Here is a 57,671-nt window from a genome sequence, read left to right on the forward strand (position 1 = left end):
GGAGATTATGATATGAAGAACTGGACGCTGACTAACCAGCACTTAAAAAGCATTATCAGTGCTGTAAAAGATCATCCTGCTGTTCTCGCTTGGGATATTAAAAACGAACCCAATCTTGATTTTAAAAATCGCAAGGAAGAGCGTGTTCTTTCTTGGTTATCTCAAACCATTAAAGCAGTAAAGAAAATAGATACTATTCATCCAGTAACCATAGGATGGTCCAATACTGTCTCAGCTTTAAAATTAGAGAAAGAAGTAGATTTTATATCCTATCATTATTATGAGGACATAGCCGAGTTAAGCACTGCTCATCAATCTTTAAAAAACAAAACGTCCAAACCTATCGTATTGCAAGAAATAGGACTTCCTAGCTATGATGGTTTATGGACTTTTAATGGGAACACAGTGAATGATCAGGCCGCTTTTTACCGACAACTTCTAGACACACAAAAAAGAGACCGTATCAACTATCTCTTTTGGACGCTGTATGATTTTAATGAAATCCCTACTGATGTGGCTGGATCTCTTCCATGGCGCAAGAATAAGCAAGCCTACTTTGGAATCATCGATTCTACTGGTGTAAAGCCAGCTTATTTACTCGTGAAATCAATGAATTAAGCCGCAACCACTAAATCTGGTTCTACAACTAGTTGATCATTAAACGCATTCAAATACATCTTAGTTATAATTGACATAGGTAGTGCCGCAGCAGCTTGGTAATTGGTTTTTGCTATTTCGTTTCTATAGGTTTTATCTACCACTAGTTTTTCAATAGCTGCAGCAAGGCTTTCTACACTTTCTGGCTCAAAGAATTCGCCTTTATAACCTTCTTCTTTTACTAAAATACTTAAATCTCCTAAATCTGGCATTACAACTGCTTTTCCATAACTACCAGCCTGGTGCAAGACCCCAGAACTCCCCGTAGTAGAAGTATAAGGAAATACGACCATAGCACTTTCAGAGAATATGACTGGCACATCTTCCTCAGCAACATAACCTGTAAACGTAATATTAGACACATGTTTATAGGCTTTTTTTACCGCATCTAGATAGCCTATTGTATTAGGGTTATCAGTTCCTGCAATAACTATTTCAAGATTTTGACCAGTGTTTAATCTAACTTGTTCTACAGCTTCGATAAGTTTCTCTACTTTTTTATAGGTCCCAAATTTTCCGAAAGTCATTATTTTTAAAGGCCCTTCAGCTAGTTCATAACTTGGTTCTTCAGGGATTTCAAAAGTTCCATGAGGAATCAAAATACAGTTTTTTGCTTGGTATTTATCTTCTAAAATGGCTACGTATTTACTGATGGTCAATACTAATCTATCTGCTTTAAGAATTACACGAGTAAGCATTTCTCCTATGAAGTTAAAAACACTCATTTTAATTTTATTATTCGTAAAACCTGCACTTGATAAATCAACTGTTTCCATGATATTATGAAGTAATACGGTCGTTTTTACTTTCATCAATTTTGTTAACCATGGAGAAAACAAGCCTAATGCAGCAGGTATTTTCTTATCTCCAAATTTCATGAATTGTAAGTTGTACAAAACCATGTCTGGCTGAGTGCTTCTCACCGCTTTTGCGATAGAAATTAAGTTGAAATAACTATTAAATTTCCAGCATGGCTTTAGGGTTACTTGACAACCTTCTTCTTTAAAATCAATTATAGCATTTGCAGCAGTATCATCTGTAAATAAGATGAGCTCTGTAACCTCTTGGTGTTGTCTAAAGTGTTTTACTAAATGGAAGGCGTATTCATTAAGAGTTACTTTACTAGGCGGATATGCAGTTACTATAGCTAATATCATAATATAGATTTTAAAATTTATTATTGCTAAAAAGAATAATTAGGCTACCATGCTATAAAAATTAAGGGGGTTATTGATCTCTTTATATAACGGAATAACATCATTACTCGTCCCTCTGTAAAAAACAAACCTGTAGTCGTCGCTTAAGTTGTTTTTTAATCGCTTTAATTCTTGAAGTAAAGAATCCTGACCACTTTTAACATCGCAAAGATTTACCATCACATTTTTGTCTGTTTCTAATAAGGACTTAAAGAAGTTTAACACTTCTGGAATGTGAGAGCTAGATGCTGTGCCACTTAAATAAATTACCCCTTCTATATTTTTGATTTCTAATGCCATGATATGTAATTTTAAATGTTGTTAATATTATTTGACAGTACAAAGGTCTAGCTTACTTCGCTTGATTCTTAGAAATTAAGATAGATCGATATTATGTATAAATGAATCATCATTTAATTGCGGTTGGACTTTTTTAGAGCGATAAGTATGATAAATAAAATAAAAAATCTGACCTAAAAGCAAAGCTGCCATAACATAAACTTGTATCATAACTACTTTTAGAAGGCTTTTATGAAAAATGACAATCGCTACTACTTGTAGGATTCCAAAAACTGCAGTTATAAGAATAGGCTGATACGTATCAATAGAAAGAAAGTAATAAACAAAGATGTTAGATAGTGCAAAAAAAGAGGTAGCCAGCGCATACCATCCTAATAATGAAGAAATACTTCTGTATTGCTCCCCAAATAGTACATCTACAGCAAGCTCTGGAAATAGAAATGAAAAACTAACAATCACAAATGAAAGTATTGAAATGTAACCCAAGTATTTTTTTAAGATAGGTACTGCATTATTTCCTTCTTTACGACTTTTAAGTACCTGTGGTAAGAGCAACATCACAAACATCCATGTAACAAAGTAAACAACTCTACCTATCAACGCTAGAGATGCGTACAATCCCGCTTCATAAGACGAGAAATAATGTTTTACTAATAGAATATCGCTGTTGTTACATACTATTTGAGTAAGCTCATAACAAGCCGTCAAAACAAAAAATATAATTATTTTTTCCTGATGTTCTTTTGATAAAATTAGAGTTTGGTTTTTTATAAATAGTGGTTTCTTAAAAGGGAACAAACCTGCTAAGAACGAAACTGCTATTGCAATGGAAACAGCATATTCTGACGGTAGATCAAATAGAATTAAAAAAGTAAAAGTTAGAAACAATCTACAAAGCATTTCTAATTGATAGGTCATTGCAAGACTACCAAATCTGTTGTTCCCTTGTAAGAATCCGCGATTGACACTCATGACAAAATAAAGCGGTACAGCTAATCCAAAGGCAATAAACATTCCTGAAGAATGTGTTTGAAAAACCGATTGCAATTGCGCTGCAAAAATTACGGTTGCCATTCCCAAAATGATTCCTGTACTGGCAGCATATTTATACGCTTTAGCGATTAAACTTTCTCTTTGAGCATTTTCTAGCTCGAACGTAAATTTAGTTACTGTTAATTGAAAAGTCATAGCTACAAAAGAAAGCACTAACAATAAGGTGATCAATATTGCAGCATCTGCAAATAATGTAGGGCCCAAAAACCTACCTAATAATAGATTATATAAATAGTTCCCCCCATTGACTAAAAAGGCGCTCAACATGAACAGTTGTTCCTGAGAAAAGGTCTTTCTAATTTTCTGTGTGACGGCGATCATACTACTAGTTAAAAGAGAAAACTAATTGTACCACGCGTCTGTGGGCTCTTCTATGAACTACAGATAAGCCTGAATAAACTAGCGCAGTTCTAGCGTTGTAAACTACTCTTAATACGTTGTCGTTCTTTATAAGTGTAAGTCGCATGATTATTGTTGTTTTAAATTCTGGTACAAATATGCAGGCTTCTCAAAGTAAAAACTCGAATATTTCGACGAGATGAAATATGGTATAGACGAGTGGCAACTAATCGGCATTTAACTTGTTTATGGGTTGGTCGTTATTCCGCTTTCGCGAAAGCGGAAACAAAACAGGCGTTATATAGAGGTAATAGGTTCTTCTAAAAAAAGGGTTTTATAGAAGGTTTTTAACACAACTGACGTTCAGCTGACCAAAAGCTCTTTGAATCGACGAAATGTATAGTTCAATGGCAGATAGTCACCGATTAACACTGCTGAATGTGGTTATAAATTACACCTATAAATAAACCTACGATGAAAAAGTTAGTTTTCCTTATCATTTTATTAATCAGCGCCACATCATACGGACAAGAAATGGGCACGGGATTTACCCTCTTGGAAACTGGAAAATACAGCGAGGCACAAGTATTCTTTAAAAATATACTAGAAAAATACCCTACTAATAGAACGGCAAGACTTTGTTATGGGCGTGCGTTGGGACTTAACGGCCTCACGGTTGCTGCAAAAGAATTATTCACCGCCTTGAAAGCAGATTACCCAACTGATTTTGAAGTTTCTTTAAATGTTGCTGAATCGCTATTATGGAATAACGATTATGAAGATGCTAGAACCCTATATGTTGATCTGGTAAAAAAAGATTCGACAAGTTTTCCTGCGACTTTGGGATATGCTAATACGTTGTCTAACTTGCAAGAATATGACAATGCCTTATTATATGTAGGTAAAGCTCTCGACATTTTACCAGGGAATGCAAATGCAATGGTTTCTAAAAAGTACATGAGATTAGGCAAAGCGTCACAAGTATTGGCATTTCAAGACTACACAACAGCCATCGCTTTATTAGAACAAAATTTACAAGATTTCCCCAACGATGCCGACACTAATAAGTCACTAGCTAATGTTTATGTAACCCGTAAAGACTTTGAAAAAGCCAATCTTATTTATAGTAATTTAAAAAATAAAGTAACTGGCCTAGTAGGGCAATCACTTGTAGCTCATTTAATGCGCAAGGACAAAAAAGCACTAGAACTCGCTGCAACCGCAACTGATTTGGTACAGAACGATTCCATTCAAACCATGGATAGCCAGGAACGTTATATACAAGCGTTGATCTGGAATGGAAAATACCAACAAGCGAGAACTAGTATTGATTCTTTAACGGATCGATTAGGATCCAACAATAGAATTGTAGCCCTGAGCGCTTCCCTATCCATGTACACTGGACAGATTAATAAGGGCATTGAATATTATCAAACTATTCTTTTAACAGACAGCACTTCCTTTAATGGAAATTTAGGAATTGCAAATGCGTATCGCGGACAAGGAAATCTGGCAAAAGCTTATGAGTTTGCTCAAAAAACACTCCACTATTATCCTGAACAAAAAGATGCCAAATCATTGATGGCAGCCATAGATAATTCACTTAGTCCCTCTGTAAACACTACGGCTGCTTATACCAGAGATAATGGAGACAATGAGGCTTACGGTAGTAGTATCAATGCAACGATTCCGTTTTCTGACCGATTTACTGCCAGTCTTAATTACAGTTATAGAACGACGGAAAATATGACTCTAGGAAATATGGCCAATAACACTAATATATATGTAGGTGCTAAATACCGCATCAAAAACAACACTTGGATTGAAAATAACATCGGTTTTACAAAAGCAAATGCAGATACCAATAGCTATACCGATATCAACGGTTCTATTTTCTTAAAAACACGACCCTTTGCCTTACAAAATCTAGAAATAGGTTACAGCCGAGAGTTGCAAAACTTTAATGCTGCATTGATAGACGAGAAGATCTTCCTGAATAATTACATACTCAATTACAATATGGGAACTACATTTAACTTAGGATGGTACACGGGATTGATACACACACAACAGACCGATGGAAACTCTAGAAATCTGCTTTTCACTTCTTTATACTACACATTTACCAACTCTCCAGCTCTAAAAGGCGGTATCAATTACCAGTACCTGAGTTATGCAGAGCAAATCCCTACTCAGTACTTTAGCCCAAGTCGCTATCAGGCTATCGAGGCTTTTCTTGATCTTAATGGTACTTCTGGGAAATGGAATTATAATGCCAACCTAGCCAGCGGATACCAACTGGTAGAAAAAGACGACCCCACCACATTATTAAGAGCCGAAGGAAGAATGACCTACAGCTTCTCATCAAGATTACAATTAGGCGCTTATGGGAAATACAGCAACATCGCTAGCGCCACAGCAGCAGGCTTTGAGTTTACTGAAATAGGTGTTTCCTTGAGGTTGCACATTGGTAAAGGGAAGTTATTTAGTTTTTAATTGTTTAGAGCTGTCAATTGTTTTTACGAGCCGCTTTTTCAATGACTAAAAAAGCGGCTTTATTGTGTGTAATAGTTGCTTAAATTTCAAATAATAAAGAACGATTACCTATCCTAAGATATTAGGTTTAATTGATCTACTAATTCAAAAAAAGTTATATAATTAAATCAATTATGTCATAAAGTCTAGTTTACTCGAGGAGCTCAACTGTTTGTGCGTGTTTTTAACTTTATATTAAAATATCTTAAAAAACAGACCCTAATTATATTTACTTGATTTGCATGATCATTCTATTAGCAGTCAAAACTCACAAAGTGTTGGGAGCATCTATTCAGATTGAAATCAATTAAAAATAACAAAAGAAGCGTATAAAAAATTTACCGATTTCAATTCCCAAAGTTTAGAATTCCTTTTCCCGATAATGTTATAAATAGCCGCAATTAAAATTGAGGTCACTGCTGTTAATAAAGCGAAAAAACCAACTCAGCAGTCGATTTATAGGTCTGTAAAATTGACTAACCTAATAATGTTTAGAATACATTTTTATATCCAGCACCTTCTGCTACAAAAGTTACCCATACATCTACCTGATCTTCTAAAAGAATATCTGTATCATAACCAGAAGAAAGGTATTGAGGATTGTAATCTGGTTCAGGTTAGCTTTCAGGGAGTGCATTATTAATAGATTGCAAAAAATCTGCAGAGATCACATCATCCAACGATTCTAGATAATCTGATGTACCGTTAGAACTAAATGGTCCAAGGTATTGATGATTTTGAGACAGAACTATAGAGCTCATCAATAACGCTGCAATTAAAATAATTTTATTCATGAGCTATTAATTTATAAGTCAAAAATACAATGGCACACGCCCTTAAAATTTAATTTACAATTAGCATCATTTTTGGTGTCGACGTGCAGTAGCTTTAAGTAATTAAGCTAGTTCGGTACGATTATAGTAAATTGAGTCGGCGCATTAATTCTGGTCTGTTAGACCTACTTATAGGTATGACATTTTTTTCTATAAGCACACTATTATCCTCTATATCAATGATCTTTTTGATATTGATGATGTATGAACGATGTACTTTTAAGAATAAGGAATCAGGAAGTTTTTGTTCAATTTTCTTAAGAGTAGAATGTACGGTATAATTCTTAGTATCCGTTTTGATAAGAATATAGTCGCCCTTTGCTTCTATAAGATGAATACTTTCAAACATGATTTTAACAAGACGACGATCTATGTTCACATACATCTCCTTTTCTAGAGAAGAAACTGGAGCTGTAGAAGCAAGGACCTGTTGCAATGGAGCTGTAGTTCTTTTTTGTTTTTGTGCTTTCTCTATAGACTTTAAAAATCTGGGCAATGTAATGGGCTTTAGTAAATAATCTACTATACAATCATATTCAAAAGCCTCAATAGCAAAATTTCTATCTGAAGTGGTAAGTACAATCTTAGGAGGTTTACGGAGCGTTTCAATAAAATCAAAACCACTAAAATTAGGCATATGAAGATCTAAAAAAATTAAATCAATATCATTTTTTCTAAGGAATTTCATTGCACTTAGTGCATTAGGAAATTCTTCTATAACATCTAAATTTTCTACCTGACTACATAAATATGTCATAATAGTTCTAAATGCCGCCTCATCATCGATTATTATACAATTCAAATTGTAAGATTTTTGTTCCATGTAATTTACATATTATAACTGATTTATAAAGCGATTACAGTCCTTAAGTATGGCTTCAAATTGATTTTTCAAGGTGTTTCTCCCTTCTTTCAATTCTTCTTCATACGCCATGGCCGTCTCATAGCCTTCAACCAGTCCTAATATTCCCAATTTATGTTTGAGTTTATGTACGTTTTCCGCCGCTTTCGCGAAAGCGGAACTATTATAATTTTTCTTGTAAAGATCTACCTCCTGCGGCAGTTCTTCCTTTATCACCTTCAATAATTTATTTACAAATAACTCATCTCCTGCTGCTAGCTCATTGATGTAATCTAAATTAGGTTGTTCCATTTGATTATTTTTTAGGTAAGGTGAAAAAAAATGAAGTTCCCTTACCTAGTTCACTATCGAGCCAAATTTCTCCATTGTAATAAGTAATTATTTTTTTAACGATAGAAAGCCCCATGCCTACAGTATTAGAGTCGTTTTCTAGCTTTTGAAATACTTGAAATATTTTATCAAAATAAGCTGCGTCAATGCCTTTACCGTTGTCTTTTATTTCAAATTGATACTTAGAATCCAAGTCTCTACTTATAATATCAATACGCCCATTTACTTTATCCATATTGGAAACAGCATTATCGATCAGGTTTTCAAAGAGCTGTTGTAATTTAAACTGGTCCCCATTAATAAAAGGCAACTGGTGCATTTTTACTTCTATGTGCTCTGATACATGAAGTAATTTAATAGTGTCCTGAACTAATCGATTTAAGTCAACCTCACGGTCTGTTCTCACTTCTTTATTTATAGTAGAATATTTCAAAATTCCTGAAATGAGCGCATCCATTTTTTCTAAATGAGAAACAATTAACGATAGATGCGTTTTACCTTCTTTATCTAAAACGTCTTCAAAATCCTCTTTTATCCAACTTACTAAAGCTTCTATACTCCTCAAAGGAGATTTCAAGTCATGAGAAACTATTTGAGCATAATCATTGAGCTCTTTATTTTGAATAGCCAGTTCTACAAGTAACCTCTCCTGATCTTTATTCACTTTTATTAATTGCTCTGCTTGCTCACGTATATAATTAGCAAGATTCTTCCCTTCAATACTTTTAGATTTGTCCCTATTACTTTTTAGAATATCACTAGGTTGCACAACATTGATGACATTTTGTAGTTTAGATAGAAGCAAGCGCTGTTGACTGGTTTCTTCTCTAAGTGCTGTATTTGCCTCAAAAAGCTCATCAGAACTTATTTTCATAGCTCTTTGAGTTAATTTAAATTGGTCCTCTAGATTGTTATAAGAGTCTCCTACGGCTTTTAAAAAGACCTGTAAATCTTCTTTATCTTTTAAACCGTCAGGCAAGAACTTACGTATTTGTCTTACTAAAAGTGGATTCATTTATTCGCTTATTAATGTTATCGTCATGGTCTGGTTGTGTAACTTGCAGCTGCGCTCTCCATAAAAAGGGGCAATCTCACCATAAGAATACATTCCTCCTATAACTACATCATCACCTATTACACTTCGCACCTCTTCGATTTCTTCTTCAATTCTTTGATCAAGCACTAATTTGCGCCCTATGCAACTAATAAGCAACGCTAATTGCGGCGGCTGGCTTCTTCCTTCCATTGCTCTAATAGCAGCAGTTTCTGACGCAGCGGCAATACTATCCATATTAGTCATCATTAATTGCACCGTAGAATTATTAGGAACGTCACCTGCTAGAATCATCGCATTCTTTTCTTCATCGATATTTAAAATAGTGCGAACAAATGATTGTTTGTTCTCCTGATTTTTTACATTTAATGGATATATCAATGCTGATCCTGGTAATTCATTTGCTTTATCTCCTAAATAGGTCTTATATAGGTCTAACGCAGGCCTTCCATCAATTTCATATAGAACATTACCTTCAGCCTTAGTTACTAAACGCTCCGGTCCAAAGGGTGTCCAACCGCCATAAATGGAGAAAGAAACTTCTAAGGTATCTCCATAAAAACCTATAACCACTATCTCTCCTTCTTTAGGTGCTTCATTGTAGGATACGATTGTCTTTTCAAAACGGCTATCATCCCCACATAAACCTCCAGTGATTAAAACTTTAGGCAAGCTTTCTTGCATGCCTTTAGTCAGCGCAGATCCATTTACAAAACTTCCTTCTGAAAGGACAAATATATATTTAAGCCCTTTCGGATTTAATTTTTGAACTACCGCTCTACCTGCTATTTCACTATCGCCATTGGCATCGTTTATATTATACGTCTGTATTTGAAAACTACTGCGCTCTAACTCTATTGCAGTTACCGTAATATGATCATCATTAACAGAACTGCCCACTAGTTCACCACAGGAAGAACCAAAAACTAAGTGTCCATGAGGAAAAAAGTCCCTTAATTCTTTGTAAACAGAGTCAGACTCTAAAAGAAATCTATTTCCTAAAACAAGAACTAATGGTTGAATTAATTCAATATGATTACTTAAATACTGCCAAGCTTCTCCTGACTTTTTTTGTAACTGTACTGTTTTCATATCAGTATTTTTTTATAGTGAAAAAAAATGTAGTTCCTTCCCCTGAACTGCTTTCTAGCCAGATGCGACCGTTATATAGGTCAACTATTTTTTTTACAATAGAAAGGCCTATACCGGTAGATTCTTCTTTTTCGTTAAGTGATTGAAAGATTTGGAAAATCTTTTGATGATATTCTTTGTCGATTCCTATACCATTATCCTTTAAAGAAAAAGTGTACTCATCAATTCCTTCTTGATAATCTACCTCTATAAAACCTCTTTCCTTTTCACAGTAGTTAATAGCGTTACTTATTAAGTTTTGAAATAATTGCTGAATTTTAACACGATCTACTATTAATTTAGGTAAGGGCTTTTTTACATTGAAAACAATATGATCTGGAAAATGCAATAATGTCACAATGTCTTCCATTACATTATTCAAGTCTACTTCTGTTGGGGAGTCATTATTATTAATAATACTGGAATATTCTAAAATATCAGAAATGAGTAGCTCCATTTTTTCTAAAGTAGCATCAATCATCTTAAAATTATCTAGAGTATCATGTGATAATTTACCTTGATTATCATCCTTTATCCAACTCATTAAAGCACTAATACTAAGCAAAGGAGATTTTAAATCGTGTGAAACTACATGAGCATATTCTTGTAATTCTTCATTACTCTTTTCCAGTTTATCAAGTAAATTTTCTTTTTGTAATTCCAGACTTTTCAGTTGTGTAATATCTAGGTGTATTCCTATAGACCCCGTCACTTGACCCTTGATATTATAATTAGGAGCACCACTTATAAGCCAGTGCTTTATAGAACCATCTTTAGCTTTCACCCTTACTTCGTATGAGTTTGAAAGTCCGTCAAGACGTTTCCTGTTTTCATTTTCAAGTATACTTTGATCTTCTTTTACAATTAACATATCCGAATATAGACGACCTATTAATTCCTTTTTAGAATATCCAGACATTTGCTCCAGACTCTGATTCTCCATAATAATTCTATCCTCATTATCAACTTCAATAAGTCCTAGATTCATATTGGCTATGATACTGCTGTACTTCTGTCGCTCTGCCTCTATACCTTCATGATATTTCTTTTTAAGGGTCACGTCTCGATACGTCCATAAATGACCTTGGTATTCACCTTCTTCATAGATAGGGATAAAATCTCTTTCTAGAATACTACCATCTTTTAAAAATAGTTCATCAGAGAAGACTTGATTTTTTTCTTTTGTTAGGAAATTTATGCGTTTTACAAACTCACTTGGGTTTTTAAACAAGTGCTTGCTTTCTTCTGCAGCATCAGCAAAGTTAATACCTATCATTTCTTTTGGATCCAATGGTATTTTAAAGAATTCACAAAATCGTTGGTTAGTGACTACTACATTTCGGTCTTCATCTTCAAGTAAAACGGCACTGTGTAAATGACTTATTAATGTTGAGAGTCGGTTTTGAGATTCCAGTAATAGTTGGTTTTCCGCCTTCTCTTCTGTAATATCTCTTACAATTCCCTGGGCAGCAACTGGCTGATTTTTTCCGTTATAAACAATACTTGCATTGATATGTACCATCCTGGTTAAACCGCTAGCTATTATAATTTTAACCTGAAAATCTTTAATCGATCCGTTTTCCATTAATTCTTGAAAACTAGAAAGAACTTTAAGTCGTTCTTCCGGCAATACCATAGAAAAAAGATTCAATTTTCCCTCAAGAGAATAGCCAAGTAACTTTTGTGCCGCCTCATTCATACTCAATACTAAACCCTTAAGGTCCATTACAACATAAGCGTCTAGCATATTTCCAAAAACTCCTTTAAGCTCTGAAGTTTTAGTTTGTAATAGTTTATATAATTTTTCATTTGAAATCTCTAACTCCTTAGATTTCAAATACAGTTCTTTGGATTTTTCTTCAAGTATGCGTTCGGCTTCTTTTCTCGCGGCTTTTTCTCGCGCAAGTGCCCGTTCATAAATTTTGATTTTATTACTATCCATGAGTAGCTATACTGAATTTTACTTCGGTGCCATTTTCTTTTATGTTTTCTACAAGAATGGTCGCATTTGTATTAAAGTGCTCAAATGTCTTATTCATAAGTCCTTTTCCAAAAGAAGACATGGCTCTACTGGATTTATAAATCATAATCAAGGTAGTTTCTGTTTTTTCTACCACCATAAAATAAGGCAATTCTGCATCTGGATAGATCTTACGCACTTCTACATGAATGTGATTCTCTATGGAAGAAAGCATTTCAATAGGATCATTGTACTGCGTTAAAAAATAAGGGTAGCTCTTTTCTACAACACTAAAAAAATGTTCTCCATAAATAAGAAGTAAGTCATTAATAGCTATACCTGTTTCTTTATTTAAGTTCCTAAGAAGACTTAGCATTTCTGAAAAGCTATAAGTTCCAACAGCCGTATAAACACCATTTGAAGCCAAATTAGAGTTATTGATTATGGTATCTACCATTTCAACACCAAATTTTTCTTCTACCAGATCTATAAACTCTGTAAAAACAATTCCTTTCATTATAATTTAATTAATTGATTCATTCTCCAATAATCAAACGTAACTTTAATTTTAGCAACATAATCTTCATACTTTAAAGGTTTAATAATATAACCTGCTACACCTATCGAGTAACAAGAAAGAACATCCTTACGATTGCTAGAAGTAGTTAAGATAATAGTTGGAATGTATTTTAAGGCCTCATCTTGTTTAAGGATTTTTAAAAATTCTAATCCATTGATTTTTGGCATGTTTAAATCTAAAAATATGACATCAGGAATTAACTCGTGATCCTTTAATATTGAAAGTGCATGTTCCCCATTTTTAGCCTCTATCAATTCATGATCTAGTTCTAGCTTTTTGATAGCTCTTTTAAGCTTCATAACTTCAATAGCATCATCCTCAATAAGAAGTACTTTTAGTTTTAATCTTTCCAATTTGAATGAATTTCATTAAAGATGAGTAATTAAAAGAAAAATCACGACCTAATTTAGTTCAAACCACATATAACTGACGGTAAATAACCTTTATGTGTCGATGGATGGTAAAAAAATATTTAAACTCCACTCACCACAAACCAAACCATAGCAGCATGACTCAGGCTTCCTCCTAACACAAATAGGTGCCAGATCACGTGATTGAAATACAGTTTATTCCACACATAAAATACGATCCCTACCGTAAAGAAAATACCTCCTGAAATTAAGAGATTCATCTGTAAAAAAGTAAAGGCATCGCTTAAGGTCTGAAGGTCAAAGACAATCATCCATCCCATCACCAAGTACAATACACTGGAAAAGGCTTCAAACTTTCCTGTAAAGAACAATTTCCAAATCGTACCAAATATTGCGACTCCCCAAACGGCAGCTAAAATATACCATCCGCTAGAGGATTCTAAAGTAATCAAACAAACTGGTGTGTAAGTTCCAGCTATAGAACCATAAATAGAAATATGGTCCAGTTTTCTAAGTTTAAATTTTAAAACTCCTTCTTTTGCTCTGTGGTAAGACGTTGATGATACATACAAGAAAAGTTGGGATGAGCAATACACTAAAAGTGCCGCTAACATATAATCTATAGACCAATCTGCATTTGTAAATAGCCCAATGCTTATCCCTATAAAAAGTAGAAACCCAATCCCATGAGTAATAACATTCCAAACCTCTTCTAGGTCGGTTTGTACTCTAGCCATCAAGGGATTTATTTAGAAGTTCTTTTCTTGCCTCCTCGTATTCAGCAACCATATCTTTTACTACTTGAGCCGCTGGAATAATGTCATCTATTAATCCTGAAACTTGTCCTATCTCAAGTTCGCCGTCGTTCATATCACCTTCAAACATTCCTTTTTTAGCTCTTGCTCTTCCTAAAAGTGTTTTTAATGCCTCTGGAGTGGGTGCTGTTTTGTACAACTCTTGAACATCGTTCCAAAATTTATTACGCATCATTCTTACTGGAGCCAGTTCTTTCAATGTCAAATGCGTTGCTCCTTCCGCAGCTTCTACAACAGCCTTTTTAAAATTAATGTGACTGCTTGCTTCATTTGTCGCGACAAATCTGCTTCCTACTTGTACTCCATCTGCGCCTAGAATCATTGCCGCAAGCATTCCTCGACCGGTAGCAATTCCGCCGGCGGCGATCAGTGGAATATCAATTGCTTTTGCCACTTGTGGAATTAAGGTCAAGGTGGTCGACTCTTCTCTGCCGTTATGTCCGCCAGCTTCAAAACCTTCGGCAACCACCGCATCTACTCCAGCTTCTTGTGACTTTAAGGCAAATTTTACCGAACTCACTACATGAACTACCGTAATACCAGCATCCTTTAATCGTTTGGTGTAGGTCTTAGGATTTCCTGCACTAGTAAAAACAATCGGCACTTTTTCTTCAATGATAATTTCTAGAATTTCTTCAAGATCCGTATACAACAAGGGTACGTTGACACCATAAGGCTTATCTGTTCCCGCTTTTGTTTTTTGGATGTGTTCTCTCAATACCTCAGGGTACATGGAGCCTGCTCCTATTAAACCCAACCCACCAGCGTTGCTTACTGCGGTGACTAATTTATGTCCACTTGCCCAAATCATCCCGCCTTGAATGATAGGGTATTTAATATTGAATAATTTTGTGATGGAATTTTGTGGCATGAAGGTGATTGCTTGAATTTAAACTTGATGCAAATTTAAGAATATTCCATGGGTAAATGCATCGCGCCAAACCCTTTTCGTCCGTCGCTATCGCTTCCTGATATTTTTCCCTTCGGCTTAAAGGAAAGGCTTCGACTGAGAGTCATTTGAACTAATAGTCGGTAGTAAATAGTTTATTTCTAAGAATATCTGCTATGCTTGTTTATAAAAAGTAATTGTTACAACTATCGAACCACCACTTTGTAGGTAGTCTCTTTTTGATCAATTCTAAAAAGATAGAACCCGGCAGCAACTTGATGGAGGTCTATACGATCATCTTGTAGTGCTGATTGTTCAAAAACGAGTTGTCCTTGTAAGTTGTAGAGTTGGAAAGAGGTGACGTTTTCGCCTGGAGCGGTATTGAAAATCAACTCTTTATCTTTTACATAATAATTAAAATCCTGAGCATTGAAACTGGTCGTACTTAAGGTTTGTTGTGCGGCTCCAAAATCAGGAATTCCATAACCCAACAAATTATCTGGAGTCATGGCTTGATGAGCACTGGCTCGCACGGCATCGACTATTTGTTGAGGTGTAAGGTTGGGGAAGGCTTGCATCAAACAAGCTACCGAACCACTAATCAATGGTGCGCTAAAAGAGGTGCCACTTGTAGCTACCAGATTCCCAGATTCGTCTATAGTTGCCGTAGCGCTTCCTTGGGCGGCAATATCAGGACGTATGCGACCATCTACCGTGGGGCCGATACTGGAAAAACTTGATTTTACTTCTGTGGCAGTCACAGCGCCTATAGAAAATGCTCCCAACGCATCTGCCGGGGCAGCATTGTAGGGATGAAGATTGCTATTACCTGAGTTTCCTGCGCTGGTAACCACTACAATTCCTTTCTGAAAAGCAACATTAGTTCCTCGGGAAATAAAGGCTGTGATACCGTTCATATCTTGATAATCGAGGCTTTCGGCGGTGTTGTCAAAATCTAAATAACCTAGAGATACATTGATCACATCAACACCAAGAGAATCTGCACGCTCTGCGGCTTGCACCCAATAAGACATTTCTGCTGGAGTTTCTTGTAAGGCTTCTTCTGTACGGAATAAATGATATCGGGCATCTGGTGCTGTTCCTTCAAAGTTACCAGGGTCATTTCCAGCCATCACGCTCAATACTCTTGCTCCGTGATAGTGGTCTTCATAAATAGTCGCATCTCGATCTACAAAATCCCAACCGCCAGCAATGCCATTGCTAGTGCGCAATTGCGCAAAACCCGTATTGACATCTACATTGGGAAAGCCAGAATCAGTCACGGCAATGAGCATACCAGAACCTGTATTTCCTGTATTATGCAAATCGTCTAGACCTATCATTTGTATTTGATTTGTTGCCGTACCATAAGCCAGTGGTGTGGTGACTGTCTGAGCAAACTTATCTCGATAACTTCTAGAGGCACTTTTTGTAGGGTCGGCGTAATCGATGCTGGACACAAAAGCGAGATTTGCTAGCGCATCAATATGGGTAGTAGTTCCTACCACATGTACGCAATTGAACCATTTGGACTGGGCTTTGTAAGTGATTCCCGGTTGGGCTTTGATCTGTGCGACATACAACTGATTTACAGGCATATCTCTATCGTCTATAGGAATGCTGTGCCTGGCTTTTCGGTCTAGTGATCTTTGAGTTAAAATACTCTGTGGGTTGGTAAGTGACGCCACCGTATTGGGTTTATCAGCAAAGTAAATCCAAGCGTGAAAATCTTGGGCACTGGCCAAGCTCGTTATTAAACCAACAACTAAAAACAACAGGTTTTTCATAGGCTTTAAATTTACGAAATTTTTATCCTATATTTTTTCCTCTAGAAAGGACCGTTATTTTCTTTATACTGACATTTTAGAGTGGGTTCGAGTTCAAGTTCATTTTACCGCTTCTTTCCCCAACCCTAAAGGGTGGAAGCTATTCTTTTAATTGTCATTCCGCTCTTGATGCAGAATCTATTTGTGTCTTGTCATTCCGCACTTGATGCGGAATCTGTTTATACTTTCTCGGTTTTTCATTTCATACATTCCCATCCAATAAACATCGCAACACCCATCCCAACCTTCCCTCAAGGGAAGGCTTTTAATCGTTTTTTCAAGTTCGAATTCAACTTCAACTTCTCTGGCCTATCCTAAATCCTTTCCAAAGGAAAGGACCGTTATTTTCTTTAAACTTGCTTTTGAGAGTAGATTCCAGTTCGAGTTTGAGTTCGAGTTCTGTGTCCTATCCTAAATCCTTTCCAAAGGAAAGGACCGTTATTTTCTTTATACTGACATTTTAGAGTGGATTCAAGTTCGAGTTCGAGTTCAAGCTCTCTGGCCTATCCTAAATCCTTTCCAAAGGAAAGGACCGTTATTTTCTTTATACTGACATTTTAGAGTGGGTTCAAGTTCGAATTCAACTTCAACTTCTCTGGCCTATCCTAAATCCTTTCCAAAGGAAAGGACCGTTATTTTCTTTATACTTGCTTTTTAGAGTGGATTCAAGTTCGAGTTCGAGTTCTGTGTACTATCCTAAATCCTTTCCAAAGGAAAGGACCGTTATTTTCTTTATACTTGCTTTTTAGAGTGGGTTCAAGTTCGAATTCAAGTTCAAGTTCAAGTTCTCTGGCCTATCCTAAATCCTTTCCAAAGGAAAGGACCGCTGTTTTCTTTATACTGGCTTTTGAGAGTGGATTCAAGTTCGAATTCAAGTTCAAGTTCTGTGTCCTATCCTAAATCCTTTCCAAAGGAAAGGACCGTTATTTTCTTTATACTGGCTTTTGAGAGTGGGTTCGGGTTCGAGTTCAAGTTCAAGTTCGAGTTCTGTGTCCTATCCTAAATCCTTTCCAAAGGAAAGGACCGTTATTTTCTTTATACTGGCTTTTGAGAGTGGGTTCGGGTTCGAGTTCGGGTTCGAGTTCAAGTTCTCTGTCCTATCCTAAATCCTTTCCAAAGGAAAGGACCGCTGTTTTCTTTATACTGGCTTTTGAGAGTGGGTTCGAGTTCGAGTTCGGTTTCGAGTTCTGTGTCCTATCCTAAATCCTTTCCAAAGGAAAGGACCGTTATTTTCTTTATACTGACATTTTAGAGTGGATTCAAGTTCGAATTCAAGTTCAAGTTCGAGTTCATTTTCTAAGCAATTACTCCAGAACCTAAACACTCATTATCTTGATACCAAGCCACAAATTGTCCTGGAGAAATGGCACTTTGCTCGTCATCAAAAATAACGTACAGCCCATTTTCTGTACGATGCAATGTCGCTTTCTCCAAAGTCTGACGGTAACGTATACGTGCCATTACTTCTAGAGTACTTCCTATTTCTATCTCTAGATCTTCTCTGATCCAGTGTGTTTCGGCGGCTGTCACAAAAAGTCCGCGTCTGTATAATCCTGGATGTTTTTTTCCTTGACCTACATAAATCGTATTGGTAATCACGTCTGTTTCAATGACAAAAAGCGGCTCTGGCGTTCCTCCTACAGCGAGTCCTTTACGCTGTCCACGTGTAAAATAATGCGCCCCTTGATGTTGTCCAACTTTTTTTCCTTCTGTTGGATGGTATTTCCGCTTTCGCGAAAGCGTTACCAGTTCATTATCCCGGCCAGCATCTTTTACAGGAACAAGTTCTAGCATCTTCTCGCGACTGGTTTGCGCAGCAATTTCCACAATATCGCCGAGTTTAGGTTTCAATTGCTGTTGTAAAAAATCTGGTAGTCGTACTTTTCCTATAAAACACAATCCTTGAGAATCCTTTTTACCAGCAGTAATTAAATTCTGAGCAGCGGCTATTTCTCTCACTTGAGGTTTCTGTAAATGACCTATTGGAAAGAGCGTTTTGGCGAGTTGTTTTTGAGAAACCTGACACAAAAAATAGCTTTGATCCTTATTTGTGTCTGCACCACCTATCAAATGATGTATTTCTTGACCGTTTTCTATACTTGTTGTTTTCTGGCAGTAATGACCTGTTGCTACAAAATCAGCACCTAGTTCTAAGGCAATATCCATAAAGACATCAAACTTGATCTCGCGATTGCAAAGCACATCTGGATTAGGTGTGCGCCCACGAGCGTACTCGTCAAACATATAATCTACAATGCGCTCCTTATATTGATTGCTTAAATCTACCGTCTGAAATGGAATCCCCAACTTATCTGCGACCAGCATCGCATCATTAGAATCTTCTAACCACGGACACTCATCGCTTATAGTCACGGTATCATCGTGCCAGTTTTTCATAAACAAACCGATAACCTCGTGACCTTGTTCTTTTAATAAATATGCAGCAACGCTAGAGTCTACGCCACCAGAAAGTCCTACTACTACTTTTGCCATACTGCAAAAATACGATAAGAGCAGTCGATAAAAGTTGCCAACTGATTAGATTTTTCTTATTGTGGAAAGTAATTTATCTATCAAATAACTTCCTGTTTTGAAGGCCTTATAAACAATTTAAATAGTTTGTTTTCGTTATTTTGCAACTTGAAAAAGAAAAGAAATGAAGACTGCTTTTAAAAAATATACTGTTGCAGCACTTGCACTAGTCACCATCGTATTTATTTCATGTGAAGATGCAGATGATAATGGGAATATCATAGATCCTAATAACTCTGCATACGACTTGACAGAAACCAACACCGATTTGAGTATTCTCAATACGGCATTGATACAAACAGGTCTGGACGCGACATTAGATTCACAAGGAACCTATACCGTTTTTGCTCCTAATAATGCGGCTTTCAATCAGTATTTTACGGCAAACGGTTATGCCAATATTGAAGCAGTTCCTATAGCAGAGTTAAGAGCCATTTTACTATACCACGTTATTAATGCTGAGGTAACTAGCGATTTATTAAGTACTGGTTATGTAAAAACTCTAGGTAAAGATGAAGAAGTGGAAGCTCTAGACTTATTTATAGAGGCTACTACTCCGGTTGTATTAAACGGCAGTGCCCATGTAACACAAGCTGATATTGAGGTAGATAATGGAGTGGTTCATATTATTGACGGAGTTTTAGACTTACCTACTATAGCCACTCTAATTGCTGCAAATCCAGAATTTAGTAATCTAGAAACCGCACTTTTACAACAAGGATTAGAAATCACTTTATCCAATACAAATGGGACCATGCAAGATCCATTTACTTTGTTTGCTCCTACAGACGATGGGTTTCAAGCTTTAATAGCCTTAGATCCTATGGACGGTCTTACTAACCTACAAGACATTCTTGACCTGACCAATCTAACCGATATCTTATTATATCATGTAGTAGGAAACGAACGCATACGCTCTGGAGATATCAGTAATGGACTCGTAATTGATCCTATTACCGCAGGAACCTTTTCTATAGACACCATGTCTGGCATTGTCATCACTGATGCACAGATGACGCAAGCCAACATAACTGCTACAAATGTTACTGCTGTCAATGGAGTCATTCATACTTTAGATATTGTGATACGACCTATGTAACTAAAATATCTCCAAAATTTTAAAAAGTCTCGCTCTTCGGCGGGACTTTTTTTATTCTATATTTACCATAATAGCGCATTTTATGAATAGGATCAATTACCCAGAATTTAAAAAAACCATCAATACGCACTGTCTTGAAACAGTGGGGGAACGATTAACAACTATTGAAAAAAACCTAGACTCCTTAATGGACGCTAAGCGTAATGAAACAAAAAGTAGTGCTGGAGATAAGTATGAAACCGGTAGAGCCATGATTCAAAATGAAGAAGAGCTCTACAAAAGGCAACGTGCTGAAACTTCTAAAATCCTCGATCAATTGCTACGTATCGATCCAGATAAAGAATGCCAACAGATAGAACCTGGAGCATTAGTTCTATTGCCTACTGGTTTATTCTATGTAGCTGCTGGAATGGGTAAACTTTCCGTGAATGAAATGGACTGTTTTGCGATATCATTATCTTCCCCTATAGGTCAAGCATTGAAAGGTAAAAAAACAGGTGAAGTCATTAGGTTTCAAGATCAAGATGTGATCATTTTAAAAGTGTATTAATAATTAAGTGCTTTTCTGTTATGTCCTCTAAATTGAATAAACAATTAAGCGAATTAGTCTCTTTTATTAAAAAGGGTGACCAATTCAACCCTAAGGTTTCCAATAAAGGCACGTACTGGCATCTGGATCACAGTTTACAGGTATTGCATGCCATTTTAAAAGCTTTGACCAACTCTAATCCAGAAGATTACCAACCTAAGTTCTCGTTGCCTAAGTTGATGATCATGACAACAGGCTTTATTCCGCGAGGAAAAGGTCGCGCACCTAAGCAAACTATACCTGCAGGCAAAATTTCAGAAGAAGAGTTGTTTTCTGCCCTTGAGAAAATTAAAGAAGCAAAAAAAAACCTCAACGACTTATCAAAAAACAACCACTTTAGACATCCGCTTTTTGGGTGTTTAAATCTGAATGATGCGATTAAGTTTATGAGGATTCACACCCAGCATCACTTAAAAATCATGAGGGATATTGTGAAGTAATGACTTGTAGCACAAATAAATAGGAGTCTATCGATGACTTCCTTTAAAACAAAAAAAATCCAGCTTTTTGAGTTGGATTTTTTTTGATGTATGAGTTGAAATACTTACTCCTCTTCTTCGTCTTTTTTCTTGACCTTAGGAACAAATAAGGCTGCCCTTTCCAATAATTTTTCAGACACTTTGAACTCTCCACTAAACTCATAAGTGGCGTCTTCTCTGCTGAATTTGAAATAAGCAGTCTTAGCCCATCTTAAGTCGGTTGCTTTTTTAAGAAATTGCTCGTGTGTAAGGATTTCTTCTACCTCATCATTTTTCCATACGAGTACACGATAAATACCTACTCCATTTTTCATACTTCTCTCGATAACCTCTCTAAAAGCGTCTGATGAGAATACCTGTACGCCTTCTTCAGTAACCTTGTAGTCAAGGTCTTTAAATAAGATAGCAGTTAAGAATTGTTCTAAAGTCATGGTTCTTTTTATTATAGATGGCAAAGGTACTGCTATCCTCTTTTATATTAATGAATAGCACTTATAATTATAGACATTCCAGCGATACTAATTATAGAATACCATAACTAGTATCATTTTACTTTCTCGCTATGCTTATAGGTAGGCAGGATAGCAGCACTCTTTTTCTAAGAGTGTTGCCCAAAAGGATTTTGCGGATCATAACCCGGTTCAAATTGTGCCTTTACGTGAGGTTTATTTAAATCCAGAATGGTAAAAACACCTAGAAGAACTCCCAAGATACCGGTGATACAATTGATTATGGCGATGGCAAAAATAAAATTATAATTGCGTCGCTCCTTAATATATTTTCCAGCTAATAAAGTTAAAATACCAATGCTAACGGTAATTATAAATCCCACTGCTCCTATAATAATAAAAATATTCCCTGGATGAAATGGCATGTCCTGACCGTGATTCATAGATCCAAATGTCAAGGCAGTACCTACAAACATATAGAGTAAGAAGAATAACGAAAATAAAATCGTCAAGATTCCCTTTACCAAATGCAGGGTCGCAAAAGTGCTTAAATTATCAGTAGGCATATACTGGTAATAAGGCTGTTGGTATTGTTTTTGTTGCTGAGAAAAATCAGATGGGCGCTGTTGATTTTCCTGATTTTGATTCGTTTCCATAATGATAGTTATGATTATAGGTAGCCCAAAAATTCAATTAGTTACAAAGTGATCTCATTTAGTTACCAGCTCTTTTCAAAATCACAGATTTCTTTTTTAATAATTATCTTGATAAAATCACAAGGACATCTTTTAAAAGCATGCGGCCAAGGAGACGATTGAAGATTATGACCCCATTGCAATATGTTTATAATGAAAAGAAAAACATATAATTTATTAATCGTTTAGCATGCATAAAGTCTCCTATAGGGGAATGCATCATAAGGATCAAAATCCTACCTTTGCAATATGTCAGAAACTACTGGAATACGCATTAATAAATACTTAAGTGAACAAGGATTTTGTTCCCGCCGCGCTGCAGACAAACTCATTGAGCAAGAGCGTGTCACTATCAACGGGAAGGTTCCAGAAATGGGAACTAAAGTCATGCCCGATGATGCCGTGGCTGTAGATGGTGAATCTATTTCTAAGAAAAAAGAAAAACCGGTTTACATTGCCTTTAACAAACCAGTGGGTATTGTTTGTACCACAGATACCAGAGTAGAAAAAGACAATATTATCGAGTACATCAATTATCCAACGCGTATTTTCCCAATAGGAAGACTGGATAAGATGAGTGAAGGACTTATTTTCCTTACTAACGACGGTGATATCGTCAACAAAATCTTACGCTCTCGTAACAATCACGGTAAGGAGTACATTGTCACCGTAGACCGCAGTGTTACCGAAAGTTTTCTTCAAAAAATGCGCTCAGGAATCCCTATACTTGATACGGTAACTAAAGAATGTGAAGTAGAACAAATAGGTCGTAAAACCTTTAGAATAGTTCTTACACAAGGGCTTAACAGACAAATACGCCGCATGTGTGAGCACTTGGAATACCGAGTAACTAAGTTAAAACGCATACGTATTATGAATGTCTCTCTAGACGTACCACATGGTACTTACAGAGATTTAACTACAGAAGAACTCACGGAGTTGAATAGACTGACTAGTCAGAGTACAAAAAAATTAGACTAAAGATCTTATAAATTCTGTGGAACTAAGGCCAGACTGTTAAAAAGCCTTGCTTTAGAACTCAACAACTTCACTCCTACTTCTAGTTTTTTAAGACTTGCTTCTATCAACTTAGTTTCTCTAGCGTTGATCAAGAAAAGGGAGCTGTCTCCCAACTCAAATTTGCGTTCTTCGGCAGTGAGCATAAGCCTGGAATCTTGTTCTATCTCTTGAGTGATATTATTTTGTAGGAGATATGAATCGATCTCATTAAAAATAGTTTTCACCTTATTTTCTATGGCGAGCGAAGTCGCTAGTACATCATATTCTGCATCTTGTAATTTGATTTGTGCAAGTTTTAAATCCCCGCGTTCCTTTCTCAAAAACAAGGGCATAGAAAAGGATAAACCTGCTTTATAATTACTCAATTGGAGAGAATTACCAGTATCCCATTCTGGAGATATGGCATCATAACTGGCTTCTATTTTAGGCAATAACTTATTGCCTTTAAGTTGTCGTTCGACATCCAACTGGTCCATTTTAAGTCGCAATGCCAGTATTTTAGGGTGATTTTCTACCGTAAATAAATCTAGTGACTGTCCCATTATTTCTAAGGCTGCATCAATTTGGGAAATCAGATCCTTTTCTGGAATAACCGTTTCTTGTAATTCTACAGGAATGTCGTCCAACCATAAATAATTGGAAAGTTCCAATCTTTTTTTGATGAAATCAATCTTTGCTTGTTCAAATCCTAGCAATCTTTTCTTTACGGCAATACGAGCTTCTACAGAATCGATGACAGCTTTATCACCAGTTTCTACACTGCGCTTGATACCGTTAAGGCGTATCTGAGCATTTTTTAAAATTCCTTGAAACAGTTCTTTTTCTTGGGCTGCTTGCCACCATTCAAAATAGACTTCTGTGGCGTCATATAAAACGGCATTAACCAGTAAATCTCTTTCAGATTGTGTTTGCTGCCTGAACAATTTTGCTTTTCTCAAGGTGGCCATACGGTCATTGATCCACAATCCTTGACCTAATTGCACACTAACTCCCGCACTGTACAATCCATCTTCTGGAACATTGAGTGACGGATTTAGAAAGGCTCCTTCATTGCGCTCTGCTCCAGCTTTAAATTCCACACCATACCAAGTCGGAATCTTAAAAGCACCTCGCAACTCATCGTAATATTCAGTGCCTTTAAAATCTTTACGATCGTAATCTACTTCGATTTTTGGGTCAAAACCACCACGAGCTTTTAGCAATTGCGCTTGGCCTTGATCTACTAAAAGTCCCGCTTGCTTTACTACGGGGTGGAACTTTTTTACATAACCTAGAAATTCTCTCAAGCTCATTATTGTCGTGTCCTGAGATAAAGTTTGAGGGGTTTGTTGTTGGTCTTGCTTTCGCGAAAGCGGAACCGCCACTAAACTCATAGAAACTAAAAACATACATAGGATAACAGCATGTGAAAAGGTGTTACTTCTTCTCATTCTTATCTTTTTTAGTAGTTTCAGGCAAGTAGTAATTGGGCGGAAAACCATTAAGTCTACGCCATAATTCATACCAGATAGGCACATCTTCTAACAAAGCTATAGTACGAGCACCAGAACCTGGACGCAATGCATCTGGCCACGTATGATCTTTCTCGTCAGGAGCTAATAGTATGCGATACTTTCCCTTACTCTCGGTTATAAAAGTTTCTACCGCAATAACTTTTGCGCCATAAGTTCCATAAGACGCATTAGGCCATCCAGAGAAAACTATAGCTGGCCAACCGTCAAATTGTACCCGAACCTCTTCTCCTAAGTGAATCAATGGCAAGTCAATAGGCTCGACAAAGGTTTCTACCGCAAGATCATAATTTGCAGGCATGATGTTGATCAAAGGCTCGCCATCTTTAAAGGTCTCACCAATACCGCCTAAAATAGCTTTATTGATAAATCCGTCTTGTGGAGCGGTTACAAAATAGAGGTCATTCCTAATTTGATAATTGGTGCGATCTGTTTCTAGTTTACTGACTTGCGCTTCTACATCTAACTGACTGGATTGTGCTGAGAACTGATCGCCCTTTGCTTTTGCAATCTTTTCTGCATATTCTTGTCTGATGCGGTTCAACTCGATCTCTGAATTGATTAACTCATTTCTGCTTTGTAGTAGTTTTTGTTGTTGAGAAATAGCCTTTGCCATAGTCGTTCTTGCCTTCAGGTTTTTCTCTTCCACATCTGCCGTAGACTTAAAACCTTCTTTTTCTAAAGTTTCGGTACGTGTTAATTGTGTCTGAGCAATTTTCTCGTCATTTTTGGCCGCTTGAAGATCGATACTGTCTTGTACTATTTTGAGCTGGGACTGGATGAGTTTGTTTCTCGCCTGGCTTAGTTTTAATTCTCTTTCACCAGCAAGGGCCACTATTTGATTGTCTAAAGCTCCTATTTTTTCTCGATAAGATTCTACACTTGCCGCTTTTGCGTCAATTTGTTGACCGGTACGATTTACCAAGTTAGGATCAAAGTACTCACTTTTTACCTCGCTTATTTTCAATACCGTATCCCCTTTTGTCACCCGGTCCCCTTCTTTTACATACCATTCTACAATACGTCCTGCTATAGGAGATTGTAAGGTAAGTGGACGTTGATCTGGAGTTAAGGTGGTTACAAAACCATTCCCACTAATATTTTGAGTCCACGGCAAAAACATCAAAATAATAGCAAAGAGGGCAAATCCACCTAAAAATCTATTGAAATACTTATAATGCTTGCGTTTCAATACCTTTCTACCTGCATTGAAATTATTCAAATTAAGTTGATCTTTGAGCTCGTTTTTAGATATGTTAAGCATAATTATTGATCTAAAATTAATTTACCGTTGTGCAATGTTATTAACCTACTACAACGTTTTCTCCATTCCTTATTCTGACTAACTACAACTAGTGACCATCCATTAGAAGGATCTGTAAGAAACTCCATGATCCTAGTCGCTTCTTCTTCTTCAAACTGGTCCAACGGATCTTTTAAAATAAGCATTTTCGGATGTCTAACGATACTGCGGGCAAGGACGATTTTTTTTCCAACCGTATAGCTCAATTCTTTTCCTTCTGGAAAAATAACCGTATCCAATCCCATAGGTAGTTTTTTAAGATAATTAATCAGACCTACTTTTTCAAGGGACCAATAAATACGCTCATCGGCAATACTTTTATCTCCAAAGGTGATATTGTCCCTTAAGGTACCTTCAAAAGGTGTTTCTTCTGTTAAGGACTGACCTAAGTTTGCTCGGTAATAATTAAGGTCGAGACCTCTTAAATTTGAATTGTTTACATAAATACTTCCTTGAGTAGGCTCTATAATTCCAGCGATAAGTCGTAATAAAGTAGCTTTACCACTGCCGTTAGTACCATTTATAAGTATGGTACATGTTTCAGAAATTTTTAGTGAGATGTCATCTAATATAGGCCTTGTTCTTTCTGGAACTGTAAAAGTTACTTGATCGAGTTCTACATGAAAATTTTGTTCCTTATTAAAAGGATGCTCTCCTAATTGAGGTTCCAACTCTTTATCTACTACTTGGGCTAATTTCTCTAAGGAAGTTAATATATCGTAAAATGACTCTAAACCAGATATAATTTTCTCCACAGCTCCTATGATGATCAAAATAATAAGCTCTGCTGCTACAAATTGTCCAATATTCATTTCTTGACTCAGCACTAGCAATCCTCCTATAATGAGAAGTCCTGCCGTAATCAATACTTTAAAACCTATCAGTTGAATCCCTTGTGTAATCAGCACTTTAAAATGCTGCTCTCTATACTTCAAGTATTCCGACACTAACACATCGTTCTTATCCACGGCGTGATTTGTAATTCCAGAAAGTTTGAAACTGATGAGTGATCTCGCAATTTCTTGAAGCCAGTGCGCCACTTTATACTTGCTTTTAGACTCTAATAAACTGGTTTTCAAACCTTTTTCAGCAGTGTATTTGAACAGAAAAAAGGCTAAGGCCACTAATAACGCTCCATAAATAATAAAGAATGGGTGGTAGAACGACAAGAGTAATAAACCAAATATAATTTGTAAAATCGCTGTAGGGTAGTCTACTAGTAATTTAGATAAACTCTTTTGTATGGTAAGGGTATCAAAAAATCTATTAGCTAATTCTGGCGGATAAAAACCTCGCAAGGCACTCATCTTGATTTTTGGAAATCGGTAAGCAAAGTCAAAAGAAGACCTTGTAAATATCTTTTGTTGAATGTTCTCCGTAATTCTTATTTGCATAATTTGCAATACCCCACCAAAAGCCACACCTAAAGTAACTAATACTACTAATAGAATCCAGGAGGTGCTGATTTGGGCTCCTTGAATCAAGTTAATAATCGCCTGAATCCCTAAAGGCAAGGAAAGACCTACTAAACCGGCAAAAATGGCATAATAAAAGATCTGTCTAATATCTTTTTTGTCCAACTCGAGCATGCTGATGAGGCGCTGCCATGCGGTGAGTATATTTTTATTTTCTTTCATTTGATATAATAAGTTGATCTACGAGATTTAAAAAATAAGAGGTCGGTGATGTCGTACTATTACAATCTGTAATGGCTGCAAAATGATCTTTTAAAAAGTGTTGATGCAAGGCTCCTTGTATGATCATACTGCTTAAGGAGGAAGGGAAAGCATAAACAGGATTTACTTCTTTAATCATGTCCTTGAGCCTCAAAACCAATCGTTTATACACCGCAAAATAACCTTCTTTATTTTCGGTATCCACTTCTTTAGTTAAATAGGATTTGGAGTACTCTGCAATAATAATTTTATTTAATAGCACTTCATTTATATGACTGAAGTCAGAGTCTTGTGTCACTTCTTGAGTTAAAATCTCGATGGCTCTATTCAATTTATCTTTAGGAGAGGACAATGTCAACGTTTGAAGAACTAATTGATATTCCAGCCAGCTCCAATACCATGAAGTAAGGTAAAGTAATAGTTTATGTTTATTTTCAAAATACCTGTAAATAGAACTTTCATTAGATTTAATCGCAAGCCCAAGCTTTTTGAAGGTGAATTGTTCAAAGCCCAATTCATAAATCATCTCTATACTACAACTAAGGATGCGTTTGCCTAGGTCAGAACTCCCAGGGTCTTTGACGTATAATTTATCATTGATCTCTACTTTAAGATTTTTGAGAAGTGTTTGCATTGCGTTTTATTAAGACGCAAATATAATAGTATTACTATTAATATATGATATTGATAGTTTTAATTAACAATATATTTTTTAATATACAACCACCCTAAATCAATTATTTTACAATAAACAGGAACGTATTATCAAGATTGAGGACTAACTACTCCTTTGAAACTCTAAAAGTGTTAAACTAACCCGTTATTAAATATGACTGCTTTACTCTACTGATCATAGCTGCTGCTATGGAACAAGAAATAGCTTACATATAAACACAAGAACATATTGTCAATTCCTTCTTGAATAGTATTTTTACCTGATGACTATTATCTTAGAAGAACTTCAAAAAGCAGAAGAAAAAGCCGCATTGTTATTTCGAGAAATTGAAAAAAGACAGCTCATACAAACCGGCAGGACAGAAAAAGAGATCAACACAAACATCTTTGAACTGGCTGATGAATTATTTGGTATTCAAAAATACTGGCACAAACGTATTGTAAGGGCTGGAGAAAACACACTACATCCTTATGATGAGAATCCGCCGGACTTAGTTATTAAAGAAGATGATATTGTTTTTATAGACTTCGGCCCTATCCTTGAACACTGGGAGGCAGACTATGGTAGAACTTACGTTATTGGATCTGATCCTTATAAAAAACAACTGGCTGAAGATTCAGAAAAGCTATGGTTGATGGCTAATGAGCACTTTAAAAACAACCCTACAATTACTGGCGCACAGTTATACACCTTTTGTGTCGAGCTAGCTGAAGGTCATGACTGGGAATTTGGTGGTCCTATAGCTGGTCATTTGATAGGTCACTTTCCTCATGAAAAATTAGAAACAGAAGTAAAAACAAATTACATACATCCAGAAAATCATACTCCTATGAATGAGACAGATGCTCAAGGAGAGGAGCGTCATTGGATTATAGAAATTCACTTGGTGGACAGGCAAAAAAAGATAGGCGCCTTTTTTGAGCAACTCGCTGGCTTTTAAAGCTTAGTTAAAAATTCCTTATACCCAAAATGCCTACTTAGAGCAGGCATTTATGTTTTATCCATAATGGAATAAAAAGGGGAAAGCAAAATCTCTATTGAATCTCAGCGGTTAATCCAGCTTCTAATAAAGCGGTGCAACGCGGCTCTAAATCATCGTAATCTCCTGACTTCACATTACATTTTCCTTTATAGTGAACTATAAGAGAACATTGCTCTGCTTGTATAGGTGTGTGATCACATGCTGCCACCAGCATATCTATGACGTGATCAAATGTGTTTACTTCATCATTAAAAAGGACAATTTTATTTTCCTTTTGCTCCAAGACTTCCATTTCCAATTCTGGAAGTACTTGTTCTTGTGTGCTCCATTTCATAGGTTTAAATTTAAAACAAATCCATTTAAAAAAAATCAACTATAACGTTAAAGTTATCCTTTCAACATCTTAGCAGCTATCCAATTATCTTTCTTGAGATGTGAGTCGTAAACAATACCACACTCATTACACTTGTTTTTGATGTGTTCTAAATCATCTTCGTAAAAACCACTGAAAAGTATCGTGCCACCACTTTTTAAACTTTTAGCATATACTGGTATATCTTGAAGTAATATATTTCTGTTGATATTTGCAATGATAAAGTCATAAGATTTTCCTGCCAGCTGCTCTGCTCCTCCTAAGATGACGTTTACCTTATCCATTTTATTGCGCTCTACATTCTCCTGTGCATTTTCATAACACCAAGTATCAATATCTATAGCGTCCACTGCCGCAGCGCCTCGCATTTGAGCTAGAATACCTAACACTCCGGTACCGCTACCCATATCCAGTACATCCAGACCTGCAACATTTTCTTCTAATAAATGCTGGATCATCATGTGCGTGGTCTGATGGTGTCCTGTACCAAAACTCATCTTTGGCTCTATAACAATATCAAATTCGACACCGCTGGCCTTATGAAATGGTGCGCGTACTTCACATCGGTTATTCACTGTAATGGGATCAAAATTCTTTTCCCATTCTTCATTCCAATTGGTTGCTGGCATATCCGCTTTCGCGAAAGCGATATCACATAAGTCATTATCCATAAGATCTACTGTATCGAGTATATGCTCACTATCCAGAGATTGTAACACATAGGCCTTGATCCCATCTTCTGTATCTATAAAACTCTCAAAACCTACCTCGCCCAGTTGTGCCATCAGCACATCATTCCAAGGTTGTTGTGGGGTTAGTTTAAAACTGTATTCCACATAAATTTGATCGGTTGTACTATTTTCCATATCGGTAATGTCCTGTAATATTAAAATGAAATAGGCAATCTTCTAGGACTTGTCCAGCGCCTATATTATGCACCATTAAATAGCGTTTTTGGTCTTTTGATTTTGTTTTGGAAACCACCCCTATATGCGTCAGTCCGTTGCTCAACTCCCAGCTTACCACATCACCAGGTAGGTAATCTATAGCCTGCTGACTTAGAACTAGACTCGTTCCTTTACTGGTGAAAAAAGTACGCAAATTAGGTACCCTTCTGTGATCGATATTGGTATCTGTTTTCTTCAATCCCCATTTTTGCGGATATTTAGAGAAATGAGCTTTCATATCCTCATGAACTTCCTTCTGCAAGTCGATTCCAAGCTTCCTGTAGGTTCTAATGATTACATCTGTACAAACCCCATAAGGTTTTGGAACATCTCCATTAGGATAGGGAATATTAAAATAGCTGCCGTTATAAATCACCTGATCTTTAGTCAACTCTTCAGCCGCGGCAGCTACTTCTATACCATACTCCGTCTGACCTACTACTAGTGAGCTTATGGTCAGGAATAGGAGTGAAAATAAGTTTTTAAAATGCATTCGCAATATCGAGGAAGGATTGTGCGTCTAGTGACGCGCCACCTACAAGACCTCCATCTACATCTGGTTTTGCAAAAATCTCTGCAGCATTTGCAGGTTTTACGCTACCACCGTAAAGGATACTGGTGTTGTTTGCGGTTTCCTTTCCAAATTTTGATTCTATAAAAGAACGCAAATGTGCATGCATTTCTTGTGCTTGTTCTGGACTTGCGGTTTCTCCAGTACCTATTGCCCATACTGGCTCATAAGCAACAACCACCTTTTCCATTTGCTTTGAAGTAAGGCCAAAAAGTCCTTTTTCAATTTGTTGAGTAACCGTTTCAAAGTGGTTACCAGCTTTGCGTTGTTCTAAGTGTTCTCCACAACAAAAGATCACTCGCATGCCTTTTTCAAGAGCCGTTATAGTTTTGGCAGCGATTAGTTCGTCCGTTTCTCCATAAATATCTCTGCGCTCCGAGTGACCTATAATCACTGTTTTAATTCCTATGCTATCTAACATATCTACAGAAACCTCTCCTGTATAAGCGCCATTTAGAGCTTCACATACGTTTTGCGCCACTACTTCTATTACTGTATCGGTCGTACTATTAAATGCATGGTATAAGAATGGGTGCGATGGAGCGATCATCAATTCGCAATTAACATCCTTTAAAAGACCTTTTTTTAAATCATTAATGAGGTCTGTTGTTTGCGGTAAATCGCAGTTCATTTTCCAGTTTCCAGCTACTATATTTTTTCTCATGGTATTTTTTTTTGGTAATTATCAATTGAAGGATAATTTCAAAATTGCCGTTTTTATTATTATTGTGCAAATGAATGCAAAGGTATTGACTTTTAAATAGCAAAAAACGATTGCGCTGGCAGCTTGAGAAACGGACTGAGGTCTCCTTATTTTATTCCCTAGATCTATATTCTTGTCTGCCGCTCCAGCTTAGATGTCTGCTCTTACTTATATATCAACTCTTTTCCTCTCTCGATATTCCTCTCCTCTTCGATACTCGGTATTCTAACAGCATCCCGCATCCTTATAGCTATTCCAGCTTCACACGTGGATCCAGCCATACATAGAGCAAGTCCACCAGAATATTGATAAGGATAAACAAGGTAGCAATAACGAGAACCGCTCCTGTAATGACCGGTAAATCTTGGGTATTTAAAGCCTCTACGATTTCCTTTCCTATTCCGTTCCAATTGAAAATATATTCTACAAACACAGCTCCAGCAAGTAAACTCGCAAACCAACCGCTTACCGCAGTTATTACTGGGTTCAGTGCATTTTTAAACGCATGTCTTTTGATCACTTGTAATGTAGTCAGTCCTTTGGCATAAGCTGTAGTAATGTATTCTTGCCCCATGACTTCCAACAGGCTGTTTCTCATAAGTTGAGAAATAACGGCTAGCGGTCGTATTCCAAGTACTATTGCGGGCAAAATCAAATTGCGCCATTGCAATTGCATTCCTTCTCCATAATCATCCATTTCATATAAACTACCACTCATCTTCAATCCGGTATATTCATGCAACACATAGCCAAAAATAAACGCAAAAATGATGGCGCTAAAAAAACTAGGAATACTCATTCCCATCGTACTTACCAGTTGAATGACTTGATCGATCCAGCTATTTTTATACAAAGCTGAAATCACCCCTAAAACCAATCCCAAAACCAATGCAATACTAATTGCTGCTAGGGCTAAAATCATGGTGTTGGGCAAGGTTTCTCCTATGATATAGCTTACTTTTTTACCCGTTTTTTGAAAGGATTCTCGCAGGTATGGCCATTTGATATAAGTAGCTGTTGTCCCTATTGTAATGAGTTTTATACCCGTGTACTGCCCATCGTCGTAGGTGAAATCAGACGCCTGCTTACTGTGAAAAGATACAGGTGATAAATCATTGAGGAAATACAAATACTGAGTTCCTATCGTTTGATCCAAACCGTATTTAGCTCTCACATTTGCCAGTTGCTCTTCTGACTCATTTTGCCCCAGCATCATTTGGGCTGGATCTCCTGGTAAAAGGTAGAATAAAAGAAAAATTACGGTAACCACTCCATATAATGTCAGTATCGCATAGCCTATTTTTTTAAGCACATAGCTTATCATAAAGCCAGTTGCTCAAAATCATTCCAATGCGACTTAGCAGTAATCACCCCTTTATTAATCGTCATTATAGATGGTGTAGATCGTACAGCAGTTTTGATTTGAGTTCCATCTGTAGTGTAAAATGGGATCTCCACACTATTTGCTTCTAGTAAAGGTTGCAATTGATCTATAGGATTTGCACTCAGACCTATCACCTCATAACCGGCTTTCTGCGCTCTTTGTATAAAAGCAGCCAACTTTTGCATACCGCCGTCTTCAGCTTTGGTCATATCGTAAATCATGACAAAGGCTACTTTTTCTTTATCTAAGATTTCTTGAGTGTAATCTTCGCCATCTGTTTCTATAGAAAAATCATGAATTTCAGGAAGTGCTGCCTCTTGAATAACACGTGTTTCCACTTTATCATAACCTGGACGACCTTCTGGAGGCAAACCATCTGTAGTAATTATTTCTTCTTTCCCATCAACTGTATAATACCAGTCGTACCCATAAATAGCAGGATGATTAGGATCTTCCTTCATCGCCTCTTCTATATCGACCCCTGTTTTATAGGCTCTAAAATCAAGAATAGGTAAGTGCATCAACACGTAATAGGCGATGATAAAACAAATGACCGTAGCTACGAGAATAATGATGGAGGATTTTGCTTTCGCGAAAGCGGAACCTATTTTATCCATATTAAAAAACAAAACCAATATCATCACTAATAGCACCACGTCTTTGTAAAAAGATTGCCAAGGTGTTAAAGGAATAGCATCACCAAAGCAACCACAATCCGTCACTTTATCAAAATATGCAGAATAGAAAGTTAAAAATGTAAAGAAAACAATCATGAGCAATATGGACCAGATCGTAAATTTTTTCTGAAAACCAAGGAGAAGCATGATCCCTAAGACCACTTCAAAAATGACAACAAAAATAGCCATAGGAAGTGCAAACGGTTGTAAAAACTCCAGTCCTAAGACGGCAGCACTGAAATATTCATCCAATTTATAAGAGAAGCCTAACGGATCATTTAACTTAATTAAACCACTAAATATGAATAATATACCGACAAACCATCGGCAAAAAGGAACTAATGCTTTCATGCTTTTTTATTTAAAGGGTAAATATAGGAATTAGGTGCGAATTTGTGAGCCTTTGAGTTGGGGAAGATGGAAGATAGAGGATAGAGGATGGAAGAGGTATGAGGGATGAGGGATGAGGGATGAGGGATGAGGGATGAGGGATGAGGGATGAGGGATGAGGGATGAGGGATGAGGGATGAGGGATGAGGGATGAGGGATGAGGGATGAGGGAAAATTATTTTTTATAGCTTCTTGACCTGGTCTTACTGCGCAAACTTGTCAACATTTTTTGAATGACGGTCACTTCTTTTCTGACAAGATCTCTTGGAGGAATTTCTTTTACTTAAGAATCTGCGGTCGCTGCAACAACCATTGCTTTTTAATAAACAATAAGATCTTCCAATTTAAAATGATCATTACTTTACGTTTAACAAAGACACCTCTTTTTCTCTCGGCTAAAGGCTATGAATTCTATAGTTCCTCCTACTCCACATGCCACATGCCACATGCCACAAAATAAGAAAAGCTCCATTCTCTAACAGAGAACAGAGCTTTTTAAATATCAATAAACAACTAATTACTTTACAGCAACGAGTTCTACATCAAACACTAATGTTGCATTTGGTGGAATAACGCCACCTGCTCCAGCACTTCCATAAGCCATGTCAGATGGTACCACTAGACGAGCTTTGTCTCCTACTTTTAAAAGTTGGATCCCTTCATCCCATCCTGCGATGACCTGCCCCATTCCTAGAGCAAAATCTATAGGCTGCTTGCGGTCATAACTAGAGTCAAACACTTTACCGTTAGGCAACATTCCTTTGTAATGAACGCTAACCGTTTTTCCTTTTTCAGCCTGCACACCATCACCTTGATTGATGATTTTATAACGCAAACCGCTTTCTGTTTTATCAAAACCCATAGCGATCTCATCGATCTCTTGGTCTGCTTGTTTTCTAGCCTGCTCTTTGCGATTTTTTACAGCTCCTTCCAACTGACGAAATTCTTCCACAGCGTTGAATGCTTTTGCCGCATCACCTTCTCTTAAGATAGTAAGTTTTTTGATTTCGTCACCTTGAGCGATGGCATCAACCACATCTTGTCCTTCTATTACTTTACCAAAGACCGTGTGCTTATCATCCAACCATGGCGTAGCTATATGAGTAATAAAAAACTGAGAACCATTTGTTGCAGGTCCTGCATTTGCCATACTCAATACTCCAGGACCCTCATGACGTAATTCTGGATGGAACTCATCATCAAAATTATAACCTGGCCCGCCAGAACCAGTTCCTTGTGGGTCTCCACCTTGCACCATAAAATCTGGGATTACTCGGTGAAATTTTAAACCGTCATAATAAGGTGTCCCTTGTTCTTTGGCTTTGTTCTCTAAGTTCCCTTCAGCGAGTGCGATAAAATTTCCTACCGTTCCAGGTGTTTTGTCGTGATGTAGTTGTACGAGGATCTCTCCTTTAGTAGTATCAAATTTTGCGTAGATTCCTTCTTGCATTGTTGTTTTTTTTTAATGCTACAAAGGTAATTCTTTAGAATTCAGTCTTCAGAATGCTGGTATAGTTTTTTTTACTTCTTATATTGGTTGTTTTTATTTTAAAAAACCAACCCATAAAAACCAATCAATGACCAGAGCAGAACACCTCACCTTTTGTGAAAAATGTACGCATCGTAAAAAAGATTTTCAACAAGGCATCCTATGTGGTTTAACAGATAGAAAAGCTGATTTTGAAGTCTCCTGTAATGATTTTATTAAAAATGAAACTGTACCCCAAACGGTCAATTTAGACAAAGATGGTACTGTGAATCTTCACAGACTTTCAGCAGCGACAAATGAAAAATTACGCGAGGAGCAAAATCTAGCTGGAGGAATTTTTGCAGGAATAGGTATAGGAGTTGTAGGCGCTGTTATATGGGCAGTGATTACTGTTGTTACAGAATACCAAATAGCCTTTATGGCTATAGGAATTGGTTTTATAGTAGGGCATGCCGTACGCTTGGGTGGTAAAGGAGTCGATATGATTTTTGGGATTATTGGTGCTACGATTGCTATTCTTAGCTGTTTTTTAGGTAATTTCTTAAGTACGATTGGTTTTATAGCCAATTATAATGAAATAGGTTATCTAGATGCCTTTTTAAACTTTGATTACTCCCTGTTTATTCCAATGATGAAAGAAACATTTGGTTTTATGGACGTATTATTTTACGGTTTTGCAGGTTATGAAGGTTTTAAATTGGCTTTTAGAGTAATTACTAATGAAGAAGATATTACTAAACTAGAAGAAGGAAGTTACAATAATCCATAAATCCGGTTGAATTATCTGACGCTATTCACATAAAAACCCACCAAGACTTTTATCTCAAGAGGTATCCTTACTCATTCATTTATGAAATTTTATTGTTGAACTAACTTGCGTTTAAAGTAAATTGAGTTATTTCTGTATGGGTATCCCGCCTAGTCTATCAGGTTTTTGGAGGGCCCTTGTTCAACTACTTTCAAGAGCCGCGCCATGAACTAGATGCTTTGGAACTCCGTAAATCAACTCCTGGTGTAAGCTGTCGATTTACTGTGTTTTATTCTCGCTTTCGCGAAAGCGGAATTCTCACACCAACCTCAAAAGAAATAAACAACACCTGATTTTACACTTCTTAGAATTTTAATTTAAGAAATAAGCAACCCACAAAAGAGGTCAAAAGACCATTGCAGTTTTAAAATTATATATGATGATGGTATAAAAAAATCCCAACAGGAATCTTCCTATTGGGATTTTTACTCTCCTGATGTATTCCAATCAGGTCTTAATACTTAATTAGCTACTTCACTGATAAACTTCAATCTGTAGAGGCGCAGTTCTTCTTCTTCATAATCCCCTTCAAATTCTTCTACTGCGGCATCTATTTTATCAGATTCTGATTCTATAAAATACTCATGTAGTTCTTCTTGCTGGTCTTCATCCAGTATTTCATCAATCCAATAACCTACATTTAATTTGGTACCGCTATAAACGATACTTTCTAATTCACCGATCAAATTATTCATGTCCATGCCTTTTGCACTTGCCATGTCGTCAAAGTTCAGCTTGCGGTCTATACTCGTAATGAAGTACATTTTATTTCCAGATTTTGCTCCCGTACTTTTGATGATCAAATCATCTGGTCTAAGGATATCATTATCTGTTACGTAGGTCGAAATCAATTCTACAAATGACTTTCCATACTTTTTTGCTTTTCCTTCTCCTACTCCGTGGATATTTGCCATTTCTTCCATAGTGATGGGATACTTAGTGGCCATATCTTCTATGGAAGGATCTTGAAAAACCACATATGGAGGCACGTTCTTTTGAGACGCCACCTTTTTGCGTAAATCCTTTAAGAACTTCACCAGTTGCGTGTCTATTGCGCCACCTTTAAAAGCTCCTACAATTTGGTCAGAAGATTGATGGTAGGTATGATCGTCACTCATCATAAATGTCTTTCCAGTGATTACAAATTCACGACCTGCATCCAGCACTTTAAGGGTGCCATAGGTTTCTATATCTTTTTTGATCAAACGTGCGACCAATACCTGACGTATCAGAGCCGTCCAAAATGCTTTTTCTTTATTCTGACCACTTCCGAAATAGTCGTGTTGATCTAACTTGTGGCTAGAAATCATCGCATTATTTTTACCCATAAGGATATTGACAATGTCTTTAGATTTATATCGCTCCCCTGCTGCGCCTATCAATTGAATCAGTTTTTTTACTTCTTCTACGGCTTCTTTTTGAGGTTTTGGATTGCGCATATTATCATCCATATCACCACCAGCTCCTGTAGCCGGATCAAACTGCTCCCCAAAATAATGCAAGATGTACTGTCTGCGGCTCATGCTCGTTTCTGAGTAACCTACCATTTCTTGTAAGAGTGCATGACCTATTTCTTGCTCTGCAATAGGTTTTCCAGACATGAATTTTTCTAATTTCTCAATGTCTTTATAAGCGTAATAAGCAAGGCAATGCCCTTCTCCGCCGTCACGTCCTGCACGACCCGTTTCTTGATAATAAGATTCGATACTTTTAGGAATATCATGATGAATCACAAACCGCACATCTGGCTTATCGATTCCCATACCAAAGGCTATGGTAGCTACCACCACATCAGTATCTTCCATTAAGAACATATCTTGATGCAGTACTCTTGTTTTGGCATCCAGTCCTGCATGGTAAGGAACTGCTTTGATCCCATTTACTTGTAATACCTGAGCCAGCGCTTCCACACGCTTGCGAGACAAACAGTAAACAATACCAGATTTTCCGTCATTTTGTTTTATAAAACGAGTAATATCAGCATCTACTGTTTCTGTTTTAGGGCGCACCTCATAATAAAGATTGGGCCTATTAAAGGAAGCTTGAAAAGTAGTGGCGTTGGTAATTTGTAAATTCTTAAGAATATCCTCTTGCACCTTAGGAGTCGCTGTAGCTGTCAATCCTATAATAGGAATATCGGATCCTATACGATCGATGATCCTGCGCAAGTTTCTGTATTCTGGACGGAAATCGTGTCCCCATTCACTAATACAATGTGCTTCATCTACGGCTAGAAATGATATTTTATGCTGCTTTAAGAAATCCACATATTCTTCTTTGGTCAGTGATTCTGGAGCCACATAAAGCAACTTAGTAATCCCACTAGCAATGTCATCTTTTACTTGCTGTACATCTCCTTTAGAAAGAGAGGAGTTGAGTACATGCGCTACGCCGTCATGATCGGAAATGCCACGTATGGCATCGACCTGATTTTTCATCAATGCAATTAGTGGAGAAACAACAATAGCTGTTCCTTCCTGCATCAAAGCTGGTAATTGGTAACACAGTGACTTCCCACCGCCCGTAGGCATAATGACAAAACAATCTTCTTTATTAAGTAGTGCTGTGATGACCTTTTTTTGCAATCCTCTAAATTGCCCGAATCCAAAATATTTCTTTAGATTTTCTTCTAATCCTATTTGCGTATCTGCCATGCGGCTGCTGCGTTTTGTTTATCTTTGTAAGCTAAATTTACGATATAATTTGCTTATCACAAATTATAGATATAACTAATCATTTTTGGAAGAAGAAAATAAAGTTTTAGAAGTTGCGAGAAGAACTATTCGCATTGAAGCACAGGCTATTACAGATCTTGTGGATGGTATTGATTCCGCTTTCGCGAAAGCGGTAGTGCATATACACCACTCAAAAGGCAGAGTTATTATCACTGGAATAGGCAAAAGTGCGATCATAGCCCAGAAAATAGTGGCTACTATGAACTCCACAGGCACCCCTGCGATTTTTATGCATGCCGCCGACGCTATTCACGGCGATTTAGGAATCGTACAAACCAATGATGTGGTGATCTGTATTTCAAAAAGTGGAAATACTCCAGAAATAAAAGTCCTGGTGCCATTGATCAAGAATTTCAATAATAAATTGATTGCGATCACAAGTGAAAGAGAATCCTTTTTAGGGAAAGAAGCAGACTATGTTCTTCATGCAGCGATCAAAGAAGAAGCTTGCCCTAATGGCCTGGCTCCTACCACCAGCACTACTGTTCAACTGGTTATAGGTGATGCGCTTGCGGTAAGTTTACTAGAATTAAAAGGCTTTACCGATAAAGATTTTGCGAGGTACCACCCAGGTGGCGCCTTAGGTAAAAAATTATACTTGCGTGTTCAAGACATCAGCGAGAAAAACAACAAACCAGAAGTACAAGCCACTACCTCTTTAAGAGATGTGATTGTGAATATTACAGAAAATATGCTGGGAATGACAGTAGTGACTGATCATCATCAAGCTATAGGAATTATTACTGATGGTGATTTAAGACGCATGCTTTCCAGCGGTAAAAATATCGATGATCTAGTGGCAAGAGATATTATGAGCAGCCATCCTAAAACTATCACAGCCGATTCTATGGCGGTACAAGCTCGAGAATTGATGGAAGAAAAAAACATCTCTCAATTGATTGCCGTGGATGAAAAGGATTGTTATGCTGGAGTGGTTCATATTCATGATTTAATAAGAGAGGGAATCGTATAACATGGCTCGTAAAAAAGTAGACCCTAATAAGATGTCATTCCTGGACCACGTAGAAGAATTGCGTTGGTCGTTGATACGTTCTATAGTTGGAATTTTAATAGGTGCTGTAATTGCAGGTGTTTTTACAGACTTCATTTTTGACGTTATCATTTTTGGACCGAAGAGAGGTACTTTTATCACCTATGAATTCTTTTGTGACTTTGGGAAGTATTTCGGAATTGTAAGTGATTTTTGCAATCCAGATTTTAATTTCAAAGTCCAATCTAGAGAGATGTCTGATGAGTTTTCTACTCATATTTGGACCTCCATTTTAGTAGGTTTTGTAGTTGCTTTTCCATGGGTATTGTATCAAGTATGGAGGTTTATATCACCAGGTTTAAAATCGACAGAAAAAAAGTACAGCAGCGGTTTTATCATTGTATGTTCTCTGTTATTTTTTATTGGGGTAACCTTTGGGTATTTTGTTATTGCTCCTTTATCGGTTCACTTTATGATGACGTATAACTTAAGTCCAGAAATATCGACAGAACCTAGTTTATCCAGTTATATAGGCTATATCAGAGCCTCCATTTTAGCTTCTGGATTGCTTTTTGAATTGCCTGTCATCATCTATTTCTTGACTAAAATAGGTCTTGCTACACCAGAAGGACTAAGAAAAAACAGGAAGTTTGCCTTAGTCATCGTACTGATTGTAGCCGCCGTTATCACACCGCCAGATATTGCTAGTCAAATAATAGTTGCTATACCTGTGTTAATTTTATACGAAGTGAGTATTTTCATCTCTAAATTTGTCCTTTACCGACAGAAAAGAAGAAAAAGAAAATTAGCTAAGTTATAAGTTATGAGTAATCAAGTAGAAGAATTCAATGCGTATCGCGCAAAAATGAACGATGCCATTCTCGACGACAACAATAAAATCATCAAACGCATCTTCAATATAGATACCAATGCTTTTACAGCAGGTAGATTAGATAAGAAAACCAAAGAACTTTTAGGTCTTGTTGCTAGTACGGTGTTGAGATGTGATGACTGTGTCAAATACCACTTAGAAGCCAGCCATAAAGAAGGTATTTCTAAGGAAGAAGTTGTAGAAGCCCTTTCCATCGCTACATTAGTGGGTGGAACGATTGTGATACCTCATCTGCGCCGTGCATATGAATATTGGGATGCTATAGAGCAGCATGCTGCCAGTAAATAATCCTAGGAATTTATTATTAGCTGGAATCAGTCTCAGTCTCCAGTAGGCAGTAGGCAGGTTGATTTGTGAGCGAGCTCACAAATTTGAGTAGGCAGTATTTTATAATGGTAGCTTTGGAAATTATTTTCCGCACTTGATGCCGAATCCTTTACAATTCCCGAGAGTTGTTTAACGAGTTCTTCCCCTTTCTTGCATCCGACGAGTGCTAGGAGAGTAATGCATAATGTCTGCAGGATAATAGGGCAATAAAAGAAAGAGCAACGCGATTCAAACCTATTTTCCTCCTTCTTGCATCCGACGAGTGCAACGAGAGGAATGCATAATGTCCGCAGGACAAAGGGGCATACTGGAATCAGTCTCAGTTTTCAGTAGGCAGTAGGCAGGTTGATTTGTGAGCGAGCTCACAAATTTGAGTAGGCAGTATTTTATAATGGTAGCTTTAGAAATTATTTTCCGCACTTGATGCCGAATCCTTTACAATTCCCGAGAATTTTTAACGAGTTCTTCCCCCTTCTTGCATCCGACGAGTGCAACGAGAGGAATGCATAATGTCCGCAGGACAAAGGGGCCTGCTGGAATCAGTCTCAGTTTTCAGTAGGCAGTAGGCAGGTTGATTTGTGAGCGAGCTCACAAATTTGAGTAGGCAGTATTTTATAATTGTAACTTTGGAAATTATTTTCCGCACTTGATGCAGAATCACTTACAGTTCCCGAGAGTTTTTTGAAGAGTTTTTCCCTTCTTGCATCCGACGAGTGCTAGGAGAGGAATGCATCATGATCGCAGGACAATGGGGCCTGCTGGAATCAGTCTCAGTTTTCAGTAGGCAGTAGGCAGGTTGATTTGTGAGCGAGCTCACAAATTTGAGTAGGCAGTATTTTATAATTGTAGCTTTGGAAATTATTTTCCGCACTTGATGCCGAATCCTTTACAATTCCCGAGAGTTGTTTAACGAGTTCTTCCCCCTTCTTGCATCCGACGAGTGCTAGGAGAGGAATGCATAATGTCTGCAGGATAATGGGGATTAAGAATCATAAACCTCCAAAAGCCTCTCCACATAACGATCACTGCCGTAATGCTGCAGCACATGTTCATGGAATTGAAGGGCATAACGATCTCTTAATTCGCGATTTGACATTAGTTCTTCTAAAGCTGATGCTAGAAGCTCCGGATTTTCTGGAGGAACAACGAGTCCGCAATCAGCTACTACTTCTTTACAAGCGCCTACATCGGTAACTACGACTGGCAAAGAACACAACCCATATTCTAATAAGGCGACCGGCAATCCTTCTGACTTAGAAGAGAGCACTCCTATATCACAGGCATTAAGAACGGCTGTTACATCAGGTCGTGATCCCAATAGGAAAACACGACTTGCAAGAGCTGGCTTTTGTATGTGACGCTTCAATTCATTGGAATAGGCATCCTGAAAATCCTGACCGCAGAGGTGTAAGGTCCATTCGTGATATTCTGACGCTAGCCTCTCAAAAGCTTGAAGCAAATGCAGGTGGTCTTTCTGTTCCCTTAAGTTGGCAAGACATACGATGCGCTTTCCTTCTGTTCCACCCAGCGGACTCAAAAGCGGAACCGTCGGAACTTTTACAGCAAAGTTCTCTAAGTACAGCACCTTTTTACATTTCAGCTCCTTCTCTGCCCAAGTTTTTAATCGCTTGTTGACGCTTATTATTTGGTCAAAAAAGACAGAAATCAACTTCCATATTTTGTCAGGCCTTTGATCTAATTGGTCAGCCTTACCATAATGGTCGTGCCAAATCAGTTTAGGTGGGTTCTTCAAGAAAACTAAAGCAAGTACCGCTATATAAGCAGAAGTGCTGTGCGCATGAACTACTTCTATTTGATGCTGTTGTATATAAGTCCTCAATTTAAAAACAGCACGCCATCCTATCTTGCCTTTCTTATTTAAAAAAAGATAGGCTACCTCTGGGGCAATTGCTTTTTGAAGCAAGCCTTCTTTTCTAGTCACACAAAGATGGGAGTCGTGACCTTCTTGAGTGAGCACATTAGCAATATTCACCGCCATACGTTCTGCGCCACCGGCTTCTAGACTGTCTATGATTTGAAGCAGTTTCATTTCTTAGGGGCTTTTGATGGATGCGTTTCTTTTAAAAGCAAAGCAATTTCTCTTTCAAAATCATCTAAGGTGTATTGTTGCGACCATGCCGCGGCAGCTTGTGACACCTGCTGTAAGAATTCTGGATGTTTTAGGTATTCTTCCGCTAGTGTTCCTGCTTGTGATATGTCATTGATCAAGATACCTCGCTGAGTGGAATCCATACCTTTGCCTAGCTCTGATGGGTTGGTTTCTTCATTCTGTAATCGTTCTCGACTATCGCTCGAACTGACATCGAAACCTTTCCCTAGCCCTAAAGGGTAGGTTTCTTTATTCTGTAATCGTTCTCGACTATCGCTCGAACTGGCATCGAGAGCTTTCCCTAGCCCTAAAGGGTAGGTTTGTTTATCTGCATTGGAAGTTGGAAGTTGAAAGTTGGACGTTGCTATACCCAGCATCCAATGGACGCAGCTCACTTTACTTGCCACTGGAATACAACCCCAAAACATGGCCTCAGCAACGGCTTTGGGCCAACCTTCACTTTTTGATAATAGAAAAGAGAAATGTGCCTTTTTATAGGCTTGAGTAACGATGCTGTTCTCCACATTACCGTGCAAGCTGATGTGATCTTCTAATCCAGCTGCTTTTACACGGTTTTCTATGACTGCTTTCAAAGGACCATCACCGTAATAATCTAAAGAAATAGCAATTCCGTTAGCCCGTAATTCTTTTATGAGTTCAAAAACTTCTAATGGTCTTTTATTGGCTCCCATGGTTCCCACAAAAACTGCTTTATAAGGTCCATTCCAATTCCTATTGGCAACAGGCTGAATCTGATTCCTGCGGTAAGTAGCTGTAAAGAAGGCTTGGATATTTTTAGTTTGACCGGGCCAGTCTCCATAGACCAACACCTTTATATTTTTAGAGAGAAAGGTATTGGAAAGTAGTTTCTTTTGCCATCTATAAGCCATGGGTTGTAGCGCTTGAGGATCAAAATTACCGGCATATTTAACGGTCTTCCTTTTACTAGGGAATAAGATTTGTACCATACTAGCCAGTAAAGCTAAATTTCCTGGGCATCTTAAATGTATATGATCCGCTTTCGCGAAAGCAAAACACAAAACTATGAATTGATAGGGTATACTAAGAAAAGAAAATATGGCTGAAAATAGGCTGTGAAATTCAAGACGTCTGACACTTTTTATTTCAAAATCTTGGCGATCGAAAGCTTTAGTGAGCAAGGAACGATGGTACCTAGTCGGACAAACGTATGTGGTTGAAGTCGCGTATTTCATCCAAATATTCATTTCCTTAACGTATGGCGCATAGGCCACGTTCTCCTTATTTTTAAAAAGAATAGGTGCGTCAGATATGATGAGCAGCTTCATAAAATATAATCGGCTGAGTCATTATTACTAACCTTAACCGCTGGAACTCCTACTACCGTAGTTCCAGCTGCAACATCTGTAACAACAAGACTATTTGCACCTATAACAGCTTTGTCGCCTATGTTAATTTTTCCTGCTACTGTTGCATTTGCTCCTATGTACACATAATCTCCTATAACTGGAATACCGCGTTTATCTCCACGACCACTTACTCCAATGGTAACTCCTTGCGATATATTGCAATTTTTTCCAATGATGGCTCCTGCATTAATGATGATTCCAGAATGATGACCTATATAAAACCCCTCTCCTATGGTGGCACTGTAAGGGATTGTAATTCCTGTAAGCACTTCAATACCCTTTAACTTGAGCACTCCTATTCCTAATATAGGCCATTTTAAAATCTTAGGTAATGAAGATGTATAAATCCAGTTAAAGAAGCGGTACTGCAATAAGGCCCACAAGCCTTGCTGTGTGAGCAGCATGATAATGGCAGGTTTCCCACTATAATCGGTATATCTTTTTATGTCTTTAGAAAACTTCATTATTTAGGTTTATTGAAGAGTAAACTGATAATTCCTACACTTCTTCCTATTGCTTCAGTAAAGGCTTCTTTGCGTTCCCGAGTAGTAAAGATATTGAGAAATCTAATAGCAGTAAGCAATAGGGTGATTTGATACCATTTTAATTTATTTTTAAAAGAAGGTTTAGGATGTCTTACTCTCCATACGTACCAGCCGTTGCGCACCACCATTTTTCCATAAGCATACTTATTCGGTCTTCCTGCCGCATCGTGATGGTGTTCTAATTGTGCGGCCGTATTGACATATAAATCTCCTATATGTGATAATCGCAGTGTGAAATCTGCATCCTCATATAAGCCATATCCTTCAAAATATTCTGAAAATTTATGCTCTTTTAATACGGATAAGGGAAAACTAGACACACCTCCCATCAATTGTTCCACTTGATATATTTTACCTGAGGGCGGTAAGAAACTAACTGATCTACCATGTCCAAATTCCGGATAAACGGCTGGAGGGGTTTGTTGTGCGAGACCTAATTTTCTCCTCAGTATATACCGGCTGCTTTCTTTACGACGGTAACCATCATAGTAGAAATAATTAAGGTCGTTTTTATCTTCTGTTTCTGTTGGCTCCCAAGAAACTTCATTGGTAATGTAGCCACCAACTCCTATAGCATTTGGGAATTGCGTATAGGTATCTATTAATTGCTTAAAATAATCTGGATCAAGTAGGGTATCGTCGTCTAGAAAAGCAACAATATCTATATCGCTACCTACTCTTTCAATTCCGTAATTGCGTTGTTTGGTCAAGCCGCGATGTTCTGCTGGCACTTGGAAATATCTTAATTTTGAACTTGAACTTGAACTTGAACTTGAATGGAGAGTGGAACTATCCAACTCTGAACTCTGAATTCTGAACTCTGAACTATCTTGAAATAACAACTCCGTTTTATCATCAGTAGAACCATCAATAATCAACACCTCATCGGGCACTTGAGATTGTGACATCACAGATTTCAGCAACCTGGATAAGGGTTCTGGTCTCATGTAGGTACAAACAATAAGGCTTAGTTTACACTTTTGCATCTGGAGCTAATTTTTGAGACCAATACATACTTTTATTCCAAGCCTTTTTAAAATATTTATAATAAGATATAGGATTCTTAATAGAATAATCCTTGTAAAACTTGATGAACAAAGTGACTTTGTATCCTAATAATTGTTTGGCAGTATAATTCTTCTTACGATGGTACATGATTTGCGGTGAAGGCTTCGGTTGAACCTCGTCTTCTTGCCACGGAAAAAGATGTGGTTTTCTAAATCCACCTACAGGCGCTTTTAAATGCAACAACTGTATTTGAGGAGCATAAATCACATCATAGCCAGCTTGACGTATTTGCATGCCATAATCTACATCTTCTCCATAACCGTGTTCCAGAGCCATATCAAATTTACATCGCTCTACTATTTCTCTATGAACAATAGAACAGCCTGAGCCGAAAGATTCCCATTGCTTAAATGTATGCTGTCTTTCTTGTTCCCCTTTTTGCAAACAAGAAAAGGTAATGCACTTCTCTTTACGTTCATTAATGAAGCCTAGTATTTTATCAGAAAAATCATCTTGAACACGCAGGTCGTCATCAAATAACAATATCCAGCTGGCATTGCTTAGCGATATTGCTCTGTTGCGAGCACGACAGGCTCCCGTAATAGAAGTGAATTCGTGAATAATTTCAAAGTGCCATCGCTTTTCTTCCATAAAGTCTAATGCACTTGTTGCGTTGATATCAGCATTTTGTTCGATGATAATGAGCTTATTAGGTGTGAACCTTTGCTCATTTAAATCTTCCATCACCTGTTTTAAATAATTAGGTCTACCCATAGTAGGAATTACTACATCGTAATCAAAATTTATAGTTGTATCAACTTCTCTATTTTTTTGCAACTCCTGAATCTGAATTTTCAAGTGTTTCTTTTTGTAAAAAAGCGCTTTAATAAAAGAGCTTATAGGAAATCGCTTCTCATACCACAAATGACACAAGAATAAAATAAAAACCCAGCTAGTTTTATAATGCTGCTTTACAAACCTATAAAGGTCTTTCTCTTTAAACTCTTCATTTTGAATGGCTGTAGGAATTTGATAATTTAAAACACCTAAAGGTCTGGACAATCTACCAATGGAATTTAACCAGTATAAATAGTTCTTTACCGAAGAATGAGTAGCTATAGTCATGTGAACTAGCTTTGCATGTACGCACACAATCGCTGTCCCTTTTAGCCAAGTCGGATACCTAACTTTTTTATTGATATTTAAAAAAGGTCCATCCTCTACATATCCAAAATCTTCATGTGTATGGTTGTAATTAGAAAAGAAATAGGCCTGGTGATTTAATTCTTGTAAAGCTTTTTTGAATGTATCAATGTCTGCTGTTTTCTCATGAACCAACAAATAATCATCAGGATTTGATTGAGCACATTTATAAATGGCCTCCACTATTGGTAGACCTTCATAACCCCTAGTAATGGCCATGCCGTTATGATAAAGCAGGTAAATCATTGGGAACAAACACTTTTATAATACTCTAAATTCTGACCTACTATTTTATTGATATCAAATCTTGCCTCTATTTTTACTCTAGCGGCTTGACCTATTTTTTTTACCAACTCTTGATCTTTGAATAAATGTTGCAAAGTAGCTACATACACATCAGTATGATCTGGATGATGCATAAAACCATCCACTCCATGATCTATTAAATCTTGTGCCCATCCTATATTGGTATTTACCACTGCCTTTTTTAAAGCCATGGACTCGATAGTGACCATTCCCAGTGTTTCGGCAAGTGATGGAAAAACACAAACATGAGCTTTCTTCATCTGTGCTTGTACGTCGTCATAAGGTATTTTACCTAGGTAAGAAATTCGAGCTGCAGCATTTGCGGTCATTTTTCTTTTCATTAATTCCCAAGTAGAAGTAGCACCGGTTAGAACATCTCCACTATCCCCACCTATAAAAATCAGGCTGCTTTTAGGCTCTAATTCGACCAGTTTATTAAATATTTCTATCAACTGAAACACTCCTTTTTTACGGATCAATGTTCCTATATTAAGTAGGGTATATGGAATATAGTTTTCTGGTTGGTTGTTTTGAAAATTCTCTAATTGCAATCCGTAGTGTATCACCTTCAATCGATCCAATGGTAAATCAAATAACCTCATCGATACTTCTCCTGCATAATGAGTAGGTGCGATAAATGCGCTTGCTTTTTTTACTGCATTTTTTTCAAAAAATCTATTCTTCCATTTTTGAGGTCTGTTTTCAATATGACAAAAATAAGTGTCACTGCCGTGAAACCTAATCACTAATGGAGTTTTTAGATTCATAAAAGCAGTAATTCCAGTCCAATCTGGAGCTTCCAGTACATCTATGCCTTTGGAGTTGTCCTTAATATATCTTTCTAAATGCTTGCGGTAAAAATAGAAACCACCTAATCTATATGTCTTTTGAGCTATGAGATGAAACGTAATATTAGCTTCCTCAAAAACACCATCTTCTTTTTGCCCATATACAAATACGCTAGTCTTATGCCCGATTGCCGCTAGTGCTTCTACTAAGTTTTTTATACTGGTCCCCATACCACCAGCATTGCTGATTTTTTTATGCGGATATTCTGGTGTGAGGTAGGCGATGTGCATTAGTTGCTATTTTCATTTAATAATAACTCTTCTACAAGTATTCTCGTAAAACCTGAGGCTCCGTTTCTATTAAGGTGACCGCAATCTGCAAAATAAGTATCTGTTTGATCAAATAAGTCGATAAAGCTAATTACTTGCGGGTAAGCTTCTTCTAGTTTCTTTACAAATATATTTCTATTTGAGGCATTTTTACAATAAGGTGCTGTGTACAAAATAAGGTGATTAGGTTCACTTTTCCTCAACCAGTTTACGCCTTGATTGGCATCAGAGATTTCGGTAGGTAATGACCCCTTTAGTTTACTTCCTACATGATCCCTCGCTAAAAAACCATTAGTAAAGTCTATATTAGTTGGTTTTTTATAAAGTTGTAATAGGACCTCTCTGAATCCTATCATTTTATCATTTGCAGCATAGCGAACAAAAGGAAGCTGCATGGCTGGTGTATGTACCTGCTTTTTAAATTCTGAGCTGAGTAAATCTGTGTTTTGGTAAGGAGCTATGGAAGAAAGAAAGGCTGGTGCATAAGAATCGTAATTGACAGCATAATCTAATTGAAAAAACACTTTCTCATAAGTAACTTTATGATCTTTTAATATTTGTAATAATGCTGCAGAATCATTCGCCAAGCTTCCTTGCAAGCCTAAATTAATACAGCTTTTACCCGTTAGTTGAGTAACTAACTCACAATCAATATTGTTTTCCACTCTCGAACTGCCTAAGAATATATAATCAATATGTGCCTCTTTTAATTGAACTACATACTGTGTTTTGTTTCTCGAAAAACCGGTCGTAAAGGCATGCGTATATATGATCTCTAACAAATAAGCACTAGCTATTGTTATGATTAACATCCATCCCGTATATTTTAAAAACCTGATCATTAAAATTGAAAGTATATAAAGTCTTGATGATTAGAGTATACGCCTAAAGTAAGCAACATGATGAGTACAGCGGTAATTTTAAACCACTTCCATTTTCCAATAAATGGATGCTCATATTGTCTATGAAGCCACTCCAGGCCAATAAAAATAAAAATAATAAGGAGCATCTCCACATTATAACGCTCGATATTCAAATATTGAATGTCAAAACGAGCATTGGTACACATGATTTTTATATAATTTACAGCCTCCATAAAACTAGGAGCTCTAAAAAACACCCAAGCTATACAAGCCAAAATAAAAGTAAAAGACATTTGACCTAATTCCCTCAAGCTTGGTAATAATGTTCCCTTTGCAACTTGATCTAAGTTTTTTCGATTTTTATCAATCAATAAAATAGGCAAGAAGAATAAGGCGTGTAAAAAACCCCAAAAAATAAAGGTCCAATTGGCTCCGTGCCAAAAACCACTGACCATAAATATAATCATCACGTTGCGCAATTGCATCCATTTACTACCTCTAGAACCTCCTAAAGGAATGTACAAATAATCACGGAACCAAGTGGATAAGGAAATATGCCAGCGTCTCCAAAACTCGGCCATGTCTCTTGAAAAATAAGGGTAATTAAAATTACGCATTAAATCGAAGCCTAGTAACCTAGCTGTACCAATGGCTATGTTAGAATATCCTGCAAAGTCACCATAAATCTGAAAGGCAAAATAGACCGCACCTAAAATCAGACTCGCACTATTCATGTTTTCATAATTGTCAAAAATACTGTTGACATAGGGAGCACAACTGTCTGCAATCACGACTTTTTGAAACAACCCCCATAGAATAAGATGGATTCCAGAAATGGCTTGATCTTCCTTAAACACCCTTTTCTTAGAAAATTGGGGTAATAAATTGGTAGCTCGTTCTATAGGACCAGCAACTAGCTGTGGAAAAAAGGCTACATAAGCTGCAAAGTTGATCAAATGCCGAGATGCTTGTAGCTTTCCTCTGTATACATCAATGGTATAACTTAAGGTTTGAAAGGTGTAAAAAGAAATCCCAACTGGTAAAATGATATTTAGAGTGCTTTTATGCATGACAACACCTAGAGAGTTAAAAGCATCTACCCAAGAATCTATAAAGAAATTATAGTACTTAAAAAAGCCTAACAAACCAAGATTCACCAACAGTGACACCAACAGCAGTAGTTTCTTTCTAGATCTTACCGAAGAATTACTTATAGCTATTCCTATGGCAAAGTCCACCAAGGTGCTAAAAGCGATCAGTGCTAAAAAACGATAATCCCACCATCCGTAAAAGAAGTAACTGGCAATAAGAATAAAGGCGTTTTGTAATTTTAAATAGCGCTGCAACACGAACCAATAGATGATAAAACACACTGGTAAAAAAATCAAAAACTCTATGGAATTAAAAAGCATTACTTTAAAATCTCATTAATTCCTTCCCAAATACGTTCACTAGCTTTTTCAGGTGATTCTGGTTTGTTGACTATTTCGTACCACTTTTTAGTCACAGGAACTGGATTCAACTCCCCATCTAATAAGCCCTTGATGCCATCGTAAATTTCTTCTTTACGCATCGCCCAAGTCACTGATTGATCATAGTCCGGCATGGAACGAAAATGAACGTAGTTGTAATTTTGTCCTATGTCGCGAGTTCCTTTTTGGAGCTGTGGCTGCTCGTAATTAGGATAAATGGTAGGCTTGTCGTGAATCACAAAATCAAATACCATACTGGAGCAAATGTTGACCACCAGTTCGCTATGGTAACAGGTATTGACCAGTAAAGCAAAATCTTCTTTAGTGGGCATGACTTGATTCCATTGTTCCCCTATAGGTTTCCACAAAGGATCTATAGGAGTGATGACGTCTTTATACTGCTCTAAAACAGCATCGTATCTTCCGGAGAAATCAATAGGTACTTTTCTATAAATAATAGCCAAGTCACGACCTTCTTTACGCAATTGGCGTACAGCGATGGCCGTGTCTTCCAAGTAATATTGATCTAATGGCGAAGTGGTTTGATCATCTCCCGAAAAACAGATGTACTTGGTGTTAGCGTTTAAACCATGAGCTTCACAAAATTGCTTTCGCGAAAGCAATAAAGAAGCATCATAATGAGGCTCAAACTGCGGTGTTCCGGTAACGAAAACTTGTGCTGCTTTTGTTTTGGGATAATATTCCAACAGCTGTGCTTTCATCAATTCGGACCAGACAAAATAATAGTCCGTCTCCACCGTACTCATCCCTTTTGGTAAGTTATCCCAACTGTAGATCCAGCAAGCGGTTTTGATCCCTAAATCTTGTGCCGCAAGAAGTGGCGCTATAGCTTGAGTCGCACGTTGGGTCGTACAAAAAACGATATCTGGTTGATGTACTTCTAACTGTGCTTTCACCTCTTGATAACGCACCGTAGAGCGCTCTGCAGCATTCATTTGATCCATCAATTTTTGCCAACCCTGAGGGCTGGCGCTAAAAGTTTCATGGAATGTTACAAAAGCACTTTTTAGTATGTTTTTAAGGCTGTTCCATCGCAACGGAAATCTATAAGTAGGATATACTTGATCATTGGTACGCTTTCGCGAAAGCGCTAATTCGACCCTTTTACGAGCATGACTGAGTACCGCTGTTTTGGGATGTATTTTGGTGCTTTTGATCTTTAATTCTGGATAGCCTAATTCGTTCTCCAAAGGAAAAATAGTGTTGTTCCAATAGGTGATATCAAAGCCTTGCTGCTCTCCTATTTCTTTAAAATGCGTAAATGCAAAATTGCGCAGCCCTACTCCATCAGGAAAAAGAATGAATACCTTAGACTTATTAGGATTTGTAGCTGACACAGATTTTTTTATTTTTTGAAATTCACGTACAAAGTCAAATTCGAGTTCAAGTTCAAGTTCAAGTTCAATTTAGGCCTTACGGTACTTCAACTTATCCCGCTGTACTTGCTCAATAGGTAGGATATCCGTCTTCTTGTAATCTAATGCTTGGTGTACTGCTTTTAAATCCCTAGCTAATTTTCTCATTCCTGCAGGTTCTAAGGAAGCACTGTGATCCGTTCCTTTCCAAGTACGGTCCAATGTGTAATGACGTTCTACCACGTTTGCACCTAGCGTATAAGCGGCTATATCTACAGCTATTCCTAAATGGTGACCTGAAAAACCAATGGTCTTTACACGCTTGCCATACTTTTCTATCATGGTAGTGATATCCAGCAAACACACATCAGGAAAGGGTACCGGATAACCAGAAGTACAGTTGTACAATACCAAATCTTTTGCACGATTGTGTTTTTCAAAAAACTGAACCAGTTCTTCCATCTCCTCTTTAGTAGTCATTCCTGTAGAACAGTGAATTTCCCCTTTGTAATTTTCACACAACCAACCCAACATCTCGTAATGATTGTTACAAGCACTTGGAATCTTGATAAATTCTGGATTCAAACCTGCAATTTCTTTAGCGCTGGTGGTATCCCAAACACTAGTAGAATAAGTAATCCCTACTTCTTCACAATAGGCTTTTAACTCTGCGTGTTGGTTCACATCAAATTCAAGAAACTCCCGGTGTGCACCATAAGTATCTCCATAAGAATTCACTGGATTAGGGTGAGGTGCATTGTACTGATCTTCTGTAAGAAACTCTTTGTTATAACGTTTTTGAAATTTTACGGCATCCACTTTACAAAAGATGGCAGCTACTTTGATCAATTCTTTAGCGATTTCCATATCACCTTTATGGTTTCCACCTATTTCTGCGATGGTATAGGGTTTTTTATAGTTACTCATAACGATTGTTGTATTTGATAATAAATTCTGTTGCCTCTCGAATGGCTCCTTCGGCACTGTTTTTTTGCAAAATGATATCTGCGTGATTTTTTATAGGTTGTGTGGCATTTGCTGGAGCAAGTGACCAGCCGGCTGCACACATATTGGCCAAGTCGTTCACATCATCACCCATATAAGCGATTTGCGAAAAGGATAAGTTTTTATCTCTAACGATTCTAGAAAGCAAGCTGTACTTGTCTTTAACCCCTAAAAAGACATGGTCAATTTTTAATTTCTCCATACGGCTGGCAACAATTTGCGAGTCCTCTGAAGTCATGACCATCACTTCTACCCCATACTGACGTAAGATCTCTAATCCCATTCCGTCTCGCATGTCAAACTTCTTCATCATCTCGCCATCTGCTCCATAGTAAATACAGCCATCCGTAAAGACACCATCTACATCGAGAATGAGGTGGGTAATGCGCTCACTTTGTTTCTTTGACTTCAAACGAGCAGCTAGCAATTCTTCCACAATTTTCCAATCGGTTAAGGAATCAATCTCTGTCAGACTGTCCTCAGGCATTTCAACCGTTGCGATGTTACCGCTTATTCTGTTTTTACTTTCGCGTAAAGCAGAATGAGTCGTCACATAACAAGCCCCATTCTCTATAAGCAGGCCTTCAAAATCTTGCCTTCTAGGCCGATTAAAAATATCATAATTCTTAGGAGTACCGTCTGCATGCCAAGTAAAACGATGCGAATTCACTACTGTTAATGCGCTATCATAATTCTTTCCGTGGGCAACGGCTTCTATACAGGTATTGATATCTACTGCAGTGGTAAAAGGCGATGTGGCTTGTAACAAACAGAATATATCAAATTTAGCTTTTAATTTATCGACAAATTCCAGGATACCCATCTCGGTACTGGCGGTATCTGTCGCACTGGCATCGCTGCGTTTTACACCTATTACTTTATCGGTCCAGTGGTATTCTTTTTCTATAAAGGAAAGGATGGCATCGTCGTCTGTATATACATAAACGCTATCAAGCTGTGAGGCAATAGCCTCTCCTAGTACCCAACAAAAAAGAGGTCTTCCTAAAAGCTTTTTTTTGTTTTTACCAGGAATACCTTTAGAGCCTGCACGTAATGGGATAAATCCTATGGATTTCATAGTTTTGAGGTTGTGAGCAAATTTAAGGAAACAAGCGGATAACCTGTTAAAATATTAACTTTTAATCGACGTACGGACCTGCTATTTTTTAACACCACTCCGGCTCTCTTCCTGATTTTATAAGTCTCTGAATTTTAGAGTTTTACAATAAGATCAAAATTTAATAAATAATCGTCAAGTATACTAGGTTCTTATAGCCTGTTCATAGGGTACCGTATGACAAGAAGCCTTATCACTATTTCTAATTTCACCTGTTGTTTTTTTGGAGTAAGTCTCAGCTTTCAAAGGGAATAGAGCCTTCTGTTGTTGGTATGCTTTGATACATTTTCAAGGCTTTCTTTGTAAGCACTTCGCGACTTAAATGTTCCTGAGCATATGCTTGATTGTACGCAAAGGCGTTCTGAATCATAGCGATATTTTGTATAGCAAAGCTTATGTGCTGTTGGATCTCTTCTGAGTTTTCACAATCTTCAATAAGTAAACCGTTGGAGGCATGCGTCACAATTTCTGCTGTAGCATTTCCTGGATTGCTCTGAATAGGGAAAGCCCCGCAACACATAGCTTCTAACAAGGTATTCGGCATGCCGTCAGAATTGCTATTTCCAATATAGATTAAAGAGGCACACATCAGCTCTAGAATTTGTGAATGATCCAGCAAGCCATGTACCCTAATAGTCGGATTTTTTTCCTTTTGAAATTCAAATATTTCTGGGTGTTGTGCACCAAAAATTACAATTTCATAATCGCAAAGTAATCCTGGTAGAGCGACCAAAGCTTTCAATACCGGTAAAGCCCTACCTGATCTGTTCTGGTTCCCTTTTACTAGAATGATTTTTCTTTCTGAAACAGCTTGTATTTTATTTTGTATTGAGTCCAATTCAAAACCACCGCCACCAGGAATAACTCCAAGAAACTTTCCTTTAAAACCGTGTTCTAAAGCAATCTGACGATCTCTATGGCAATCTGTAATCAAGTAATCCATACGAAGCAATACCTTTTGAATATCTTTCAAGTATGCTGTATGATGTTGGAAATAATACAAATCACTGCCCCAAGAAGAATACAACCAGTTGACTTCTTTGTATCTATTCATCACCTCGTAAATAGGAGTACAAGAAATGTACAAAGCAAAACTATGCACTACATCTGGTTGTATATCGAGCAAGGCTTTTTCAAAAGCTTTTTCTACTGGCACATCTAATTGAGAGGACAAAAAGGAAAAGAATTTAGGGACTCTTTTTTTAATAAAAGACCTGCCTCTTTTCTTTAAAAAGCCTTTTTTCCAACCCACAACTTGTGTCATCCCACTCATAGATGGAGAATAGCCTTGATCTTTAATATCAAACCAAAACACCTCATGGTCACTTTCTCGCAATTGGTCAGACCAGCGAGTAAAGTGGAGGTTATTCATAGAAACTAATAGTATTTTCACGAGGTAAATTTAAACATCTCTATTAGAATTCCCACTTGAACTGCTTAATAATAAAAAGATGTATGGTAGTCGTTTTTCAATAAAGAGTACTTATAGAAATATGGAATTCTATGAGTCATCATAAAAAGAAGAATTATTTTTGCAGCTATCTTAAAAAAATAAAGGGTTAGGTATATCTTTAGTTCTAAAAACATTATTCTTTACTGTAGACCCAATAACCTCTTCTAGATCATTATAAAAACCGGCTCTTTTTTTATCTAGATAAATGACAAGTTCCTTATCTATATAATTTTTGAACATTTCTAAGCCTACAGCATCAATTAATACTGTTTTAACCCCTAATTCCCTTGCCTCAATTGTACAACCAGAATAATTAGTAATATGTAATAAAGAGCACGATAAAACGGTAGGTAATGGAGTATCATTTGGCCGTTGAATGGTATATTTTCCTTTTTCCACTTCATGTTTATTCAAATAGTCTTCAATGAGATAAGACTCTTGAGTATTACTAGGGTGTAACCTGAGCACCCATTTGTGTTTAGATTTTTTTATCAACTTAATAATCTCTGGGGTAAACGTATTCTCTAGAGTAAATAAAGGAAAAGTTTGTAGTGAATATAAAACAACCAGTGCCCTTTCTTGAGGCCCTTCTTGTACTTGTTTATTCTGAATATAAGCGAGCCACGGCTGCCCATAAACTTTTGCAGTAGTACCTACTGGAACTGCCCACCTATTAAT

General features: G+C 37.2%; 53 protein-coding genes (2 of these 53 cut by a window edge). 11 read left to right on the forward strand and 42 right to left on the reverse strand.

What is annotated here, in order from left to right; translation table 11 throughout:
• Window positions 1-618, forward strand: partial view of a glycoside hydrolase family 2 TIM barrel-domain containing protein gene (locus tag CW736_RS00275; RefSeq protein WP_101012007.1) — the 3' end only. It extends 894 nt beyond the left edge of the window; the window shows 618 of its 1,512 coding nt (coding positions 895-1,512); the start codon falls outside the window, past its left edge; its stop codon occupies window positions 616-618.
• Here CW736_RS00275 and CW736_RS00280 read toward each other — a convergent pair.
• The 3 genes from CW736_RS00280 to CW736_RS00290 form a co-directional block, all read right to left on the reverse strand.
• Window positions 615-1,814, reverse strand: coding sequence for a glycosyltransferase (locus CW736_RS00280; RefSeq protein WP_101012008.1), 1,200 nt, complete (start codon window positions 1,812-1,814; stop codon window positions 615-617). The two genes, CW736_RS00275 and CW736_RS00280, sit on opposite strands and share 4 nt — an antisense overlap.
• A 39-nt stretch (window positions 1,815-1,853) precedes the next feature.
• Window positions 1,854-2,153 (reverse strand): hypothetical protein, encoded by a 300-nt coding sequence (locus CW736_RS00285; protein ID WP_101012009.1) that lies wholly within the window; start codon window positions 2,151-2,153, stop codon window positions 1,854-1,856.
• A gap of 75 nt (window positions 2,154-2,228) precedes the next feature.
• A complete protein-coding gene (locus CW736_RS00290; RefSeq protein WP_101012010.1) occupies window positions 2,229-3,527 on the reverse strand; it encodes an oligosaccharide flippase family protein in 1,299 nt (432 codons plus the stop codon).
• A 492-nt stretch (window positions 3,528-4,019) separates the two neighbouring features.
• Between CW736_RS00290 and CW736_RS00295 the strand changes: the two genes are divergently transcribed.
• Complete coding sequence (locus CW736_RS00295) at window positions 4,020-6,041, forward strand: tetratricopeptide repeat protein (protein WP_101012011.1); 2,022 nt, start codon at window positions 4,020-4,022, stop codon at window positions 6,039-6,041.
• Between the two features lie 656 nt (window positions 6,042-6,697).
• Here the strand turns inward: CW736_RS00295 and CW736_RS13980 are convergent.
• The 12 genes from CW736_RS13980 to mnmA form a co-directional block, all read right to left on the reverse strand.
• The gene (locus tag CW736_RS13980) at window positions 6,698-6,874 is read right to left on the reverse strand and encodes a hypothetical protein (protein ID WP_157810845.1); all 177 of its coding nucleotides are present in this window, start codon (window positions 6,872-6,874) and stop codon (window positions 6,698-6,700) included.
• A gap of 121 nt (window positions 6,875-6,995) precedes the next feature.
• Window positions 6,996-7,715, reverse strand: a complete 720-nt coding sequence (locus tag CW736_RS00300) for a LytR/AlgR family response regulator transcription factor (protein WP_101014971.1) — start codon at window positions 7,713-7,715, stop codon at window positions 6,996-6,998.
• A gap of 33 nt (window positions 7,716-7,748) precedes the next feature.
• Window positions 7,749-8,066, reverse strand: a complete 318-nt coding sequence (locus CW736_RS00305) for an Hpt domain-containing protein (protein ID WP_101012012.1) — start codon at window positions 8,064-8,066, stop codon at window positions 7,749-7,751.
• Window positions 8,067-8,070: 4 nt separating this feature from the next.
• Window positions 8,071-9,120: a sensor histidine kinase gene (locus tag CW736_RS00310; protein WP_101012013.1), complete on the reverse strand. Its 1,050-nt coding sequence runs from the start codon at window positions 9,118-9,120 to the stop codon at window positions 8,071-8,073.
• The gene (locus CW736_RS00315) at window positions 9,121-10,251 is read right to left on the reverse strand and encodes an FIST signal transduction protein (protein WP_101012014.1); all 1,131 of its coding nucleotides are present in this window, start codon (window positions 10,249-10,251) and stop codon (window positions 9,121-9,123) included. It lies immediately after the preceding gene.
• Window position 10,252: 1 nt separating this feature from the next.
• Window positions 10,253-12,232 carry a PAS domain-containing sensor histidine kinase gene (locus CW736_RS00320; RefSeq protein WP_101012015.1) on the reverse strand — a complete coding sequence of 660 codons (1,980 nt, stop codon included), beginning with the start codon at window positions 12,230-12,232 and terminating at the stop codon, window positions 10,253-10,255.
• Window positions 12,225-12,767, reverse strand: coding sequence for a heme NO-binding domain-containing protein (locus CW736_RS00325; protein ID WP_101012016.1), 543 nt, complete (start codon window positions 12,765-12,767; stop codon window positions 12,225-12,227). Before CW736_RS00325 ends, CW736_RS00320 begins: the two co-directional genes overlap by 8 nt.
• Window positions 12,767-13,183, reverse strand: coding sequence for a response regulator (locus CW736_RS00330; RefSeq protein WP_101012017.1), 417 nt, complete (start codon window positions 13,181-13,183; stop codon window positions 12,767-12,769). The genes CW736_RS00325 and CW736_RS00330 overlap by 1 nt, the downstream gene beginning before the upstream one ends.
• A 119-nt stretch (window positions 13,184-13,302) precedes the next feature.
• Window positions 13,303-13,938: a PAQR family membrane homeostasis protein TrhA gene (gene trhA, locus CW736_RS00335; RefSeq protein ID WP_101012018.1), complete on the reverse strand. Its 636-nt coding sequence runs from the start codon at window positions 13,936-13,938 to the stop codon at window positions 13,303-13,305.
• Complete coding sequence (locus CW736_RS00340; RefSeq protein ID WP_101012019.1) at window positions 13,931-14,887, reverse strand: NAD(P)H-dependent flavin oxidoreductase; 957 nt, start codon at window positions 14,885-14,887, stop codon at window positions 13,931-13,933. Before CW736_RS00340 ends, trhA begins: the two co-directional genes overlap by 8 nt.
• A gap of 224 nt (window positions 14,888-15,111) precedes the next feature.
• On the reverse strand, window positions 15,112-16,692 hold the full coding sequence (locus tag CW736_RS00345; protein WP_101012020.1) for a S8 family serine peptidase: 1,581 nt from the start codon (window positions 16,690-16,692) through the stop codon (window positions 15,112-15,114).
• 1,335 nt (window positions 16,693-18,027) lie between these two features.
• Entirely contained in the window at window positions 18,028-19,224 is a 1,197-nt protein-coding gene (gene mnmA, locus CW736_RS00350) for a tRNA 2-thiouridine(34) synthase MnmA (RefSeq protein ID WP_101012021.1), read from the reverse strand.
• A gap of 163 nt (window positions 19,225-19,387) precedes the next feature.
• On the opposite strand from mnmA, the gene CW736_RS00355 reads away from it, so the two are divergent.
• From CW736_RS00355 to CW736_RS00365, 3 genes are all read left to right on the forward strand, one after another.
• On the forward strand, window positions 19,388-20,362 hold the full coding sequence (locus CW736_RS00355; RefSeq protein WP_101012022.1) for a fasciclin domain-containing protein: 975 nt from the start codon (window positions 19,388-19,390) through the stop codon (window positions 20,360-20,362).
• 82 nt (window positions 20,363-20,444) lie between these two features.
• Window positions 20,445-20,912 carry a transcription elongation factor gene (locus CW736_RS00360; RefSeq protein ID WP_101012023.1) on the forward strand — a complete coding sequence of 156 codons (468 nt, stop codon included), beginning with the start codon at window positions 20,445-20,447 and terminating at the stop codon, window positions 20,910-20,912.
• Window positions 20,913-20,932: 20 nt separating this feature from the next.
• Window positions 20,933-21,391 (forward strand): hypothetical protein, encoded by a 459-nt coding sequence (locus CW736_RS00365; protein ID WP_101012024.1) that lies wholly within the window; start codon window positions 20,933-20,935, stop codon window positions 21,389-21,391.
• 104 nt (window positions 21,392-21,495) lie between these two features.
• On the opposite strand, the gene CW736_RS00370 is transcribed toward CW736_RS00365, so the two are convergent.
• Together CW736_RS00370 and CW736_RS00375 are read right to left on the reverse strand one after the other, a co-directional pair.
• Window positions 21,496-21,861, reverse strand: a complete 366-nt coding sequence (locus tag CW736_RS00370) for a hypothetical protein (RefSeq protein WP_101012025.1) — start codon at window positions 21,859-21,861, stop codon at window positions 21,496-21,498.
• A gap of 167 nt (window positions 21,862-22,028) precedes the next feature.
• On the reverse strand, window positions 22,029-22,535 hold the full coding sequence (locus tag CW736_RS00375) for a hypothetical protein (RefSeq protein WP_101012026.1): 507 nt from the start codon (window positions 22,533-22,535) through the stop codon (window positions 22,029-22,031).
• A 288-nt stretch (window positions 22,536-22,823) separates the two neighbouring features.
• On the opposite strand from CW736_RS00375, the gene rluF reads away from it, so the two are divergent.
• The gene (rluF, locus tag CW736_RS00380) at window positions 22,824-23,555 is read left to right on the forward strand and encodes a 23S rRNA pseudouridine(2604) synthase RluF (protein ID WP_101012027.1); all 732 of its coding nucleotides are present in this window, start codon (window positions 22,824-22,826) and stop codon (window positions 23,553-23,555) included.
• 5 nt (window positions 23,556-23,560) lie between these two features.
• Here rluF and CW736_RS00385 read toward each other — a convergent pair whose 3' ends face one another.
• Genes CW736_RS00385 through CW736_RS00400 form a run of 4 tightly spaced genes read right to left on the reverse strand, consistent with a single transcriptional unit; the run spans window position 23,561 to window position 28,718 of the window.
• The gene (locus CW736_RS00385) at window positions 23,561-25,024 is read right to left on the reverse strand and encodes a TolC family protein (protein WP_101012028.1); all 1,464 of its coding nucleotides are present in this window, start codon (window positions 25,022-25,024) and stop codon (window positions 23,561-23,563) included.
• Window positions 25,011-26,369, reverse strand: coding sequence for an HlyD family secretion protein (locus tag CW736_RS00390; RefSeq protein ID WP_101012029.1), 1,359 nt, complete (start codon window positions 26,367-26,369; stop codon window positions 25,011-25,013). Before CW736_RS00390 ends, CW736_RS00385 begins: the two co-directional genes overlap by 14 nt.
• A gap of 2 nt (window positions 26,370-26,371) precedes the next feature.
• A complete protein-coding gene (locus tag CW736_RS00395) occupies window positions 26,372-28,045 on the reverse strand; it encodes a peptidase domain-containing ABC transporter (protein ID WP_101012030.1) in 1,674 nt (557 codons plus the stop codon).
• The gene (locus tag CW736_RS00400) at window positions 28,032-28,718 is read right to left on the reverse strand and encodes a TetR/AcrR family transcriptional regulator (protein WP_101012031.1); all 687 of its coding nucleotides are present in this window, start codon (window positions 28,716-28,718) and stop codon (window positions 28,032-28,034) included. The genes CW736_RS00395 and CW736_RS00400 overlap by 14 nt, the downstream gene beginning before the upstream one ends.
• A gap of 304 nt (window positions 28,719-29,022) precedes the next feature.
• On the opposite strand from CW736_RS00400, the gene CW736_RS00405 reads away from it, so the two are divergent.
• Window positions 29,023-29,700, forward strand: a complete 678-nt coding sequence (locus tag CW736_RS00405) for a M24 family metallopeptidase (RefSeq protein ID WP_101012032.1) — start codon at window positions 29,023-29,025, stop codon at window positions 29,698-29,700.
• Between the two features lie 94 nt (window positions 29,701-29,794).
• Here the strand turns inward: CW736_RS00405 and CW736_RS00410 are convergent, their stop codons facing one another.
• The 7 genes from CW736_RS00410 to CW736_RS00440 form a co-directional block, all read right to left on the reverse strand.
• On the reverse strand, window positions 29,795-30,076 hold the full coding sequence (locus CW736_RS00410) for an ATP-dependent Clp protease adaptor ClpS (RefSeq protein WP_101012033.1): 282 nt from the start codon (window positions 30,074-30,076) through the stop codon (window positions 29,795-29,797).
• Between the two features lie 53 nt (window positions 30,077-30,129).
• Complete coding sequence (prmA, locus tag CW736_RS00415) at window positions 30,130-30,981, reverse strand: 50S ribosomal protein L11 methyltransferase (protein WP_101012034.1); 852 nt, start codon at window positions 30,979-30,981, stop codon at window positions 30,130-30,132.
• Window positions 30,971-31,555, reverse strand: a complete 585-nt coding sequence (locus CW736_RS00420; RefSeq protein ID WP_101012035.1) for a DUF1287 domain-containing protein — start codon at window positions 31,553-31,555, stop codon at window positions 30,971-30,973. The genes prmA and CW736_RS00420 overlap by 11 nt, the downstream gene beginning before the upstream one ends.
• Complete coding sequence (gene tpiA, locus CW736_RS00425) at window positions 31,545-32,297, reverse strand: triose-phosphate isomerase (RefSeq protein WP_101012036.1); 753 nt, start codon at window positions 32,295-32,297, stop codon at window positions 31,545-31,547. Before tpiA ends, CW736_RS00420 begins: the two co-directional genes overlap by 11 nt.
• Before the next feature lie 289 nt (window positions 32,298-32,586).
• On the reverse strand, window positions 32,587-33,660 hold the full coding sequence (locus tag CW736_RS00430; protein WP_101012037.1) for an ABC transporter permease: 1,074 nt from the start codon (window positions 33,658-33,660) through the stop codon (window positions 32,587-32,589).
• Window positions 33,657-34,748 (reverse strand): BT_3928 family protein, encoded by a 1,092-nt coding sequence (locus tag CW736_RS00435; protein WP_101012038.1) that lies wholly within the window; start codon window positions 34,746-34,748, stop codon window positions 33,657-33,659. The genes CW736_RS00430 and CW736_RS00435 overlap by 4 nt, the downstream gene beginning before the upstream one ends.
• A gap of 556 nt (window positions 34,749-35,304) precedes the next feature.
• A complete protein-coding gene (locus CW736_RS00440) occupies window positions 35,305-36,237 on the reverse strand; it encodes a peptidylprolyl isomerase (protein ID WP_101012039.1) in 933 nt (310 codons plus the stop codon).
• Window positions 36,238-36,364: 127 nt separating this feature from the next.
• On the opposite strand from CW736_RS00440, the gene CW736_RS00445 reads away from it, so the two are divergent.
• On the forward strand, window positions 36,365-37,045 hold the full coding sequence (locus CW736_RS00445; protein WP_101012040.1) for a hypothetical protein: 681 nt from the start codon (window positions 36,365-36,367) through the stop codon (window positions 37,043-37,045).
• A 500-nt stretch (window positions 37,046-37,545) separates the two neighbouring features.
• On the opposite strand, the gene recQ is transcribed toward CW736_RS00445, so the two are convergent.
• Window positions 37,546-39,738 carry a DNA helicase RecQ gene (gene recQ, locus CW736_RS00450; protein ID WP_101012041.1) on the reverse strand — a complete coding sequence of 731 codons (2,193 nt, stop codon included), beginning with the start codon at window positions 39,736-39,738 and terminating at the stop codon, window positions 37,546-37,548.
• Between the two features lie 85 nt (window positions 39,739-39,823).
• Between recQ and CW736_RS00455 the strand changes: the two genes are divergently transcribed.
• From CW736_RS00455 to CW736_RS00465, 3 genes are read left to right on the forward strand one after another with little or no spacing between them, the layout of a single operon-like run.
• Window positions 39,824-40,792, forward strand: a complete 969-nt coding sequence (locus CW736_RS00455; RefSeq protein ID WP_101012042.1) for an SIS domain-containing protein — start codon at window positions 39,824-39,826, stop codon at window positions 40,790-40,792.
• Window position 40,793: 1 nt separating this feature from the next.
• The gene (tatC, locus tag CW736_RS00460) at window positions 40,794-41,630 is read left to right on the forward strand and encodes a twin-arginine translocase subunit TatC (RefSeq protein WP_101012043.1); all 837 of its coding nucleotides are present in this window, start codon (window positions 40,794-40,796) and stop codon (window positions 41,628-41,630) included.
• A gap of 3 nt (window positions 41,631-41,633) precedes the next feature.
• Window positions 41,634-41,990 (forward strand): carboxymuconolactone decarboxylase family protein, encoded by a 357-nt coding sequence (locus CW736_RS00465; protein ID WP_101012044.1) that lies wholly within the window; start codon window positions 41,634-41,636, stop codon window positions 41,988-41,990.
• A 1,021-nt stretch (window positions 41,991-43,011) separates the two neighbouring features.
• Here CW736_RS00465 and CW736_RS00470 read toward each other — a convergent pair.
• The 13 genes from CW736_RS00470 to CW736_RS00530 all read right to left on the reverse strand — a co-directional run.
• The gene (locus CW736_RS00470; RefSeq protein WP_101012045.1) at window positions 43,012-44,079 is read right to left on the reverse strand and encodes a glycosyltransferase; all 1,068 of its coding nucleotides are present in this window, start codon (window positions 44,077-44,079) and stop codon (window positions 43,012-43,014) included.
• Window positions 44,076-45,446, reverse strand: a complete 1,371-nt coding sequence (locus tag CW736_RS00475; RefSeq protein ID WP_101012046.1) for a glycosyltransferase — start codon at window positions 45,444-45,446, stop codon at window positions 44,076-44,078. Before CW736_RS00475 ends, CW736_RS00470 begins: the two co-directional genes overlap by 4 nt.
• Entirely contained in the window at window positions 45,443-45,991 is a 549-nt protein-coding gene (locus tag CW736_RS00480; RefSeq protein WP_101012047.1) for a serine O-acetyltransferase, read from the reverse strand. The genes CW736_RS00475 and CW736_RS00480 overlap by 4 nt, the downstream gene beginning before the upstream one ends.
• Entirely contained in the window at window positions 45,991-47,058 is a 1,068-nt protein-coding gene (locus tag CW736_RS00485; protein ID WP_101012048.1) for a glycosyltransferase family 2 protein, read from the reverse strand. The genes CW736_RS00480 and CW736_RS00485 overlap by 1 nt, the downstream gene beginning before the upstream one ends.
• Complete coding sequence (locus CW736_RS00490) at window positions 47,045-48,529, reverse strand: glycosyltransferase family 2 protein (RefSeq protein ID WP_101012049.1); 1,485 nt, start codon at window positions 48,527-48,529, stop codon at window positions 47,045-47,047. Before CW736_RS00490 ends, CW736_RS00485 begins: the two co-directional genes overlap by 14 nt.
• The gene (locus CW736_RS00495; protein WP_101012050.1) at window positions 48,526-49,668 is read right to left on the reverse strand and encodes a glycosyltransferase family 4 protein; all 1,143 of its coding nucleotides are present in this window, start codon (window positions 49,666-49,668) and stop codon (window positions 48,526-48,528) included. Before CW736_RS00495 ends, CW736_RS00490 begins: the two co-directional genes overlap by 4 nt.
• Window positions 49,668-50,519: a hypothetical protein gene (locus tag CW736_RS00500; protein WP_157810846.1), complete on the reverse strand. Its 852-nt coding sequence runs from the start codon at window positions 50,517-50,519 to the stop codon at window positions 49,668-49,670. The genes CW736_RS00495 and CW736_RS00500 overlap by 1 nt, the downstream gene beginning before the upstream one ends.
• Before the next feature lie 29 nt (window positions 50,520-50,548).
• The gene (locus tag CW736_RS00505) at window positions 50,549-51,982 is read right to left on the reverse strand and encodes an MBOAT family O-acyltransferase (RefSeq protein WP_101012052.1); all 1,434 of its coding nucleotides are present in this window, start codon (window positions 51,980-51,982) and stop codon (window positions 50,549-50,551) included.
• Window positions 51,982-53,400 carry a UDP-glycosyltransferase gene (locus CW736_RS00510; RefSeq protein ID WP_101012053.1) on the reverse strand — a complete coding sequence of 473 codons (1,419 nt, stop codon included), beginning with the start codon at window positions 53,398-53,400 and terminating at the stop codon, window positions 51,982-51,984. The genes CW736_RS00505 and CW736_RS00510 overlap by 1 nt, the downstream gene beginning before the upstream one ends.
• A gap of 69 nt (window positions 53,401-53,469) precedes the next feature.
• Window positions 53,470-54,345, reverse strand: a complete 876-nt coding sequence (locus CW736_RS00515; RefSeq protein WP_101012054.1) for an N-acetylneuraminate synthase family protein — start codon at window positions 54,343-54,345, stop codon at window positions 53,470-53,472.
• A complete protein-coding gene (locus tag CW736_RS00520) occupies window positions 54,338-55,501 on the reverse strand; it encodes an acylneuraminate cytidylyltransferase (RefSeq protein ID WP_101012055.1) in 1,164 nt (387 codons plus the stop codon). Before CW736_RS00520 ends, CW736_RS00515 begins: the two co-directional genes overlap by 8 nt.
• A 274-nt stretch (window positions 55,502-55,775) precedes the next feature.
• Window positions 55,776-56,933, reverse strand: a complete 1,158-nt coding sequence (locus tag CW736_RS00525; RefSeq protein WP_101012056.1) for a glycosyltransferase — start codon at window positions 56,931-56,933, stop codon at window positions 55,776-55,778.
• A gap of 150 nt (window positions 56,934-57,083) precedes the next feature.
• A protein-coding gene (locus tag CW736_RS00530; RefSeq protein WP_101012057.1) for a hypothetical protein crosses the window boundary here: on the reverse strand, window positions 57,084-57,671 show its 3' portion. The gene runs 900 nt beyond the window's last position; only the last 588 of its 1,488 coding nucleotides appear in the window; its start codon lies off the right edge, out of view; it ends in the stop codon at window positions 57,084-57,086.

The sequence above is a fragment of the Nonlabens sp. MB-3u-79 genome (assembly GCF_002831625.1).
Taxonomy (GTDB): domain Bacteria; phylum Bacteroidota; class Bacteroidia; order Flavobacteriales; family Flavobacteriaceae; genus Nonlabens.

Excerpts from the sequence above, each read along its gene's own strand:
- CW736_RS00280 (WP_101012008.1), bottom strand. The coding sequence starts at position 1,814 with ATGATATTAGCTATAGTAACTGCATATCCGCCTAGTAAAGTAACTCTT.
- CW736_RS00285 (WP_101012009.1), bottom strand. The coding sequence starts at position 2,153 with ATGGCATTAGAAATCAAAAATATAGAAGGGGTAATTTATTTAAGTGGC.
- CW736_RS00290 (WP_101012010.1), bottom strand. The coding sequence starts at position 3,527 with ATGATCGCCGTCACACAGAAAATTAGAAAGACCTTTTCTCAGGAACAA.
- CW736_RS00295 (WP_101012011.1), top strand. The coding sequence starts at position 4,020 with ATGAAAAAGTTAGTTTTCCTTATCATTTTATTAATCAGCGCCACATCA.
- CW736_RS13980 (WP_157810845.1), bottom strand. The coding sequence starts at position 6,874 with ATGAATAAAATTATTTTAATTGCAGCGTTATTGATGAGCTCTATAGTT.
- CW736_RS00305 (WP_101012012.1), bottom strand. The coding sequence starts at position 8,066 with ATGGAACAACCTAATTTAGATTACATCAATGAGCTAGCAGCAGGAGAT.
- CW736_RS00310 (WP_101012013.1), bottom strand. The coding sequence starts at position 9,120 with ATGAATCCACTTTTAGTAAGACAAATACGTAAGTTCTTGCCTGACGGT.
- CW736_RS00315 (WP_101012014.1), bottom strand. The coding sequence starts at position 10,251 with ATGAAAACAGTACAGTTACAAAAAAAGTCAGGAGAAGCTTGGCAGTAT.
- CW736_RS00320 (WP_101012015.1), bottom strand. The coding sequence starts at position 12,232 with ATGGATAGTAATAAAATCAAAATTTATGAACGGGCACTTGCGCGAGAA.
- CW736_RS00325 (WP_101012016.1), bottom strand. The coding sequence starts at position 12,767 with ATGAAAGGAATTGTTTTTACAGAGTTTATAGATCTGGTAGAAGAAAAA.
- trhA (WP_101012018.1), bottom strand. The coding sequence starts at position 13,938 with ATGGCTAGAGTACAAACCGACCTAGAAGAGGTTTGGAATGTTATTACT.
- CW736_RS00340 (WP_101012019.1), bottom strand. The coding sequence starts at position 14,887 with ATGCCACAAAATTCCATCACAAAATTATTCAATATTAAATACCCTATC.
- CW736_RS00345 (WP_101012020.1), bottom strand. The coding sequence starts at position 16,692 with ATGAAAAACCTGTTGTTTTTAGTTGTTGGTTTAATAACGAGCTTGGCC.
- mnmA (WP_101012021.1), bottom strand. The coding sequence starts at position 19,224 with ATGGCAAAAGTAGTAGTAGGACTTTCTGGTGGCGTAGACTCTAGCGTT.
- CW736_RS00355 (WP_101012022.1), top strand. The coding sequence starts at position 19,388 with ATGAAGACTGCTTTTAAAAAATATACTGTTGCAGCACTTGCACTAGTC.
- CW736_RS00360 (WP_101012023.1), top strand. The coding sequence starts at position 20,445 with ATGAATAGGATCAATTACCCAGAATTTAAAAAAACCATCAATACGCAC.
- CW736_RS00365 (WP_101012024.1), top strand. The coding sequence starts at position 20,933 with ATGTCCTCTAAATTGAATAAACAATTAAGCGAATTAGTCTCTTTTATT.
- CW736_RS00370 (WP_101012025.1), bottom strand. The coding sequence starts at position 21,861 with ATGACTTTAGAACAATTCTTAACTGCTATCTTATTTAAAGACCTTGAC.
- CW736_RS00375 (WP_101012026.1), bottom strand. The coding sequence starts at position 22,535 with ATGGAAACGAATCAAAATCAGGAAAATCAACAGCGCCCATCTGATTTT.
- rluF (WP_101012027.1), top strand. The coding sequence starts at position 22,824 with ATGTCAGAAACTACTGGAATACGCATTAATAAATACTTAAGTGAACAA.
- CW736_RS00385 (WP_101012028.1), bottom strand. The coding sequence starts at position 25,024 with ATGAGAAGAAGTAACACCTTTTCACATGCTGTTATCCTATGTATGTTT.
- CW736_RS00390 (WP_101012029.1), bottom strand. The coding sequence starts at position 26,369 with ATGCTTAACATATCTAAAAACGAGCTCAAAGATCAACTTAATTTGAAT.
- CW736_RS00395 (WP_101012030.1), bottom strand. The coding sequence starts at position 28,045 with ATGAAAGAAAATAAAAATATACTCACCGCATGGCAGCGCCTCATCAGC.
- CW736_RS00400 (WP_101012031.1), bottom strand. The coding sequence starts at position 28,718 with ATGCAAACACTTCTCAAAAATCTTAAAGTAGAGATCAATGATAAATTA.
- CW736_RS00405 (WP_101012032.1), top strand. The coding sequence starts at position 29,023 with ATGACTATTATCTTAGAAGAACTTCAAAAAGCAGAAGAAAAAGCCGCA.
- CW736_RS00410 (WP_101012033.1), bottom strand. The coding sequence starts at position 30,076 with ATGAAATGGAGCACACAAGAACAAGTACTTCCAGAATTGGAAATGGAA.
- prmA (WP_101012034.1), bottom strand. The coding sequence starts at position 30,981 with ATGGAAAATAGTACAACCGATCAAATTTATGTGGAATACAGTTTTAAA.
- CW736_RS00420 (WP_101012035.1), bottom strand. The coding sequence starts at position 31,555 with ATGCATTTTAAAAACTTATTTTCACTCCTATTCCTGACCATAAGCTCA.
- tpiA (WP_101012036.1), bottom strand. The coding sequence starts at position 32,297 with ATGAGAAAAAATATAGTAGCTGGAAACTGGAAAATGAACTGCGATTTA.
- CW736_RS00430 (WP_101012037.1), bottom strand. The coding sequence starts at position 33,660 with ATGATAAGCTATGTGCTTAAAAAAATAGGCTATGCGATACTGACATTA.
- CW736_RS00435 (WP_101012038.1), bottom strand. The coding sequence starts at position 34,748 with ATGAAAGCATTAGTTCCTTTTTGCCGATGGTTTGTCGGTATATTATTC.
- CW736_RS00440 (WP_101012039.1), bottom strand. The coding sequence starts at position 36,237 with ATGCAAGAAGGAATCTACGCAAAATTTGATACTACTAAAGGAGAGATC.
- CW736_RS00445 (WP_101012040.1), top strand. The coding sequence starts at position 36,365 with ATGACCAGAGCAGAACACCTCACCTTTTGTGAAAAATGTACGCATCGT.
- recQ (WP_101012041.1), bottom strand. The coding sequence starts at position 39,738 with ATGGCAGATACGCAAATAGGATTAGAAGAAAATCTAAAGAAATATTTT.
- tatC (WP_101012043.1), top strand. The coding sequence starts at position 40,794 with ATGGCTCGTAAAAAAGTAGACCCTAATAAGATGTCATTCCTGGACCAC.
- CW736_RS00465 (WP_101012044.1), top strand. The coding sequence starts at position 41,634 with ATGAGTAATCAAGTAGAAGAATTCAATGCGTATCGCGCAAAAATGAAC.
- CW736_RS00470 (WP_101012045.1), bottom strand. The coding sequence starts at position 44,079 with ATGAAACTGCTTCAAATCATAGACAGTCTAGAAGCCGGTGGCGCAGAA.
- CW736_RS00475 (WP_101012046.1), bottom strand. The coding sequence starts at position 45,446 with ATGAAGCTGCTCATCATATCTGACGCACCTATTCTTTTTAAAAATAAG.
- CW736_RS00480 (WP_101012047.1), bottom strand. The coding sequence starts at position 45,991 with ATGAAGTTTTCTAAAGACATAAAAAGATATACCGATTATAGTGGGAAA.
- CW736_RS00485 (WP_101012048.1), bottom strand. The coding sequence starts at position 47,058 with ATGCAAAAGTGTAAACTAAGCCTTATTGTTTGTACCTACATGAGACCA.
- CW736_RS00490 (WP_101012049.1), bottom strand. The coding sequence starts at position 48,529 with ATGATTTACCTGCTTTATCATAACGGCATGGCCATTACTAGGGGTTAT.
- CW736_RS00495 (WP_101012050.1), bottom strand. The coding sequence starts at position 49,668 with ATGCACATCGCCTACCTCACACCAGAATATCCGCATAAAAAAATCAGC.
- CW736_RS00500 (WP_157810846.1), bottom strand. The coding sequence starts at position 50,519 with ATGTTAATCATAACAATAGCTAGTGCTTATTTGTTAGAGATCATATAT.
- CW736_RS00505 (WP_101012052.1), bottom strand. The coding sequence starts at position 51,982 with ATGCTTTTTAATTCCATAGAGTTTTTGATTTTTTTACCAGTGTGTTTT.
- CW736_RS00515 (WP_101012054.1), bottom strand. The coding sequence starts at position 54,345 with ATGAGTAACTATAAAAAACCCTATACCATCGCAGAAATAGGTGGAAAC.
- CW736_RS00520 (WP_101012055.1), bottom strand. The coding sequence starts at position 55,501 with ATGAAATCCATAGGATTTATCCCATTACGTGCAGGCTCTAAAGGTATT.